The sequence below is a fragment of the Pseudoduganella sp. UC29_71 genome (genome assembly GCF_042693265.1).
In the GTDB taxonomy this organism is placed as follows: Bacteria; Pseudomonadota; Gammaproteobacteria; order Burkholderiales; family Burkholderiaceae_D; genus Rugamonas.
This window is the reverse complement of record NZ_CP170549.1, coordinates 4,762,148-4,819,818: the sequence shown is the minus strand read 5'-3', so window position 1 is coordinate 4,819,818 and position 57,671 is coordinate 4,762,148. Positions and strand designations below refer to the sequence as shown.

At 67.7% G+C, this 57,671-nt stretch carries 41 protein-coding genes and 1 pseudogene (2 of these 42 running past the window's edge); 20 read left to right on the top strand and 22 right to left on the bottom strand.

The genetic code is table 11. The features are described from left to right. The 7 genes from ACFJI2_RS21350 to ACFJI2_RS21320 form a co-directional block, all read left to right on the top strand. A protein-coding gene (locus ACFJI2_RS21350) for a glycosyl hydrolase 115 family protein (protein ID WP_377701789.1) crosses the window boundary here: on the top strand, nt 1-2,408 show its 3' portion. 475 nt of this gene lie to the left of the window's left edge; the window shows 2,408 of its 2,883 coding nt (coding positions 476-2,883); the start codon falls outside the window, past its left edge; its stop codon occupies nt 2,406-2,408. Nucleotides 2,409-2,455: 47 nt separating this feature from the next. After that, nucleotides 2,456-4,831 (top strand): alpha-glucuronidase family glycosyl hydrolase, encoded by a 2,376-nt coding sequence (locus ACFJI2_RS21345; RefSeq protein WP_377701788.1) that lies wholly within the window; start codon nt 2,456-2,458, stop codon nt 4,829-4,831. Nucleotides 4,832-5,025: 194 nt separating this feature from the next. Next, the gene (locus tag ACFJI2_RS21340) at nt 5,026-6,063 is read left to right on the top strand and encodes a LacI family DNA-binding transcriptional regulator (RefSeq protein ID WP_377701787.1); all 1,038 of its coding nucleotides are present in this window, start codon (nt 5,026-5,028) and stop codon (nt 6,061-6,063) included. Nucleotides 6,064-6,265: 202 nt separating this feature from the next. Further along, on the top strand, nt 6,266-7,216 hold the full coding sequence (locus tag ACFJI2_RS21335; protein WP_377701786.1) for an alpha/beta fold hydrolase: 951 nt from the start codon (nt 6,266-6,268) through the stop codon (nt 7,214-7,216). Between the two features lie 118 nt (nt 7,217-7,334). Beyond that, nucleotides 7,335-7,760, top strand: a complete 426-nt coding sequence (locus ACFJI2_RS21330; RefSeq protein WP_377701785.1) for a hypothetical protein — start codon at nt 7,335-7,337, stop codon at nt 7,758-7,760. Between the two features lie 57 nt (nt 7,761-7,817). Further along, nucleotides 7,818-8,798 carry a hypothetical protein gene (locus tag ACFJI2_RS21325; protein ID WP_377701784.1) on the top strand — a complete coding sequence of 327 codons (981 nt, stop codon included), beginning with the start codon at nt 7,818-7,820 and terminating at the stop codon, nt 8,796-8,798. Nucleotides 8,799-8,934: 136 nt separating this feature from the next. After that, nucleotides 8,935-11,238 carry a catalase gene (locus tag ACFJI2_RS21320; protein WP_377701783.1) on the top strand — a complete coding sequence of 768 codons (2,304 nt, stop codon included), beginning with the start codon at nt 8,935-8,937 and terminating at the stop codon, nt 11,236-11,238. Between the two features lie 14 nt (nt 11,239-11,252). Here ACFJI2_RS21320 and ACFJI2_RS21315 read toward each other — a convergent pair whose 3' ends face one another. Genes ACFJI2_RS21315 through ACFJI2_RS21295 form a run of 5 tightly spaced genes read right to left on the bottom strand, consistent with a single transcriptional unit; the run spans nt 11,253 to nt 15,544 of the window. Then, complete coding sequence (locus ACFJI2_RS21315) at nt 11,253-12,233, bottom strand: PfkB family carbohydrate kinase (protein WP_377701782.1); 981 nt, start codon at nt 12,231-12,233, stop codon at nt 11,253-11,255. Beyond that, on the bottom strand, nt 12,227-12,700 hold the full coding sequence (locus ACFJI2_RS21310) for an RbsD/FucU family protein (RefSeq protein ID WP_377701781.1): 474 nt from the start codon (nt 12,698-12,700) through the stop codon (nt 12,227-12,229). The genes ACFJI2_RS21315 and ACFJI2_RS21310 overlap by 7 nt, the downstream gene beginning before the upstream one ends. Beyond that, a complete protein-coding gene (locus ACFJI2_RS21305; RefSeq protein WP_377701780.1) occupies nt 12,693-13,481 on the bottom strand; it encodes an ATP-binding cassette domain-containing protein in 789 nt (262 codons plus the stop codon). Before ACFJI2_RS21305 ends, ACFJI2_RS21310 begins: the two co-directional genes overlap by 8 nt. A 2-nt stretch (nt 13,482-13,483) precedes the next feature. Continuing rightward, nucleotides 13,484-14,506 (bottom strand): ABC transporter permease, encoded by a 1,023-nt coding sequence (locus tag ACFJI2_RS21300; protein WP_377701779.1) that lies wholly within the window; start codon nt 14,504-14,506, stop codon nt 13,484-13,486. A gap of 45 nt (nt 14,507-14,551) precedes the next feature. Further along, on the bottom strand, nt 14,552-15,544 hold the full coding sequence (locus ACFJI2_RS21295; RefSeq protein ID WP_377701778.1) for a sugar ABC transporter substrate-binding protein: 993 nt from the start codon (nt 15,542-15,544) through the stop codon (nt 14,552-14,554). A 214-nt stretch (nt 15,545-15,758) separates the two neighbouring features. On the opposite strand from ACFJI2_RS21295, the pseudogene ACFJI2_RS21290 reads away from it, so the two are divergent. Continuing rightward, nucleotides 15,759-16,523 (top strand): annotated as a pseudogene (locus ACFJI2_RS21290) (ROK family protein); the annotation flags it as partial. Nucleotides 16,524-16,593: 70 nt separating this feature from the next. Further along, nucleotides 16,594-17,013, top strand: a complete 420-nt coding sequence (locus tag ACFJI2_RS21285) for a hypothetical protein (protein WP_377705936.1) — start codon at nt 16,594-16,596, stop codon at nt 17,011-17,013. A 66-nt stretch (nt 17,014-17,079) separates the two neighbouring features. Here the strand turns inward: ACFJI2_RS21285 and ACFJI2_RS21280 are convergent, their stop codons facing one another. Continuing rightward, on the bottom strand, nt 17,080-18,366 hold the full coding sequence (locus ACFJI2_RS21280) for a maltoporin (RefSeq protein ID WP_377701777.1): 1,287 nt from the start codon (nt 18,364-18,366) through the stop codon (nt 17,080-17,082). Nucleotides 18,367-18,547: 181 nt separating this feature from the next. Between ACFJI2_RS21280 and ACFJI2_RS21275 the strand changes: the two genes are divergently transcribed. The 3 genes from ACFJI2_RS21275 to ACFJI2_RS21265 are packed head-to-tail and all read left to right on the top strand — an operon-like array spanning nt 18,548 to nt 22,886. Continuing rightward, on the top strand, nt 18,548-20,224 hold the full coding sequence (locus tag ACFJI2_RS21275; RefSeq protein WP_377701776.1) for an MFS transporter: 1,677 nt from the start codon (nt 18,548-18,550) through the stop codon (nt 20,222-20,224). Then, nucleotides 20,221-21,504: an HlyD family secretion protein gene (locus ACFJI2_RS21270; protein ID WP_377701775.1), complete on the top strand. Its 1,284-nt coding sequence runs from the start codon at nt 20,221-20,223 to the stop codon at nt 21,502-21,504. The genes ACFJI2_RS21275 and ACFJI2_RS21270 overlap by 4 nt, the downstream gene beginning before the upstream one ends. Next, nucleotides 21,501-22,886 (top strand): efflux transporter outer membrane subunit, encoded by a 1,386-nt coding sequence (locus tag ACFJI2_RS21265; protein WP_377701774.1) that lies wholly within the window; start codon nt 21,501-21,503, stop codon nt 22,884-22,886. Before ACFJI2_RS21270 ends, ACFJI2_RS21265 begins: the two co-directional genes overlap by 4 nt. Nucleotides 22,887-23,054: 168 nt before the next feature. Here the strand turns inward: ACFJI2_RS21265 and ACFJI2_RS21260 are convergent, their stop codons facing one another. From ACFJI2_RS21260 to ACFJI2_RS21245, 4 genes are read right to left on the bottom strand one after another with little or no spacing between them, the layout of a single operon-like run. After that, complete coding sequence (locus ACFJI2_RS21260) at nt 23,055-26,189, bottom strand: efflux RND transporter permease subunit (protein WP_377701773.1); 3,135 nt, start codon at nt 26,187-26,189, stop codon at nt 23,055-23,057. 9 nt (nt 26,190-26,198) lie between these two features. Further along, nucleotides 26,199-27,383 carry an efflux RND transporter periplasmic adaptor subunit gene (locus tag ACFJI2_RS21255; protein ID WP_377701772.1) on the bottom strand — a complete coding sequence of 395 codons (1,185 nt, stop codon included), beginning with the start codon at nt 27,381-27,383 and terminating at the stop codon, nt 26,199-26,201. Then, entirely contained in the window at nt 27,383-28,795 is a 1,413-nt protein-coding gene (locus ACFJI2_RS21250) for an efflux transporter outer membrane subunit (RefSeq protein WP_377701771.1), read from the bottom strand. The genes ACFJI2_RS21255 and ACFJI2_RS21250 overlap by 1 nt, the downstream gene beginning before the upstream one ends. A 35-nt stretch (nt 28,796-28,830) precedes the next feature. Further along, nucleotides 28,831-29,499: a CerR family C-terminal domain-containing protein gene (locus ACFJI2_RS21245; RefSeq protein WP_377701770.1), complete on the bottom strand. Its 669-nt coding sequence runs from the start codon at nt 29,497-29,499 to the stop codon at nt 28,831-28,833. A 193-nt stretch (nt 29,500-29,692) separates the two neighbouring features. Between ACFJI2_RS21245 and ACFJI2_RS21240 the strand changes: the two genes are divergently transcribed. Beyond that, nucleotides 29,693-31,081, top strand: a complete 1,389-nt coding sequence (locus ACFJI2_RS21240; protein ID WP_377701769.1) for a DUF1800 domain-containing protein — start codon at nt 29,693-29,695, stop codon at nt 31,079-31,081. 17 nt (nt 31,082-31,098) lie between these two features. Continuing rightward, a complete protein-coding gene (locus tag ACFJI2_RS21235) occupies nt 31,099-32,382 on the top strand; it encodes a DUF1501 domain-containing protein (RefSeq protein WP_377701768.1) in 1,284 nt (427 codons plus the stop codon). Nucleotides 32,383-32,537: 155 nt separating this feature from the next. Here the strand turns inward: ACFJI2_RS21235 and ACFJI2_RS21230 are convergent, their stop codons facing one another. From ACFJI2_RS21230 to ACFJI2_RS21185, 10 genes are all read right to left on the bottom strand, one after another. Continuing rightward, nucleotides 32,538-34,643, bottom strand: a complete 2,106-nt coding sequence (locus tag ACFJI2_RS21230) for a patatin-like phospholipase family protein (RefSeq protein WP_377701767.1) — start codon at nt 34,641-34,643, stop codon at nt 32,538-32,540. 145 nt (nt 34,644-34,788) lie between these two features. Next, a complete protein-coding gene (locus ACFJI2_RS21225; protein ID WP_377701766.1) occupies nt 34,789-35,616 on the bottom strand; it encodes a response regulator in 828 nt (275 codons plus the stop codon). 26 nt (nt 35,617-35,642) lie between these two features. Then, the gene (locus ACFJI2_RS21220) at nt 35,643-36,995 is read right to left on the bottom strand and encodes a hybrid sensor histidine kinase/response regulator (protein ID WP_377701765.1); all 1,353 of its coding nucleotides are present in this window, start codon (nt 36,993-36,995) and stop codon (nt 35,643-35,645) included. A 111-nt stretch (nt 36,996-37,106) separates the two neighbouring features. Continuing rightward, a complete protein-coding gene (locus ACFJI2_RS21215) occupies nt 37,107-37,844 on the bottom strand; it encodes a 2OG-Fe dioxygenase family protein (protein ID WP_377701764.1) in 738 nt (245 codons plus the stop codon). Nucleotides 37,845-37,897: 53 nt separating this feature from the next. Next, nucleotides 37,898-39,982, bottom strand: a complete 2,085-nt coding sequence (locus tag ACFJI2_RS21210) for a TonB-dependent receptor (protein ID WP_377701762.1) — start codon at nt 39,980-39,982, stop codon at nt 37,898-37,900. A 45-nt stretch (nt 39,983-40,027) separates the two neighbouring features. Then, entirely contained in the window at nt 40,028-41,482 is a 1,455-nt protein-coding gene (locus ACFJI2_RS21205; RefSeq protein WP_377701760.1) for a hypothetical protein, read from the bottom strand. A gap of 87 nt (nt 41,483-41,569) precedes the next feature. Then, a complete protein-coding gene (locus tag ACFJI2_RS21200) occupies nt 41,570-43,474 on the bottom strand; it encodes a PAS domain S-box protein (RefSeq protein ID WP_377701759.1) in 1,905 nt (634 codons plus the stop codon). Between the two features lie 157 nt (nt 43,475-43,631). Further along, complete coding sequence (locus ACFJI2_RS21195; protein ID WP_377701758.1) at nt 43,632-44,141, bottom strand: DUF6702 family protein; 510 nt, start codon at nt 44,139-44,141, stop codon at nt 43,632-43,634. Continuing rightward, the gene (locus ACFJI2_RS21190) at nt 44,138-46,537 is read right to left on the bottom strand and encodes a M1 family metallopeptidase (RefSeq protein WP_377705879.1); all 2,400 of its coding nucleotides are present in this window, start codon (nt 46,535-46,537) and stop codon (nt 44,138-44,140) included. The genes ACFJI2_RS21195 and ACFJI2_RS21190 overlap by 4 nt, the downstream gene beginning before the upstream one ends. A gap of 136 nt (nt 46,538-46,673) precedes the next feature. After that, nucleotides 46,674-47,144, bottom strand: a complete 471-nt coding sequence (locus ACFJI2_RS21185; protein ID WP_377701757.1) for a MarR family winged helix-turn-helix transcriptional regulator — start codon at nt 47,142-47,144, stop codon at nt 46,674-46,676. A 123-nt stretch (nt 47,145-47,267) separates the two neighbouring features. Between ACFJI2_RS21185 and ACFJI2_RS21180 the strand changes: the two genes are divergently transcribed. The 3 genes from ACFJI2_RS21180 (at nt 47,268) to ACFJI2_RS21170 (ending at nt 50,846) form a co-directional block, all read left to right on the top strand. Beyond that, nucleotides 47,268-47,558 (top strand): hypothetical protein, encoded by a 291-nt coding sequence (locus tag ACFJI2_RS21180; RefSeq protein WP_107873062.1) that lies wholly within the window; start codon nt 47,268-47,270, stop codon nt 47,556-47,558. Between the two features lie 71 nt (nt 47,559-47,629). Then, entirely contained in the window at nt 47,630-48,727 is a 1,098-nt protein-coding gene (locus ACFJI2_RS21175) for an HD-GYP domain-containing protein (RefSeq protein ID WP_377701756.1), read from the top strand. Between the two features lie 106 nt (nt 48,728-48,833). Further along, complete coding sequence (locus ACFJI2_RS21170) at nt 48,834-50,846, top strand: CHASE domain-containing protein (RefSeq protein ID WP_377701755.1); 2,013 nt, start codon at nt 48,834-48,836, stop codon at nt 50,844-50,846. On the opposite strand, the gene ACFJI2_RS21165 is transcribed toward ACFJI2_RS21170, so the two are convergent. Together ACFJI2_RS21165 and ACFJI2_RS21160 are read right to left on the bottom strand one after the other, a co-directional pair. Then, nucleotides 50,837-51,652, bottom strand: a complete 816-nt coding sequence (locus ACFJI2_RS21165; RefSeq protein ID WP_377701753.1) for a sugar phosphate isomerase/epimerase family protein — start codon at nt 51,650-51,652, stop codon at nt 50,837-50,839. The genes ACFJI2_RS21170 and ACFJI2_RS21165 overlap by 10 nt on opposite strands. Then, nucleotides 51,653-52,492 (bottom strand): phytanoyl-CoA dioxygenase family protein, encoded by an 840-nt coding sequence (locus ACFJI2_RS21160; protein ID WP_377701752.1) that lies wholly within the window; start codon nt 52,490-52,492, stop codon nt 51,653-51,655. Nucleotides 52,493-52,598: 106 nt separating this feature from the next. On the opposite strand from ACFJI2_RS21160, the gene ACFJI2_RS21155 reads away from it, so the two are divergent. The 3 genes from ACFJI2_RS21155 to ACFJI2_RS21145 form a co-directional block, all read left to right on the top strand. Then, complete coding sequence (locus tag ACFJI2_RS21155) at nt 52,599-53,519, top strand: LysR substrate-binding domain-containing protein (protein ID WP_377701751.1); 921 nt, start codon at nt 52,599-52,601, stop codon at nt 53,517-53,519. A gap of 178 nt (nt 53,520-53,697) precedes the next feature. Continuing rightward, nucleotides 53,698-55,269, top strand: coding sequence for a hypothetical protein (locus ACFJI2_RS21150; protein WP_377701750.1), 1,572 nt, complete (start codon nt 53,698-53,700; stop codon nt 55,267-55,269). Beyond that, nucleotides 55,200-57,671: the 5' portion of an RHS repeat-associated core domain-containing protein gene (locus ACFJI2_RS21145; RefSeq protein WP_377701749.1), read on the top strand. Its footprint extends 714 nt past the window's final position; the window shows 2,472 of its 3,186 coding nt (coding positions 1-2,472); its start codon is at nt 55,200-55,202; its stop codon lies beyond the right edge, outside the window. The genes ACFJI2_RS21150 and ACFJI2_RS21145 overlap by 70 nt, the downstream gene beginning before the upstream one ends.

Here is a 57,671-nt window from a genome sequence, read left to right as displayed (position 1 = left end):
CCGAGCAGATCGGCGTATCGCCCTGGTACTGGTGGGCGGACGTGCCGCCAGCGCAGCACGAGGCCCTGTACGCCAGCGTCCCCGCGCGCCGCAGCGACGCGCCGGCGGTGCAGTACCGCGGCATCTTCCTGAACGACGAAGCACCCGCGCTCACCGGCTGGGCCAAGGAGCGCTACGGCGGCTACAACCACCAGTTCTACGAGAAGGTGTTCGAGCTGCTGCTGCGCCTGCGCGGCAATTACCTGTGGCCCGCCATGTGGGACGCCGCCTTCTTCGACGACGACAAGCTCAATGGCGTGCGCGCCGAGGAGTATGGCGTCGTCATCGGCACATCGCATCATGAGCCCATGATGCGCGCCCACAAGGAGTGGGACCGCTACGGCAAGGGCGCCTGGGACTACGGCAAGAACGAGTCCGTGCTGAAGGACTTCTGGCGCGGCGGCCTGCGCGCTTCGAAGGGCACCGAAAAGGTTGTTACGCTGGGCATGCGCGGCGACGGCGACGAGCCGATGTCGGAGGAATCCAACGTGGCGCTGCTGGAGCGCATCGTGAAGGACCAGCGCGAGATCATCGCGCAGCAGATCAATCCGGACATGAGCAAGGTGCCGCAGGTGTGGGCCTTGTACAAGGAAGTGCAGGAGTACTACGAGAAGGGCATGCGCGTGCCGGACGACGTGCTGCTGCTGTGGTGCGACGACAACTGGGCCAATATCCGCCGCCTGCCTACCCCGGATGAGCGCAAGCGCGCCGGCGGCGCGGGCGTGTACTACCACTTCGACTACGTGGGCGGCCCGCGTTCCTACAAGTGGCTGAACGTGACGCCGATTCCCAAGATATGGGAGCAGATGCGCCTGGCGTACGAATACGATGCCAAGCGCATGTGGATCGTCAACGTGGGCGACCTGAAGCCGATGGAAGTGCCGATCGAGTTCTTCCTCACCTACGCATGGAATCCCGATGCCTGGCCGGCGGAGCGCCTGCCGGAGTACCTGAAGCTGTGGGCGGCGCGCGAATTCGGCGCGCAGCACGCGGACGAGATTGCGGACATCGTGGCGAGGTACACCAAGTACAACGGCCGCCGCAAGCCGGAGCAGCTGGAGCCTGGCACCTACAGCCAGGTGAACTATAACGAAGCGGCGCGCATCGCGGGCGAGTACAGGGACATCGCCGGGCGCGCCGACAGGATAGACGCCGCGCTGCCGTCCAACCTGCGCGACGCCTTCTTCCAGCTGGTGCAGTACCCCGCCAAGGCGGGCTCGGTGGTGAACGATATGTATGTGCTGGCGGCGCAGAACCAGCTGTACGCCAGGCAGGGCCGCGCCTCCACCAACGATCTGGCCGAGCGCGTGCGCGGCCTGTTCAAGCAGGACGCGGAACTGGCGCGCCAGTACATGGAGGACGTGAGCGACGGCAAGTGGAACCACATGATGTCGCAGACGCACCTGGGCTACACCTACTGGAACCAGCCGCCGCGCAACGTGATGCCGGCGGTGGCTGAAATCCAGACCAGCAAGCCGAGCGAGATGGGCGTGGCGGTGGAAGGCAGCGAGTTCGCATGGCCGGGCCAGAACGCGGACAAGCTCGCGCTGCCGGTGCTGGACGCCGAGAGCAAGCAGGCGCGCTGGGTGGAAGTCTTCAATCGCGGCCTGCAGGCATTCAACTACACCATCAAGGCCAGCGAGCCGTGGGTGGTGCTGAGCAGCCCTGGCGGCAGGATAGTGCGCGAGAAGCGGGTCATGGTGGACGTGCGCTGGGCGGATGTGCCGTGGGCCTCGCTGCCGGCCGGTACGAACATGATCGAGGCCACGCTGACCATCGAAGGCGCCGGCGGCAAGACCCGCGTCAAGGTGCCGGTACGCCGGCCGGTGAAGGCGGCGGCCGGCAGCTTTGTCGAGTCGCAGGGCGTGATCGCCATCGAAGCGGAGCATTATGCGAACGCCGTGGCCAAGGAGGGCTGGCAGTGGCTGCGGGTTCCGGACCATGGCCGCACGCTGTCCGCCATGACGACCTTGCCGGCCAGTGCGGCCCTGTCGCTGCCCGGCGCGGCCGAGGGCATGCGGCTCGAATACAAGGTGCATCTGCTGACGGCAGGCGAGGTGACGCTGCATTCCACGCTGGCGCCCACGCTGAAGTTCCAGCCGGGCGAAGGCTTCCGCTACGCGGTCTCCTTCGACGACGAGGCGCCGCAGGTGGTGAACGTGCACGCGGACGGCTCGCAGCGCTTCTGGGAGCGCGCCGTGTCCGACGGCGCCGTGGTGTTCAAGACAAAGCACAAACTCGCGGCAGGCGCGCACACGCTCAAGTTCTGGGCTGTCGATCCCGCGCTGGTGCTGCAAAAACTGGTGATCGATGCGGGCGGTTTGAAGCCGAGCTACCTCGGTCCGCAGGAAAGTCCCAAGGCGCCGTAACCGCGCTGCGGAAGGTTACGCTAACATCGGTTGATATTGGAGACGAAATGAGAAGATTACTGAAGGCGCTTGCGCCAGTGCCGGTGCGCGTGTTCGCACCCGTATTCGCGGCGCTGCTGTCGCTCTGCGTGCTGGCAGCGCCGGCGCACGGCGCCAGCGGCGCGGTGGAGGACGGCTACGACCTGTGGCTGCGCTACCGCCCCCTCGACAAGGCCGCGCGCGAGCAAGTGCGCGCCGTGGCAACGGCCATCGTCGCGCCCGGCGCGGCAGCGGCTGCGCCGTCGGGTTCAGCGCCGGCGCCAAGCGTTGCTGCCGGCTCCCCGCCGCCGGCTGGGCGCGTGGCCGCGTTGCCGAGCGCCGCCGCCATGGCGGCAGGCGCGCCCGCCGCCACGCCGCTGCAGGCGGCCGTGGCCGAGCTGCAGCGCGGCTTCGGCGGCCTGCTGGGCAAGGAGCCGCCGCTGGCCGCGTCCGTGCAGGACGGCGCCGTGGTGCTGGCCACGCCCGCGTCCATGCCCGCGCTGTCCGGCATGGGCCTGAAGCTGGAAACCCTGGGCCAGGAAGGCTATCTGCTGCGCAGCACCCGCCTGCAGGGCCGCAAGGTCACCCTGGTCGCCGCCAACAGCGACACCGGCCTGCTGTACGGCGCCTTCGCCCTGCTGCGCAAGGCCGGCACAGGCATGGTCGGCACGGACGGCAAAGGCGGCAAAGGCGGCCCTGCTGCGCTGTCCGCGCTGGACGAACGCTCAGCCCCCAAATTGCAGCTGCGCGTGCTGAACCACTGGGACAACCTGGACCGCACCGTGGAACGCGGCTACGCCGGCGAGTCGATCTGGAACTGGTGGGCGCTGCCCGAAGTGCGCGACCGCCGCTATGTGGACTACGCGCGCGCCAACGCCTCGCTGGGCATCAACGGCACGGTGCTCAACAACGTGAACTCCAAGCCGGACATCCTGACCGCGCCATGGATCGCCAAGGCCGCCGCCGTGGCCGACACGCTGCGCCCCTACGGCATCAGGGTCTACCTGTCCGCGCGCTTCTCCACGCCGCTGGAGCTGGGCGCCACCAAGACCGCCGACCCGCTCGATCCCGCCGTCGCCGCATGGTGGAAAGCCAAGGCCGACGAGATCTACAAGACCATACCCGACTTCGGCGGCTTCCTCGTGAAAGCCAACTCCGAAGGCCAGCCAGGCCCGCAGGACTACCACCGCAGCCACGCCGACGGCGCCAACATGCTGGCCAAGGCGCTGGCCCCGCACAAGGGCATCGTGATGTGGCGCGCCTTTGTCTATGCGCATGAAAAGCCGGACGACCGCGCCAAGCAGGCCTACGACGAATTCAAGCCGCTGGACGGCACCTTCGACGCCAACGTGCTGGTGCAGGTGAAGAACGGCGCCATCGACTTCCAGCCGCGCGAGCCGGCCCACCCGCTGTTCGGCGCCATGCCGAAGACGCCGCTGATGATGGAATTCCAGATCACCAAGGAATACCTGGGCTACGCCACCCACCTGGCCTACCTCGGCACCATGTACCAGGAAACCCTGGGCACCGACATGCGCACCGGCTCGGGCGGCGCCAGCGCCACCGTGGCGCAGATCCTGGAGGCGGGCGCGCAACAGGGCGGCTCGCGCCTGACCGGCATCGCCGGCGTGGCCAACATCGGCAGCGAGCGCAATTGGAGCGGCTCGCACTTCGACCAGGCCAACTGGTACGCGTTCGGCCGCCTGGCCTGGAACCCGCAAGCCGACGCCCGCGCGCTGGCGCGCGAATGGGCCGCCCAGACCTTCTCGCCCGAGCCGGCCGCCGTCGCGCAAATTACCGACATGATGATGATGTCGCGCGAAGCGGTGGTGAACTACATGACGCCGCTCGGCCTGCACCACCTGATGGGCACCGGCCACCATCACGGCCCGGCGCCATGGGTGGCCAACCTGGAGCGCCCGGACTGGAACCCGGTCTACTACCACCGCGCCGACAAGGGCGGCATCGGCTTCGACCGCACCGCCGGCGGCAGCAACGCCGTGGCGCAGTACGCGCCCGGGCTGGCGCGCCAGTACGCGGATCCGCGCACCACGCCGGAAACCATGCTGCTGTGGTTCCACCACCTGCCGTGGGACTACAAGATGGCGTCCGGCCGCAAGCTGTGGGACGAACTGCTGGCGCGCTACGACAGCGGCGTGGCGCAGGCGGACGAGCTGCGCCAGCGCTGGGCGAAGCTGAAGCCCTTCATCGACGCGCGCCGCCATGAGGACGTGGCGGTGCTGCTGGACAAGCAGTACGCCGAGGCTGTGTGGTGGCGCGACGCCAGCATCGCCTACTTCCAGTCGGTTTCCGGCCTGCCGCTGCCGGCCGGCGTGAAGGCGCCGGGCATGCCGCTGGACTACTACAAGTCGCTGAAATTCCCCTACGCCCCGGGACGCGGCTAGCGGAAAGGCGGGGGGAAGGCGGTCCGGCCAAATGATTGCGGTAACATAAATGTGACCGTTTGTTGCATGGCCGGGCAGTTCTAACATTGCCTCTTGTGGTAAAGTCCACTTTTTAACACAGGTTTTTCGAGCAGATGGCAAGAACTAAGGCGAAAGCAGCCGCGGGAGCGGAGTCCCGCTCCGGCGTCCCCACCATGTCCGACGTGGCGAAACTTGCCGGCGTGTCGCCGATGACGGTGTCGCGCGTGATGAATGGCGACACCAAGGTGCGCCAGAGCACGCGCCGCAAGGTGGACGAGGCCGTGGCCGCGCTCAATTACGTGCCCAACCAGGCCGCCCGCCGCCTTGCCGGCTCGCGGCCTATCCGTATTGGCTTCCTGTACAGCAACCCGAGCGCGGGCTACCTGAGCGAGTTCCTGGTCGGCCTGCTGAACCAGGCCAGCCTGAACAATGTGCAGCTGGTGGTGGAGAAGTGCGAGGCGGGCGAGCACTGGAAGGAACAGACCCAGCGCCTGATCGACAACGGCGTGGACGGCATCATCCTGCCGCCGCCGCTGTGCGACATGCCGGGCCTGATCGACATGATCGCCAAGTCCTCGCTGCCAGCCGTCACCGTGGCCTGCGGCCAGCCCGACCCGCGCGTGATCGCCGTCAGCATCGACGACTACCAGGCCGCCTACGCCATGACCTCGCACCTGATCTCGCTGGGCCACCAGCGCATCGGCTTCGTCATCGGCCACCCGAACCAGACCGCCAGCGCGCGCCGCCTGGCCGGCTTCAGGGCCGCCATCGCCGACCGCGGCGTGCAGGATGCGGCCGAGCTGACCGTGCAGGGCATGTTCACCTACCGTTCCGGCCTGGACGCGGCCGAAGTGCTGCTGGGCCTGGAGCAGCGCCCGACCGCCGTTTTCGCCAGCAACGACGACATGGCGGCTGCCACCGTCGCCATCGCGCACCGCCTGGGCCTGGACGTGCCGGGCGACCTGACCGTGGCCGGCTTCGATGACACGGCGCTGGCCACCACCATCTGGCCCGAGCTGACCACCGTGCGCCAGCCGATTACCGGGATGGCCGAAGCGGCGGTGCAATACCTGGTGCGCCAGATCCGCGCGCTGCGCGACGGCGCGCCGGAAGCGCCCGAGCATGTGCTGATGGACTTCTCGCTGATCCGCCGCCAGTCCGACGCCGCCCCGCGCATGCGTCCGCCCATCAAGCTCGCTCCCAAGCCTTAAATCCTCCCCTAAGTCTCCTCCTAAGAGAGAGGCGCCTCCTCCAGCGTGTGGCTACGCTGGATGGCGGCTTACGTGCTTGTGATTCATAAATAGTGAACGATAGATTCATATTGGTACGATTGATTGCCGTGTTGCTGAATCATATAGTGTGTCCATGGAAGCGCAGTCGCCGACAGCGCCAATCAAACTTCAGGAGCATGACATGAGCATCGTACACAGCCAGATCCGCCGTACCATCCTGCGCGGCGTCGCCGCCGCCACCATGGCCGCCGCAGTGGGCAGCGCCTTCGCCGCGGCACCGGCGCCTACCGCCGCCGCCCCCGCAGGCTTCACCAGCAAGACCGCCGCCGTCAACGGCACAAAAATCCACTACCTGGTGGGTGGCAAGGGCACGCCTGTGGTGCTGCTGCACGGCTACACCCAGACCAGCCATATGTGGAAGCCCATCATGGGCGAGCTGGCCAGGACCCATACCGTGATCGTGCCCGACATGCGCGGCGTGGGCGGCTCCGAAAAAGCGGCGGACGGCTACCTGAAGACCAATATGGCCAAGGACATCCATGAGCTGGTGGGCACCATCAGCAAGGAACCCGCCACGGTGGTGGGCCACGACATCGGCCTGATGGTGGCCTACGCCTACGCGGCCCAGTATCCGGCGGACGTGAACAAGGTCGCGCTGATGGACGCCTTCCTGCCCGGCATCGGCAACTGGACCAATATGTTCCTGCTGCGCGACCTGTGGCACTTCCACTTCTTCGGCGAGACGCCGGAAAAGCTGGTGGCCGGCCGCGAGCGCACTTACTTTGAACATTTCTGGAACGACTTCGCCGCCGACAAGACCAAATCGATCAGCGAAGCGGACCGCAAGCTGTACGCGGCGGCCTATGCCCAGCCGGGCGGCGTGCGTGCCGGCTTCCAGTACTTCAAGACTTTCCCGCAGGATGCGGAACAGTTCGCTGAACTGGGCAAGACCAAGCTGACCATGCCGATGCTGGTGCTGGCCGGCGAGAAGTCCGGCGGCGACTTCCTGATCAACCAGGGCAAGCTGGTGGCGGAGAACGTGGACGGCCGCATCATCAAGGGTTCGGGCCACTGGATCATGGAAGAGGCGCCGCAGCAGACCATCCCCGCCTTGCTGGGCTTCATCCAGTAAGCCGCGCCGCCTCAAAGGTGATTCCCTTGTGTTTGTTAGGTGCCGCACTGTGTGCGGCACCTGATCGGCCTATCGTTACTCAGGCAATGAAGCCCATCAACGACAGCGAGGAATCATCATGGACAACACCACCGACAAATCGAGCAACTCCACCAGCAACTCCACCCGCGATTCCGTGACCCAGTTCGGCCGCGACACCCGCGCAGACCTGCACAGCGCCATCGACCGCACCGCCGAAAAAGTGCAGCCGACCGCAGACCGCCTGGCCAGCTCCGCCCACGCCACCGTGGACAAGATGGCTGAAAAAGTCCCTCCCACCGCCGACCGCCTGGCCGGCGCCGCCCACACGGCAGTGGACCGCGTGGCCGACACCGCAACCCAGGTGAGCGAAAAGGCCGCCAGCGGCGCCAAGGAACTGAGCGCCGCCTACACCCGCTTCGCCGAATCGGGCCGCAACTACGTGCGCACCAGCCCCGCCACGTCGGTGCTGCTGGCCGTGGCGGCCGGCTACGGCCTGTCCAAGCTGCTGGGCAGCCGCAAATAAAAAAAACCAATCACCGGCGGCGCCGGCTTGTCCGCGCGCCGCCGCCAGGAGACTCGCATGCAAACTTCCATTCCCATTTCCGACGCACCCCAGGCCAGCGGCATCGCAGTGATTCCGCAGGCTGAAGCCGGCCAGTCCGGCGTGTCCTGGAGCGCAGTGCTGGCGGGCGCATTGGCCGCCGCCGCGCTCTCTTTTATTTTGCTGATACTGGGCGTGGGCCTGGGCCTGTCCGCCGTATCGCCGTGGTCCTATAACGATGCGCCTATCGGCAAGTCGGCCATTATCTGGGCTGCCTTCATGCAGCTGGCCGCGGCGGGCGTGGGCGGCTATCTCGCCGGCCGGCTACGCGTACGCTGGGCCAATGTGCACGGCGATGAAGTCTATTTCCGCGACACCGCGCACGGCCTGCTGGCCTGGGCGCTGGCCACGCTGCTGACGGCGGCGCTGATGGCGGGCGCAGTGCGCGCAGCCCTGAGCGGCGCCATTGACGCCGGCGCGGGCGCGGCCACCGCCATCGGTGCCACCGCCGGTGCGGCCGGCGCAGCAGGTGCCGCCAAGGGTGCGCTGCCCGCCGCGCTGACCGGCGCCGCCGGCCCGGGCGCCAGGAGCGACACGGCCGGCACCAGTCCGGGCGCCTACTACACCGACATGCTGCTGCGTACCGACGCGCCGCTGCCGGAAACCGACAACGGCGCGCTGCGCGCGGAAGTCGGCCGCATCCTGCTGCAGCAGCCGGCCAACGGCCCGGCCATGGCCGTGGAAGACCGCCAGTACCTGGCGCGCCTGATCGCCAAGCGCACCGGCGTGGAACAGGCCGAGGCCGAGCGGCGCGTGGACGACGTCCACGCCCGGCTGGTGAAAGCCCGCACCGACGCCGAAACCGCAGCGAAGAACGCCGCCGAACAGGCCCGCAAGGCCGGCGCCCATTCCGCGCTGTGGATGTTCGTGGCCCTGCTGCTGGGCGCCTTCATCGCCAGCCTGGCCGCCACCTTCGGCGGCAAACTGCGCGACGCCGGCAGCCCGCTGCCGCGCCGCTGATCAACTTAACGACGAGGAGACCGCCATGCGCTCTATCCTGCTGTGGATGCTCGGCATACCGCTACCCATCATCATCCTGCTTGCGCTGTTCCGCTAATCGATGTTTGCAGATTGATGTTCCGCTATTGAGGATCTTATGACCAACAACAAGAAAGGCCAGCCCGCGAGCGGGATCGACCTGGCGGCCAGCATCGGCCACAACGTCAACAAACCCGCAGAGCACGGCGACGCGGCACGCACGCCGCCCGAAGGCCAGCACGTGGAGGCGGGCGTGCCCGCCGCCACCGCCGGCACCGCGTCCGAGGTGCAAAGCTCGGCCAAGGTGGGCAGCGGCGCGCCGCCGCTGGGCCTGAACCCCAACGACGGCAACCTGGAGCGCGTGCGCACCGACGCCGGCGGCCAGCGCCTGACCACCAACCAGGGCGTGCCCGTCGGCGACAACCAGAACTCGCTGAAGGCCCATCTGCGCGGCCCCACGCTGATGGAAGACTTCATCCTGCGCGAGAAGATCACGCACTTCGACCACGAGCGCATCCCCGAACGGGTGGTGCACGCGCGCGGTTCGGCGGCACACGGCTACTTCGAGTCCTACCAGGACCTGAGCGCCGTCACGCGCGCCGCGCCGTTCGCGCAGGCCGGCAAGCGCACGCCGGTGTTCGTGCGCTTTTCCACCGTGGCCGGCGAGCGCGGCTCGTCCGACACCGCGCGCGACGTGCGCGGCTTCGCCGTCAAGTTCTATACCGACGAAGGCAACTGGGACCTGGTGGGCAACAACATGCCGGTGTTCTTCATCCAGGACGCGATGAAGTTCCCGGACCTGGTGCATTCGGTGAAACCCGAGCCGCACCACGGCATGCCGCAGGCGGCCAGCGCGCACGACACGTTCTGGGACTTCACCTCGCTCATGCCCGAGTCCATGCACATGCTGATGTGGACCATGTCCGACCGCGCCATCCCGCGCAGCTACCGCATGATGCAGGGCTTCGGCGTGCACACCTTCCGCCTGGTGAACGCCGAGGGCGTGAGCGTGTTCTGCAAATTCCACTGGCAGCCGCTGGCCGGCACGCACTCGCTGGTGTGGGAAGAGTCCAACAAGATCATGGGCGCCGACCCGGACTTCCACCGGCGCGACCTGTGGGAAGCCATCGAGGCCGGCGCCTATCCGCAATGGGAACTGGGCCTGCAGATCTTCACCGAAGCGCAGGCCGAGACCTTCCCGTTCGACGTGCTGGACGCCACCAAGATCGTGCCGGAAGAACTGGTGCCGGTGCAGATCGTCGGCCGCATGACGCTGAACCGCAACCCGGACAACTTCTTCGCCGAGACCGAGCAGGTGGCCTTCTGCACCGCGCATATCGTGCCCGGCATCGACTTCACCAACGACCCGCTGCTGCAAGGGCGCATCCACTCCTATGTGGACACGCAGATCAGCCGCCTGGGCGGGCCGAATTTCCACGAGCTGCCGATCAACGCGCCGGTGTGCCCGGTGCACAACAACCAGCGCGACGGCATGCACCGGCAGGCCATCCACCGCGGCAAGGTGTCGTACGAGCCGAACTCGCTGGGCGGCGGCTGTCCCTTCCAGGCCGGCATGGCGGGCTTCACCAGCATCCGCGAGCAGGCCGTGACGGAAGACAAGGTGCGCGGCAAGCCCGAGCTGTTCGCCGACCACTACTCGCAGGCGCGCCTGTTCTGGAGCAGCCAGAGCCCGGCCGAGCAGGCCCACATCGTGGGCGGCTTCCGCTTTGAACTGAGCAAGGTGCAGATCCCCGCCATCCGCGAGCGCATGCTGTCCATGCTGGCCAATGTGGACGCCACCCTGGCCCACGGCGTGGCCGCGGGCCTGGGCATGCCGGTGCCGCCGCCGCAGCCGCTGGCCACCGCGCTGCCGCTGCCGCACTATCCGCCGTCGCCCGCCTTGTCGCTGCTGGCGCGGCCGGGCGAGCAGGGCATCAAGACGCGCCAGGTGGCGATCCTGGTTGCGCCGGGCGTGGACGAGGCCAGCGTCAAGGCCATCCAGTCCTTCCTGCTGGCCGAAGGCGCCGCGCCGCACCTGGTGGCGGGCACGCTCAGTCCGGTCCCGACCGCCGGCGGCGGACTGCTGCCGGTCGAGAAGACCTTCGAGAACGCGCCGCCGGTGCTGTTCGATGCGGTGGCCGTGCCGGACGGCGCCGATGCCGCCGACCGGCTCACCATGGACGCGCTCGCGCTGGACTTCGTGCGCCAGCAATACCGCCACTGCAAGCCGCTGCTGGTGGTGGGCGCGGGCGCCGGCCTGCTGGCCAAGGCCGGCATCCCGCCCAAGCTGCCGGACGGCTCGCCCGACCCGGCGCTGATCGGCACCGACCCGTCCGACCTGCCGGACGCGCTGGCGGCGTTCAAGGCGGCCCTGGCCGGCCACCGCGCCTTCGAGCGGGAGACCGATCCGCCATTGGTGTGAGGCGCCGTAGCCGTTCAGGCGGCCTGTTCCCCGGCGGCGTCAGGCCAGTCCGGCTGCGCCGCGAGGAAGGCTGCCGTTTCGGCGGCGGTGGCCGGGTTGCAGCCTTCGCGCATGGCGTTGATGCTGGCGCTTGCTACGGCGTAGCGCGCCGCCTGCTTCAGCGTGGCGGCGCTTGCCTCGCCCAGCGCCGCCGCCGACAGCTTGCCGGCCGACGCCAGGCTCGCCACCAGGCCGGCCAGGAAGCTGTCGCCGCAGCCCACCGTGTCCACCACGTCGATACGCTCGGGCGCGCCGAGCGCCACGCAGGCGCGGCGCGACAGCAGCACCGCGCCCTGCGCGCCCAGCGTCAGCGCGACCAGTTTCACCTGCGTCTGCTGTTGCAGCAAGCGCGCTGCAGCCAGCGGCGCCATGTCCGTATAACCCAGATGCAGCAGGTCTTCCTCGCTGACCTTGATCAGGTCGGCCAGCGCGAGTGCGCGCTGCACGCCGGCCGCGTAGGCGGCGAGGTCATCGCAGACCAGCGGGCGCATGTTGGCGTCCACCGATATGAGCGCGCCTGCCGCCGCAGCAGCCTGGATAATCTCCAGCGTGGCGCCGATATCGCCGGGTACCAGGGCCAGGCCGCCGGTGTGGAACAGGCGCATGCCGGCCGGCAGCGCGGCGCGGGCCTGTGCCGGCCGGATGTCGCGGTCGGCCACGCCTTCGCGGTGGAAGACGTAGCTGGGCGTGCCGTCCGCGTCCAGGGTCACGATGGCCAGCGAAGTGGGCCTGGCGCTGCGCGCCGGGCTGCCCAGGCGCACGCCGTCGCGCGCCAGCATGCGCGCGAAGCCCTGGCCGAAGCTGTCCGTGGACAGGGGATTCAGGTAGGTCGCGTCCATGTGCTGGCGCGCGGCGGCGATGGTGAAATTGCACACCGCGCCGCCCAGCGCGGCGGCAAAGCGGCCGTCCGGCGTTTCTATCATGTCCACCAGTGCTTCGCCGAAGGTCACTACCATGCCGCTTCTCCTGTTGCACGTGGTTTGGTTCCGGCGAGCACGCCCTTGCGGAACAGGAAATTGGCGTAGGGCTGCAGTTCGCCGGTCTGCACGATGGCATACGCTTGCCGTACCTGCTCGTAGAAGGCGAAGCGCTCGACCGCCTCGCACTGGCCGGGCGCCGCCGCGCCGGCCGAGGCGCACAAGGCCACCAGCTCGCGCTGCAGGGCGGAGCGGTAGCCTTCCGGCTGCTCCGAGACGGCCATGAACGACACCGGCTGGCCGGGCAGGTCCAGCGGAAAAACGGACAGGACGGCTTCGCAGGCGCGCGCCAGGCCGGCGCCGGGCAGGCGCAGGACCGGCTTGCCGTGTCCCAGCGAGGCGGCGGTGAAATTGGCGTCCACCACTGCGACGGCATCGCCGTGGCCCATCTCGGCCAGGGTCTTGAGCAGCTCGGGCGTGAGCAGGGGATCGATTCCTTTAAGCATGGGCCAGCTCCGGCAAGTCGCGCGGGTCCTTGGCGCCGGTCATCACGGCCACCGTGTCGGACATGCTGATGTGCCTGGGGTTCACCACGGCCACGCGCTTGCCCAGGCGCTGGATGTGGATGCGGTCGGCAATCTCGAATACGTGCGGCATGTTGTGGCTGATCAGCACCACCGGCAAGCCCTTGTCGCGCACGCGCCGTATCAGCTCCAGCACCATATTGCCTTCCTTCACGCCCAGCGCGGCGGTCGGCTCGTCCAGGATCACCACATGCCGCGCGAACGCGGTGCTGCGCGCCACCGCCACGCCCTGGCGCTGGCCGCCCGACAGCGTGCCCACCGCCTGCTGCATGGAGCGGATGCCGATTTTCAGGTCGCGCATGTGGCCGACCGCTTCTTCCAGCATGCGCTTCTTGTCGATCAGGCGCAGCCACTTGCCCAGCAGGCCGGGGCGCAGGATTTCGCGGCCCAGGAACAGGTTTTCCGCAATCGTCATGGCCGGCGCCACCGCCAGGTCCTGGTACACCGTTTCAATGCCGTGGCGGCGCGCGTCGATGGGCGACTTGAAGTGCACCAGCTCGCCGTCCAGCCGCAGCTGGCCCTCGTCCGGCACGATGGCGCCGGACAGCGCCTTGATCAGCGAGGACTTGCCGGCGCCGTTGTCGCCGATGACGGCCAGGATTTCGCCGGCGCGCAAGTCGAAGTCGGCGCCGTCGAGGGCGGTCACGCCGCCGTAGCGCTTGACCAGGCCGCGTGCCTGGAATACGTCGTGGGTGGTGCTCATGCTCAGCCTTTCTTGTGCGTCAGTTGGTCGGTGGCCACGGCCAGGATTACCAGCACGCCGGTGACGAGGATCTGGTAGACGGAGGGCACGCCCATCAGCGTGAGGCCGTTGCGGAACACGCCCACGATCAGCACGCCGACCAGGGTGCCCGCGATGGAGCCGCGCCCGCCGAACAGGCTGGTGCCGCCCAGCACCACGGCGGTGATGCTGTCGAGGTTGTCGGTCTGGCCGCCCTGCGGGTCGCCCACGCCCATGCGCGCCACCGACAGCAGCGCGGCAATGCCGTAGAACAGGCCGGCTATCATGTACACGCCCAGCAGCACGCGCCCGGTGGCGATGCCGGTCAGGCGCGCCGCTTCCGGGTTGTTGCCCACCGCGTACAGATGGCGGCCGGGCGCGGTTTCACGCAGCACCAGCCAGGTCAGCAGGTACAGCCCCAGCATCAGCGCGGTGCCGTAGGTGACGCTGGTTTGGCCGAGGTGGAAGGTGTTGCCGAAGAAGGTCATGGCCTGCGGCAAATCGGTCACGGTTTGCGCCTGCGAGTAAATCTGCGTGACGGCAAAGGCGATGTTCATGGTGCCCAGCGTGACGATGAAGGGCGGCAGCTTGATGGACGTGACCAGCGCGCCGTTGACGTAGCCGATCAGCACGCAGGCGGCCATGCCGCACAGCACGGCCGCATAGGGATGCATGCCGTAGTCCACGCCGAACTTGGTCATCACGACCGAGGCGAGCGCCATCGCCATGCCGCACGACAGGTCGATGCCGGCGGTCAGGATGATCAGGGTCTGGCCGAGGGCGATCACGCCCACCACCATCACCTGTTGCAGGATCAGCGAAAAGTTCTGTCCGCTCAGGAAGCGCTCGGACTGGGTGGCGAAAAAGATGACCGAGGCCAGCAGCGCGATCAGGGGACCGAGCAGGGTGGCCGGGGGCAGCAGGTCTTTGAACCGGGCCAGGGGCGGGCGGGCGGACGGGGCGGCCGGGCTTGCGTGCGCCGGCGCCGGCTTGAGTTGGGCGTTCATGGGGATTCCTTGGTCTGAGTGGGCAGGGCGGCGGGCGTGCCGTGTCTATTTACCCCAGCAGGCGCTGAGGCCGAAGGCGGTGTCGCGGCTGTCGACGCCGGCCATCTGCTTGTCGGTCACCAGCGTCACGCCGGTGTCCACGTAGCCGCTCGCCTTCTTGCCGGTCCTGGCATAGGCCACGCCGGCGTCCAGTGCCAGGCCGGCCATCCTCAGCGGGTACTGTTGCGCGGTGGCGCCGATCACGCCGGCCTTGACGTCGCGCACGCCGGCGCAGCCGCCGTCCACGGACACGATCAGGACGTTCTTTTCCCTGCCGGCCGCCTTCAGCGCCTTGTAGGCGCCGGCCGCCGCCGGCTCGTTGATGGTGTAGACCAGGTTGATGTCCGGATTCTTCTGCAGGCAGTTCTCCATCGCCGTCTGGCCTTTGCCCTGGTCGCCGTAGCTGTCCGCCATGCACACCACCTCCGCGCTCTTGGCCGGGGCGATGGTTTTGGCGTCGATGCCGGGTACGCCGTAGCCGGCCAGGAAGCCGTTGTGGCGCGCAATGCCCACCGGATGGCCGGGGAACAGGTCCAGGGTGGCAATGCGGGCCGGCTTGCCGGCCAGGGACGCCCTGGCGTATTGGCCGATCAGCTGGCCGGCCTTGAAGTTATCGGTGGCAAACAGGGCGTCGGTGGCCTCGAGCGGGTCGGCCGGGCTGTCGAGCGCGATCACCATCACGCCCCGCTCGCGCGCCTTCCGCAGGGCCGGCACGATGGCCTTGGCGTCGCTGGGCGTGATCAGGATGGCCCGGGCGCCGGCCGACACCATGTTCTCGATGGCCGTCACCTGGCCGGCGTTGTCGCCGTCCGATTTGCCGGCCGCCGTCAGCAGCTTGGCGCCCTGCAGCTTGGCGGCGCGCTGCGCGCCTTCCTTCATCTTGACAAAAAAGGGATTGGTTTCGGTCTTGGTGATCAGGCCGACGACGGGCTCCTGGGCGGCGGCGTAGCCGGCGACGGATGCGATCAAGCCCATTGCGATGCAATGCTTTGCGTTCATGCAGGTCTCCTGTGATTTTATTGGTCGCGCTGCCGGGAGCGAGCCCGGCAAGCTGGCGCGTGTCGCGCTGACTGAAATATAGGCTGCCCAAATTAATAAATCAAGTTCTTTTATTTAATCGGATCGGGCCTGCGCGGATTGACGCTTCCCGGCAACAACGCTAAGCTCGCGTTTTGCCAGCCAACCCGGCCAGGCGCTCGCAGGAACCTCACCCATGCAGGAACACCATAGCCCGGCGGCATCCGCTCCAGACGAGGGCGCCGCCGACAACTTGCGTCCACGGGGCTCGAACCAGACCGGCATGCGCCAGTTCAACGAACGCGTGGTGCTGCAGGCGATCCGGCTGCACGGCAGCCTGCCCAAGGCCGACCTGGCGCGGCTGACCACGCTCAGCACGCAAACCGTCGCGCTGATCATCGCCCGCCTGGCCGATGACGGGCTGGTCATGAAGCTCGAACCCTTGCGCGGCAAGATAGGCCAGCCGTCGGTGCCGATCGCGCTCAAGCCGGACGGCGCGTTCTCCATCGGGGTCAAGATCGGGCGCCGCAGCCTGGACGTGCTGCTGCTCGATTTCACCAACACCGTGCGCATGCGCCATTCGCAGGCTTACCGCTTTCCCGATCCGCGCCAGGTGTTCGAGGTGATCGCGCAGCAGGTGCGCGCCATGCAGGCGGCGCTGGCGCCGGCGCTGCGCGGCCGCATCCTCGGCATCGGCGTGGCGGCCCCGCTGTCGCTGGGCAGCTGGCAGGAGTTGATGGGCGTGGCCGACCAAGACGGGCGCTGGAACCGGCTCGACATCGCGCGCCAGATCGAGAACGACACCGGCTTGCCCGTGATGTTCGCCAAGGACACGGCGGCGGCCTGCGTGGCCGAGCTGGTGGCGGGCAAGGGCCGCAGCGTGAAGAGTTTCCTGTATGTGTTTGTCGATACCTTCATCGGCGGCGGCCTGGTCATCGACAGCAATCTGTACGCCGGGCTGCACGGCAATGCCGGCGCCATCGGCTCGCTGCCGGTGGGCGTGGCGGCGGGCGTGGGGGCGGGCGGGGAAGATGCCGGCGCAGCTGCTATCGACCGCGTCGCTGCTGGGCCTGGAGCGCCTGTACGAGGCGGCGGGCCTGGACCCGGCCGCCGCCTACGACGAGCGCGCCGGCCAGGCGCCGTGGGCCGAGCACAGCGCGCGCTGGGTGGCGCAGGCTGCGGCGGGTATTGCCATGGTGGTGTGCAGCGCCAGTTGCATGCTCGATCCGGAAGGCGTGATCATCGACGGTTCGTGCAGCCGCGCGCTGCTGGACCAGCTGATGGCGGCCGTCGCCGGCGCGCTGGACGGCTACGACTGGGAAGGCGTGCAGCGCCCCGCCGTGCACAGCGGCGCCATCGGTCCGGACGCGCGCGCGCTGGGCGGCGCGCTGCTGCCGCTGTACGCCAACTTCGCCCCGGACCGCGAACTGTTCCTCAAGCTGGAAGCCTGACCCTGGCGCCAGGGCCACGCTACTGCCAAGCTTCTACTTGGCGGCTACCAGGCTGCTACCTGGCTGCTACCACCAGGCTTCCACCTGCAGGCCGGCCGATGCGCCGCTGGTCGCATTGCCATACACCGGGCCGCCGTTGTTGCTGGCGTTGACCAGCGGCGTGGCGGCGCCGTTCCACTTGCCGTAGCTGACGAACAGCCGCAGTTCCGGGCGCGACCAATAGCTCTCGCCCATGGCGATGGCCGGCGCCAAGGTCAGCTTGGTCAGGCGCGCGGTCTGGCCGGTGCTGTCCTGCTTGAGCGCAGTGACCCCCAGTTCGCCCTGCAGCTTCAGGTTGGGCCATAGCGCATACACCGGTCGCACGCCCACCGTAGTCCAGGTGTTGCGCAGCGCCGGGTCGTCCGCCTTGTCCTGCTGATAGACGGCGGCAAATTCCATGCTGAACCGGCGGGTCGGCTGGATCACCAGGTCCTCCAGCAGGCGCACGCGGGTCACGTCCGAGCCGAGCGCCGTGCTGCCCGACGGCCCCATGCGCGCACAGCACAGGCCGATACCGCTGCCCGGGCCGCTGCCGTACTGCAGGCCCACCAGGTTCACGCCGCCCAGCACTTGCTGGCGGTGGAACAGGCCGATCGCCCAGCCATTGTGGCCGGCATCGCCCTGGCCCTGGGCGGCGCGGTTGCGTCCTTCCGCCGTGACGATGGTCAGCGCCGCATCGAGGGTGCCGCCCGGATTGAGCGGCAGGTCCTGGTACAGCAGGTTCTGCCGCAGCGCGGACGGCGTGTTGACGATGGCGCCGCCGGCGCCGGTCGCGTTGGTGTCGTTGTCCTTGAACACCGCGTAGCTGAACTTGCCCGCGCCCAGCGGGATCTTGTCCAGGCCGCCGCCGGTACCGTTCATATTGATGTACTGCATGTCGAGCATATGGATGTCGGGGCGATAGTAGTAGCGCTTGCCGACCCACGCGGTGCCGCCGTTCAGGAAGGGCAGGCCCTTCGCTTCGATATATCCCTTCAATAATTCCAGCTTGGCGTCGCGGAAGCCCGACTCCGGCGCATAGGCGCTGACCCAGAGCGTGCCGACGAAGCTTACGCCATTGTCGGCCTTGGCCAGTTCCTTGGTGTAGCCGAACTCGGCGTTGGAATCGCATTCATTGCCCAGGCGGTAGTAGGCGGTCGGGCCGCCCAGGGCATAGCAGCTCAGCGGCCCATGCTTGGAGCTGCTGCCGGCGCTGGCGCGCATATAGCCGTGGAAGCCCTCGGTGTCGTTGGGATAGGCGTCGGCGCGGGCGGCGCCGGATGAGAGTGCGAGCGCGAGCGCCAAGGGGAAGGCCTTGCGGGGGATGCCGGTCATCGTTGTCTCCTGGATTTTTTATGGTGTTGAGATGCAGCGCAGACGAGTTTGCGCTAGCTTCTTAAATAAATCAATAAGTTTTATTTAATGGCTGCGGACGCGCTCATCCATTGGTATCAGCGACGTAAGCGCATCGCAGTGCTATGCTCACGAACAAGGCTTTCCACTACGGCGACCATGCATGGACGTATACGCACCGCAAACCTGGCTACCGCATGAGCGCCCGCTGCTGCCGGGCTCTCCCTCCACGCCGCTGCACTCGGACCGGCGCCGCCTGGCCTACCTGATCGTCGGCTTCATCGTGGCCATGACCGGCGGCCTGGGCAATGCGCTGGTCACCGTCAACCTGCCGTACGCGCAGGGCTCGCTGGGCGTGTACGCGGCTGAAATCCAGTGGCTGCCGGCTGCCTATGTGATGGCCAACGTCTCCATGAACCTGCTGCTGGTGAAGTTCCGCCAGCAGTACGGCCTGCAGCTGTTCACCGAACTGTTCCTCGGCCTGTACGCGGTGGCCACGCTGGCCCACCTGTTCGTGCACGGCCTGGCCTCGGCCATCGCGGTGCGCGCTGCGCACGGCATGAGCGGCGCCGCGCTCACGGTGCTCGGCCTGTACTACGTGCTGCAAGCCTTCCCGGCGCAGCACCGCCTGAAAGCGGTGGTGATCGGCGTCGGCTTCCCGCAGCTGGCGCTGCCGATGGCGCGCCTGTTCTCGTCCGACCTGCTGGAGATCGGCGAATGGCGCGGCCTGTACTTCTTCGAACTGGGGCTGGCGCTGCTGGCCATGGGCTGCGTGCTGCTGCTCAAGCTGCCGCCGGGCGACCGCGTGAAAGCCTTCGAAAAACTGGACTTCCTCACCTTCGGCCTGTTCGCGCCCGGCGTGGCGCTGCTGTGCGCCGTGCTGGCACTGGGCCGCACGGTGTGGTGGTTCGAGTCCACCTGGCTGGGCTACTGCCTGGCCGGCGCCATCGTGCTGATCACGGCGGCGCTGCTGGTGGAGCACAACCGCGCCTCGCCGCTGCTCAACACGCGCTGGCTCAGCACCGGCATGATGCTGCGGCTGGCCGCGTCGGTGCTGCTGATCCGCATCGTGCAGTCCGAGGCGGCCGGCACGGTGGGCTTCCTGCAGGCGCTGGGCCTGAACAACGACCAGATGCAAACCCTGTGGCTGATTACGCTGGTGGGCAGCGTGGGCGGCATCGCCGTCAGCGCGCTGACCATCACGCCGGCGCGCATCCAGCCCTCGTTGATGATCGCGCTGGCCATGATGGCCGTGGGCGCCTTCCTGGACAGCCGCGCCACCAACCTCACGCGGCCGGAGCAGATGTACTTCAGCCAGTTCCTGCTGGCGTTCGGCGGCACCTTCTTCCTCGGCCCCACCTTCGTGTCCGGCTTCGGCGCGGTGATCGCCGCGCCGCGCAACCTGATCAGTTTTTCGCTGATGTTCACCATGTCGCAGAACATCGGCGGCCTGCTCGGCTCGGCCATCGTCGGCACGGTGCAGGTGATGCGCGAGAAATTCCATTCCAGCCAGCTGGTGGAGAACCTCACGCTGCTGGACCCGGACGTGGCGGCGCGCGTGCAGTCGTCCGGCGCGGCGCTGGCCGGTACGCTGGCCGATCCGGCCGCCCGCAGCGCGCTGGGCGTGGCGCAGCTGGGCGCGGCCGCCACGCGCGAAGCCAACATCCTGGCCTACAACGACGTCTTCCTGATCATCGCCGTGGTGGCCGTGGCCACCATCGCCTGGATGCTGCTGCACCACCTGTGGAATATCTGTACCGCCTGCAGGCCGGCGGTGCCGGCGCAGAACGCGCAGACCGGCATGGCCAACGTCTCCCTCAACAACTCCGGGTCCAAATGAGCACAACTACGCCGCCAGAACCAGCTCCATCCACCGCCGCCGCCGCGCCGGCCGCCGCGCCAGCGGCGCCAGCCATGCCGCCGGCGCCGCCGCAGCCCGACAGGCGCCAGCAATGGCTGTCCGCCGCCGGCTTCCTGCTGGTGGCGCTGATCGGCGTGCTGGTGGTGCTGTACGCCTGGCGGCTGCCGCCTTTCAGCACGCCCATCGTCAGCACCGAGAACGCGCTGGTGCGCGGGCAGGTCACGGTGATCGGCACGCAGCTGTCCGGCTACGTGGTGGCGGTGAAGGTGCAGGACTTCCAGCACGTGAAGGAAGGCGACCTGCTGGTGCAGATCGACGACCGCATCTACCAGCAGCGCTACGAACAGGCGCAGGCGCAGCTGGCGGCGCAGAAGGCGGCGCTGGCCAACTGGGAGCAGTCGCACCGCAGCGCCGAAGCCAGCATCCTGCTCAACCAGGCCGCGCTGGCCAACGCCGAAGCGCAGGCCGCGCGCTCGGTGGCGGACCTGAAACGCGTGGAAGCGCTGGTGGCGGACGGCTCGCTGTCCATCCGCGAACAGGACCAGCAAAAGGCCGGCAAGGCGCAAACCGCCGCCGCCGTGGCGCAGGCGCGCGCCAGCCTGGATATCGCCAGGCAGGCGGCGCAGTCGGTGGTGGTCAACAAGCTGTCCCTGCAGGCCGCCGTCGCCAATGCCGAAGCGGCGCTCAAGGCCGCCAAGGTGGACCTGGACAACACCCGCATCACCGCGCCGTCCGACGGGCAGCTCGGGCAGGTGACGGTGCGGCAGGGCGCCTACGTCAACAGCGGCGCGCAGCTGATGGGGCTGGTGCCCAGGCAGATGTGGGTCATCGCCAACCTGAAGGAGACGCAGATGAACGATGTGCGCGTCGGCCAGAGCGCCACCTTCAAGGTGGACGCGCTGAACGGCGCCGTCATGACCGGGCAGGTCGAGCGCATCTCGCCCGCCACCGGCTCCGAATTCAGCGTGCTCCCGGCCGACAATGCCACCGGCAACTACGTCAAGATCGCCCAGCGCATCCCGGTGCGCATACGCATCGACGGCGGGCAGGGCGAAGCGCACCGGCTGCGGCCCGGCATGTCCGTCATCGTCAGTATCGACACCTCATCGGTCCGCGATGGCGAAGCGCCGGCCAAACCGCGTACACCCGCAGCAGCGGCCGCACTCGCACCCGCCGCCGCGCCGGCCGCCGTACCGCGCGCACCGGCCGCAGCCGTGCCGTCGCCGGTGCAGCCTGCCGCCAGCGGAGCCCGGCCGTGAGCCGCGCCGCGCCGCGCATCGCCCTCGCCATCGCCCTGCTGCTGGCCGGCTGCGCCGCCAAGGTCGGCCCGGCGCCGCGGTCCACCCTGCACACGCCCGCCGAATGGCGCACCCGCATCGGCCCCGCAAGCGGCGCGCAGCCGGTGGAGCAGCAATGGTGGCAAGCCTTCAGCGACCCCGCGCTGACGGCACTGGTGGCCGCCGCCCTGGAACACAACGGCGACCTGCGCATCGCCCGCGCCCGCGTGGCCGACTACCGCGCCCGCGTGGCGGCCGCGCACGCCAGCCAGCTGCCCAGCGTCACCGCCAGCGGCAGCCCGACGCGCACCCGCACGCTGGCCTACAACGGCATCCCCTACGAAACCAATCTGTACCAGGCCGAAGTCCAGGCCAGCTACGAAATCGACGTGTGGGGCCGCCTGGCCAACCTGACCGATGCCGCGCGCGCCGCCTACGCCGCCGAGCAAGCCAGCGCCGACGCGGCCGCGCTCTCCATCGCCGCCAGCGCCGCCTCCGGCTACCTGAACCTGCGCGGCCTGGACGCCCAGCTCGACCTGACGCTAGCGACCCTCAAGCTGCGCGAAGAATCGCGCGAACTGGCGCGCAGGCAGTTCGAAGTCGGCTACAGTTCTCGGCTCGAATGGCTGCAGGCACAGGCCGAATACCAGGCCGCGGCCGAGCAGGTCCCCCAGCTGCAGCGGCAAATCTTCGAACAGGAAAACGCGCTCGCGATCCTTGCGGGCCGCAACCCCGGGCCCATCCCGCGCGGCGTGCCGCTGGCCGAGCTCGCGCCGCCGCCGGTGCCGGGCGGCCTGCCATCCGAGCTGCTGCTGCGCCGACCCGACATCGCGCGCGCCCAGCACAACCTGCTGGCCGCGAACGCCACGCTGGCCGCCACGCGCGACCAGCTGCTGCCATCGTTCCGCCTGACGGCCGTGGGCGGCCTGCAATCGACCGTCTTCAGCGACTTCATCAAGGACCCCACGCACCTGTGGCGGCTGACCGGCGCCGTGGCCGGTCCGCTGTTCGAAGGCGGCCGCGTGCAGGCGCAAACCGACTCCGCCGCCGCCGCGCGCGACCAGACCGTGTACGCCTACGAAAACGCCGTGCGCGCCGCCTTTGCCGAGACCGACAACAGCCTGGGCGCCATCCAGCGCCTGCGCGAACAGGCCGTGCAGAACGACGCCCGGCGCGCCACGGCCGCCGAAACGCTGCGCATCGCGCGCAACCGCTACCGCAACGGCTACGCCTCCTACCTCGAAGAGCTCGACGCCCAGCGCACCCTGTACAGCGCCGACGTGCTGCGGCTGCAGCTCAAGACGCGCATCCTGATCGCCTCGGTCGACCTGTACCGCGCCCTCGGCGGCGGCTGGCAGCCTTAGCCGCCACAAAAATGGGGTCAGGGTTAATATTCCGCTGTGCGGAATACCAACCCTGACCCCATTTTTCACTGTGCGAAATATTAACCCTGACCCCATTTAGATGAGGGGAAAGAGTTGCGTTGAAAATGGGGTCAGGGTTAGTTTTTTAATTAACCCTGACCCCATATTTTATTTGCCGATTTCGGTGGCCGTCGCGGCGGGGGCGGGGGCGGGGGCTGCTGCGGCGGGCTTGTGGCGGCGCAGCTTGTCGCGCAGGCGCTTGAGCAGGCCTTCCAGGTCGTCGATGTAGGTGAACACGGCCGGCACCACGAGCAAACTGAGCAGCGTGGAGGTGATCAGGCCGCCGATCACGGCAATGGCCATCGGCGAGCGGAAGCTGGGGTCGGCGCCCCAGCCCAGCGCCAGCGGCATCATGCCGGCGCCCATGGCGATGGTGGTCATCAGGATGGGCCGGCTGCGCTTGTGGCAGGCGTCCACCAGCGCGTCGAAGCGGTTCATGCCGGCCTGGCGCGCCAGGATGGCGTAGTCCACCAGCAGGATGGAGTTCTTGGTGACGATCCCCATCAGCATGATCAGGCCTATCATCGATGGCATCGACAGCGCGTTGCGCGTGATGAGCAGCGCCACGAAGGCGCCGCCGATCGACAGCGGCAGCGCGGCCAAAATCGTCACCGGCTGCATGAAGTCCTTGAACAGCAGCACCAGCACGCAGTAGATGCAGATCACGCCGATCAGCATGGCCAGGCCGAAGCTGGCGAACAGCGCCGCCATCTCCTGCGCGTCGCCCAGTTCGGCGATCTTCACCGACGGCGGCAGGTTCTTCATCGACGGCAGCGCGCGCGCTTCTTCATTCAGTTCGCCCAGCGTGCGGCTGCCCAGTTCCACATCCAGCGTGACGTTGCGGCTGCGGTTCAGGCGGTCGATCTGCGCGGGGCCGGATTCCATGCTGATGCCGGCCACGGTGGAGAGCAGCACAGGGCCGTTCTTGCCGGGCACGGTGAGGCGGCCGATGGCGTCCAGGTCGGCGCGCACGGCGTCCGGCAGCTTGACGCGGATCGGCACCTGGCGCTCGGGCAGGTTCATCTTGGTCAGGTCGAAGTCGTAGTCGCCGGCGGTGGCCACGCGCACCGTTTCGCCGATGGCGTTGGCGGTCACGCCCTGGTCGGCGGCGCGCGCGAAGTCGGGCCGCACGATGATCTCGGGCCGCACCAGCGAGGCGCTGGAGCTGACGTTGCCGATGCCTTTCATGGTGCGCAGTTCGCGCTCCACTTTTTGCGCGGCTTCGGTCAGCGCGATCGGGTCTTCGCTGCGCAGCACCAGCTGCATCTTGACGCCGGTGTCGGGCGGGCCGACGTTGAAGCGGGCGCCGGGGATGTTGTCCAGCTTGGCGCGGATCTGGGTTTCCAGGTCCGGCAGCGACTCCTTGCGGTCGGTGCGGTGCACGGTGGTCAGGGTCAGCACGGCGCGCCGCGCTTCGGCTGCCGCGCCGGGGGCGAAGGCGTCGCCGCTGGAGCCGCCGCCGATGGAGCTGAACACGCCGGTGATGCCTTTCACTTGCATCACGGCCAGCCGGGTCTGTTCGGCGATGGCGCGCGTTTCGGCCAGCGTGGAGCCGGGCGGCAGCTCGATGTTGACGTTGGTCTGGGCGCGGTCGGCCGGCGGCACGAAGCCGGTCGGCAGCAGCGGCACCAGCATGATGGAGCCGACGAAGAAGACGCCCGACGCGATGGCGGTGATGTGGCGGTGGCGCAGGCACCAGCGCATCAGCGTGATGTAGCGCGTCATGATCCAGCCGTCTTCCTCGTCGCGGTGCGCCACGGGTTTCATCAGGTAGGCCGCCATCATCGGCGTGAGCAGGCGCGCCACCACCAGCGAGGCCAGCACGGCCAGCACGGCGGTCCAGCCGAACTGCTTGAAGAACAGGCCGGGCACGCCGCCCATGAAGGCGGTGGGCAGGAACACGGCCACCAGCGCGAAGGTGGTGGCGATGACCGCCATGCCGATTTCGTCGGCCGCTTCCATGGCCGCTTCCATCGGAGTTTTCCCCATGCGCAGGTGGCGCGAGATGTTTTCGATTTCCACGATGGCGTCGTCCACCAGCACGCCCACCACCAGGGCCAGCGACAGCAGGGTGACGGTGTTGAGGGTGTAGCCGAACCAGTACATGCCGAGGAAGGCCGGCAGCACCGACAGCGGCAGCGCTGCGGCGGCCACCAGCGTGGCGCGCCAGTCGCGCAGGAACCACCACACCACCAGTACGGCCAGCAGCGCGCCTTCGTACAGCAGCTCCATCGAGCCTTCGAAATTTTCCTCGACCGGGAAGGCGTTGTCGATGGACTGTTTCAGTTCGATGTTGGGGTAGCTGGCGCGCAGTTCGGTGATGGCTTTCTGCACGTCGCCGGCCACCTGGGTTTCGCTGGCGCCCTTGGTGCGCAGGATCTCGAAGCCGACCACGCGCTTGCCGTCCTGCTCGGCCACGGCGCGCGGCTCGGCCACGGTGTCGCTCACGGTGGCCACCTGGTCCAGGCGCACGTGGCGGCCGTCCGGCAGCGGGATGTCCATCGCGCCCAGCGCGGCGGCGGTCTGCACGGTGCCGATGGTGCGCACCGACTGCTCGGCGCCGCTCACGTCGCCTCGTCCGCCCGGCGCTTCCTTCTGCACCTGGCGCAGTTGGCGCGAGACGTCCAGCGCGGACACCTTGAGCGCGGCCATGCGGCCGTCGTCCAGCTCCACGCGGATCTCGCGCGACACGCCGCCCACGCGCTTGACCGCGCCCACGCCCGGTACGCTGAGCAGCTTCTTGGACACGTCGTTGTCCACGAACCAGCTCAGTTCCTGGTCGTCCAGCGGGCGGCCGGTATCGGCCTTGGAGGCGGCGGTGAAGGTGAGCACGGCGCGCCCGGCGGTGGTCACTTTGCTGACCACGGGGTCGCGCAGTTCGCCCGGCATGTCGGCGCGCACTTGCGCCACGGCGTCGCGCACTTCGTTGACGGCGTCCGAGATGTTCTTCTCGAGGATGAACTCCACGGTCACGGTGGCGTTGCCGTCCAAAACCTTGGTGTAGATGTTCTTGATGCCTTGCAGCGTGGCGACCGAGTCTTCGATCTTGCGCGCCACTTCGGTTTCCAGCTGGGCCGGCGCGGCGCCGGGCAGCGAGGCGCTGACGGTGACGATGGGCAGCTGGATGTCGGGGAAGTCCTGCACCGGGTTGGCGCGGTAGGCCAGCAGACCGGCTAAGGTCAGCAGGGCGAACAGCATGATCGCCGGGATGGGATTCTTGATCGATAGGGAGGAGAAGTTCACTGCGGCTCCTTACTTGGCCTTGGCCGCTTTGGCGGCGGCCTGGGCGGGCGTGGGAGCCGGTGGCGGGGCAATCGCGGCCACGTTGTGCACCAGGTCGCCGTCGTTGAGGAAGCCCGCGCCGCTCACCACCACTTGCGTGCCGGCGTCGATGCCGCCCAGGATTTCGATGCGGTCGGACAGGCGGCGCCCGGTCTGCACCTTGATGCGGCTGACGCGCTTGTCCGGGTTCAGGCGGAACACGTAGCTGAAGCCGTCGCGCACGGCCACGGCCTGCTGCGGCACGGTCATGGCGTCCGAGGCGCCCAACTCGAAGCGGCCGCTGGCGAACATGCCGGCCTTGAAGGCATTCGCTTCAGCGCCCTTGGGCGCGGGCAGATCCACGTACACCAGCGCGTAGCGGCTTTGCGGGTCGATGGTGGGCGCCACCATGCGCACCTTGCCGGTCAGTTCGGCGCCGTTGGCCGCTTTCACCACGGCGCTGGCGCCGGGCTTGATCCGGGGCAGGTCGGCCGCCGTCACTTCGGCGCGCCATTCGAGGCGGCCCTGGCGGATCATGCGGAACAGTTCCGTGCCGGCGCCCACCACCGCGCCGACGGTGGCGGTGCGGGCCGAGATGACGCCGCTGTCCGGCGCCACCACCTGGGTGTATTTCAGGCGCAGCTGCTGGGTCGCCAGCGCGGCCTTGGCGGAGGCGATGCGCGCCTTGCCGGTCTGCTCGGCGGTCATGTACTGGCTGATCTGCTGGGCGCTCAGCGCGCCGGTGGTTTCCAGCGAGCGGGCGCGCGCGGCATTGGCTTCCGCTTCGGCGGCGTTGGCTTCGGCTTCCATCACGGCGGCGCGGGCCTGGGCCAGGTCGGCGTTGACGGTATCGGCCGAGAAGGTGGCCAGCACTTCGCCCTTGCGCACCACGTCGCCGACGTTGACCTTCACGTCGGTCAGGCGCAGGCCGTTCGATTCGCTGCCGATGCTCGCTTCCTGCCAGGCGGTGACGTTGCCGTTGGCGGTGAGCGTGATGGGCAGGCGCGCGGCGGAGGGCTTGGCGGTGGTGACGGTGAGGGCGGCCTTGGGCGCGTCCTTGGCGTCCTTGTCCTTCTTATCGTCGGCCATCGACAGCGGCGCATGCAGCGCAAAGGCGGCCAGCAGGATCAAGGCGAGTGGTTTGAGCACGTATTTGTTCATGGTATGGGATGTCATTATTGGTTGTTCGTATCGGCTGGAGCGCTCCAGCCGCCGCCGGCGGCGCGGTACAGCGCCACCCAGGCGTTGCTGCGTTCCTGCTGCAGGTTGACCACGGTGTTTTCCGCCGCCAGGCGGCTGCGGCGCGCGTCTTCCAGCTCCAGCAGGCTGGCCATGCCGTTCTTGTAGCGGTCTTCGATGGCGGTGAAGGCCACCCGGTAGCCCTGCAGCGAAATCTCGGCGTCGCCCGCGCGTTCGGCGGTGCTGTTCAGGGTGACCATGGCTTGTTCCACTTCGGCTACCGCCTTGCGCACGCTGCCCCGGTACTGGCTCACGGCCAGTTCGTAGCGCGCCTGCGCGGCGTCCACGTTGGCGCGGCGGCGGCCGGCGTCGAACACCGGCACCGAGATGGCCAGCGGCCCCAGGGTCCAGGTGTCGAGCTGGGTGTTCTCGCCGCCGCTGCGGAAATTGGCCGCGCCCACGGAGCCGGACAGGGACAGGCGAGGGTAGCGCTGCGCCTGCGCGCCGCGCACTTCGAAGCTGGCGGCGGCCACTTCCTGTTCTGCGGTGTAGACGTCGGGCCGCTGGCTCAGGGTTTGCGCCGGCAGCGTGGCGATGGCGATGGCGGGGGCCGGCACCACGGCTGCCGCGGCCAGTTTTGCGCGCAGCTCAGGCTCGCCGATGGCGGTGAGGGCCACCAGCGATTTCACGCCGATGTCGCAGGCGGCGCGCTGCGCGCTGGCGCGGTTGCGGCCGTCGGCCGCGCTGGCGCGCGCCAGCGCGGCGTCCGACGGCGACACGAAGCCGGCCTTGCTGCTCAACTCCGTCAGGCGCGAGCTGTAGGCGCGCGATCCGGCGTCCTGCAGCGCCACCTTGAGCAGCTGCTCGCAGGCGCGCAGGCCGTAGTACTGGTTGGCCGTTTCTGCCGCCACCGAGACGCGCGCTTCGTGCCAGCCCGCGTTGGCGCCGTTGAAGCGGGCTTCGGCCGCGTTGCGGGCGGCGCGGCCGCCGCCGAACACGTCGATCTCCCACGAGGCTTGCAGCGCCACCTGGCTGGTGGTGCCGGTGGGGATGGACGATTGCTGGTTCTGGCGCGCCACGCTGCCGGCCAGGTCCAGCGACGGCGCCAGCGCGGCGCCGGCCGCCACGCGCTCGGCGCGGGACTGGGCGATGCGCGAGCGGGCCGAGGCAAGCGTGGGACTGGCCGCCTGCGCCGCGTCTATCAGCTGCACCAGCAGCGGGTCGCCCTGGTTCTGCCACCAGTTATTCAGGTCGGTCAGGCTGCCGTTGTGCGGCAGCGGCGCCTGCCACTGCTGCGGCACGGCCGCGTCCACCCTGGCCGGGGGCGCGTTCAGGGCGCAGCCGCCGAGGGCCAGCGCCATCGCCACTGCCACTGCCACTGCCCTTGCGGGTGCCGTGGCCGTCGCCATTCTCATCGTCCGCACGGGTTGGTGCCGGTTTTTCTTCATGCTGTTTTTTCCTTGATGCGGATTTTTTCTGCTTCTATCAATGCCGTGGCGTAGTCGCACAGGCGTTCGGTCCAGGTGGCGATGGCTTCCGGTCCGGCCATCAGTTGCGGCCTGATGGTCTTGACGACATCGCCCGCCATCATCAGCATCAGCGCCATGGAGGCGATGCTGAAGGCAAGACGGTGTGTTTCGTCGTCCGGCGCCGGCTGGCCGAGGTGGCGCGCCAGCACGCGGCTGAAGGCGTCCTGCTCGGGGCGGATGCCGTTTTCAATCTCGTTGGCCCAGATGCCGGTCGGTTCCAGCATTTCGCGGAACCACAGACGCATGCACAGCTCCATCATGTCGCCTTCGAGCAGCGGCGCCAGCATCTGCCGGAAAAAGCCCTGCAGCGATTCGCGCAGCGTGAAGTGGGGCTGGTCGAACATGGCGATGTTGTCGGCCGGGGCGGGCGACATGGCGGTGAAGGCGGCTTTGTACAGACCGGCCTTGTCGCCGAAGTAGTAGCTGATGGCGGCCACGTTTACTCCGGCCGCCAGCGCGATCTCGCGGGTGGAGGCGCGCGAGTAGCCCTGCTCGGCGAACAGGCGCATGGCGGCGGCGAGCAGGCGCTCGCGCGATTGCTCGCCGTCGGCGCGGGATTTTTTTGTCTTTATCTTATCGTTCATCGCGCCATTTAATCACATAACTCAAACAATTGATATAACTTAATCGGTCGTTTGATTAGGTTGCATGAAAGTTGTAACAACTGCTTACAGTCGATACACGGCAGTGTGGAGGCGCCCGGCGTGCTGGTATAAAGTCATAGCTATAACGACATCAACGAGGCCAAACATGAGAGCTGCCCGCTGGTTTGCACCAATGATTTTGCTGCTGGCGTCATCCTGGGCCGCGCAGGCTGCGCCGAACGCGCCATTGAGCGGCCAGGCCGCCGCCGTGCACGTGCTGAACCGGCTGGCCTACGGCCCCGCGCCCGGCGACATCGAGCGCGTGACGCAGATGGGCGTGGCGCGCTACATCGACAGCCAGCTCTATCCGGAATCGCTGGAGCTGCCGGCCGCGCTTAACGAGCGCCTGGCTGCGCTGGACACGGTGCAGCGCAGCAGCGGCGAAGTGCTGGGCGACTTCCTGGCCGTTCGCGACATGGTGAAGGACGAGACCGAGGGCGCCAAGGCCATGCGGCGCGAAGTGCTGGGCCGCATCACGACTCAGGCAGCCGAGGCGCGCATCGCGCGTGCGGTGGCCAGCCCGCGCCAACTGGAAGAGGTGATGGTCGATTTCTGGTTCAACCATTTCAACGTCTTCTCCGGCAAGGGGCAGGTGCGGCCGCTGGTGGCCAGCTATGAGCGCGACGCGATCAGGCCTTACGTATTCGGGTCTTTCCGCGACATGCTGGGCGCCACGGCCAAGCATCCGGCCATGCTGTTCTACCTGGATAACTACCTGTCCAAGGCCGGCGGCCTGAACGAGAACTATGCGCGCGAGCTGATGGAGCTGCACACGCTGGGCGCGGACAAGGGCTATACGCAGAAGGACGTGACGGAGCTGGCGCGCATGCTCACCGGCTGGACCTTCGCGCCGCGCCAGCTGGTAGCGCGCAACGAGACTTTCCGCTTCGATCCCAAGCGCCATGACAACGGCGACAAGCAGTGGCTGGGCCGCGTGGTCAAGCCGCAGGGCCAGTCCGAGGGCGAGTATGCGCTGGACGTGCTAGCCGTGCATCCGGCCACGGCGCATCACATCAGCTACAAGCTGGCGCAGTACTTCGTGGCGGACGAGCCGCCGCCGGCGCTGGTGGAGCGCATGGCGCAGACCTGGCTGGCCAGCAAGGGCGACATCCGTTCGGTGCTGAAGACGCTGTTCGCCAGCGACGAGTTCATGTCGCCCGAGGCGCAGGGCGCCAAGTTCAAGACGCCTTACCAGTTCGTGATTTCGGCGGCGCGCGCCGGCAATGCACCGCTGGCGGAGGTGAAGCCGGTGATGGGCGCGCTGGACCGCCTGGGGATGCCGCTGTACGGCTGCCAGACGCCGGACGGCTACAAGAACACACAGGCCGCGTGGCTCAACCCGGATGCGCTGAGCCGGCGCATCGGCTACGCGGCCACGCTGGCGCAGGGCGTGGACCCGGCGGTGGTGCAGGCGGCACTGGGCGATTCGGTGTCGGCGCGCACGCAGGGCATCGTGGCCAGCAGCCCGCAGAAGATACGCACTGCCATGCTGCTTGGCAGTCCCGATTTTATGCAGCGCTAGGCGCTGGAGGAGCAGCCATGCAACGCAGAGACTTTCTCAACGCCTTCGCCGCCGGCGCCGGGCTGATGATTCCATTGGGCCGCCACGCGTGGGCCGCAACCGCCGCGCAGGGCGCCGGCACGGGCGCTGGCGGTGCCGCGCCGGGCTTGTCGCCGGCCGGCGGCGCCACCGACCGCAAGCTGATCGTCATCATGCTGCGTGGCGCGGTGGATGGCATGAACGTGGTGGCGCCCATAGCCGACGCGAACTACGCGCGGCTGCGTCCCACCATCGCGCTGGCCGCGCCGGACCAGGACAACGGCGCGCTGGACCTGGATGGCTACTTCGGCCTGCATCCCGCGCTGGCGCCGCTGATGCCGCTGTGGCGCGAGAAGAAGCTGGCCTTCGTGCACGCCAGCGGCTCGCCGGACATCACGCGCTCCCACTTCGATGCGCAGGACTACATGGAGTCCGCCACGCCGGGCGTAAAGAGCACGCCGGACGGCTGGATGAATCGCCTGATCGCCAACCTGCCCGGCACTTCCACGCCGACGCGGGCCGTGAGCGTGGGGCCGACCATGCCGCGCATCCTGGCGGGGCAGGCGCCTGCCATCAACATCGCCAATGGCGCGGCGGCGGGCAAGGCCGGCGCGCTGGACCGGCCGCAGCTGGCGGCGGCGTTCGACCAGCTTTACATGGGCCATGCGCGCTACGGCAAGGTCTACCAGGACGGGCGCGAGGCGCACAAGGAGGTGATGGCGGCCACCATGGCCGAGGCGGTGGCGGCGGACGGCGGCGCGCCGCTGCCGAACGGTTTCCCGGACGACGCGGCGCGGCTGGCGGTCCTGATGCGCAACGACCCCAATGTGCAGCTGGCGTTCTTTGCGCTGGGCGGCTGGGACACGCACGCGAGCCAGGGGGCGGGCACGGGGCAGTTGGCCAACCGTCTGGCGCCGCTGGGGCAGGGACTGGCGCTGCTGGCGCAGAGGCTGGGGCCGATGTTTGCGGACACCACGATCGTGGTGATGTCGGAGTTCGGGCGCACGGCGCGCGAGAACGGCAACGGCGGCACGGACCACGGGCATGGCAATGTGATGTGGGTGCTGGGCGGCGGCGTGGCCGGCGGCAAGGTGCTGGGGGACTGGCAGGGCGTGGGGGACGGGCAGCTCAACGAAGGGCGGGACCTGCCGGTGACCACCGACTTTCGCACCGTGCTGGCGCATATCGCCGAGCGCCACCTGCGGCTGAACGACAGCCAGCTGGCGCGGGTGTTCCCGCGCATGCCGGCCGTGGCTTCAGGTTTCCGCCTGTTGCGCGCGTGATTGGCGGGTTACGCGCTGCGCGCTAACCCGCCCTACGTGTTTACGTTTACGATTGCGCGGCATGTAATGAATGACGGGTTACGTGTTTGCGGTTGACGATTGCGCCGGCAGGTAGGGCGGGTTAGCGGCGCAGCCGCGTAACCCGCCGGGCGCCGTCACAGGCTAGGCGAGAGCTTCATCACCGGCCGTGGGCGGTACATCTTGTCCGCCACGCTGGCGCCGGTGGCGCTGACATGCGCGCCCATGGCGGCCAGGTCTTTCAGCAACTCGGCGGCCAGCGCCTTTTCCGGGGTGTTCAGGCGGCTGCGGATCGCCGCCGCGCGCCAGCGCGCCGCCGCCCCGGGTGCGCTGGCCTGGCGCGCCAGCTGCTCCAGGTTGCCCAGCACCGACAGCACCTGCACCTGCTCATGATTGTCCCAGCCGTTGCCTCCGCCCTGCGGATGGAAGCGCCGGTACAGCATCTCGGCCGCGCAGGCGCCCGCGTCGCCCAGGCGCTCCACGGCTTCCTTCGGCATGTTGAGATTCAGTCCGCCTTCGCCTGGCCGCAAACTGATCTGGACGATGCGGTCGCGGTAGCCCGGGTAGGGGAACAGGATCTCGTCGCGCCAGTTCTGCATGGTGGTGAAGATGTTGGCCAGGAAGCGGAACAGGCCGGCCGGCGTGGCGTCGCTGGACGGCGGCCAGTACCGCTGCATGCCGCGGCTGTTGTCGTCGGGCAGATAGACGCGGCCATCCAGGCCGCACTGGGCGGCGTCCCCGATCGGGTACTTGGGATGCGCTTCCTTCAGGTTGATGGCGAAGGTGGGGTGCTCGGGCAGCAGCGTGTCGAAGAAGTGCAGCGGCATGTTGCTGGAGATGCCGCCGTCCGAGAACCACACGCGTTTCAGCTTGCCGTCGTCGGTGAAGTCGCGCGCGTACAGCGGCACGGCGGACAGCAGCAGTGGGAAGCTGAGGCTCATGCGCACCGCCACCACCACCGGCAGCTGGGCGTTGTTGGGCAGGCGCACCAGCTGGCTGCCGTCCGGCGCGGTGACCGCGTGTTCGAGCGGCGGCTCGGGAGCTTGCTGCAGCAGCCAGTCCATCACGTTTTGCGGGAACAGCTGCGACCATTCGCCGGGGTGGAAGTAGAAGGCGCCGGCGTTGTCGCGGAACGGCAGGGCGTAGGGCATTTGCTGGCTGAGCGCCGTGGTCACCACTTCCAGGTTGATGGCGCGCTGGCCGGGGGCGTTGTCGTGCTGCGGACCCCACAGGTGGCCGAAGGTGAGCGGTTCGCCGGGAGGCAGGCCGGCCAGCTGGTTCAGGTAGGCGGCCAGCCAGTCGGTGAGCGCGGTGACCGATTCGCTGCCGGTGCTGCGGCCGCTGCAGATGCCGTAGTAGTTGACGTGCAGGCCGCGCAGCAGCGCGCTGGTCCAGCACCACAGGCCCCAGCCGAAGCCGCAGCCGAGGCAAAGCGGCACCAGCAGCAGGAAGGGCAGCTGCAAGCCGATGTTGAGCGGGCCGGCGTGGGCGGGCAGTCCCGCGATGGCGATGGCCAGCACCAGCGCCGCCGCAGCGCCCGCGCACACGACTTCGGCGGCCAGGCGCAGCACGGCAGGCGGCAGGCTGGCCAGCCGGCGTCCGGCCTCGGGCGCGGACACCGGAGCGGTGGCCGGGCCGGTGGCTGGGGCGGCGCGGGGCTTGGGGGCGGGCAGCAGGGCGAAGGCGCGGTGGGTGAGCCAGGCGGCGCCGGCGGCGGTGCCGAGGATGGCGAAGGCGGTGGCGGCGCTGCGCAGCAGCGTGAGGTGGGTGGCCAGCATGACCAGCGGCCCTATCAGCAGCAGCGCGGCGCCTGCCGCGACCTGCCAGTGGACCAGCGCGCCGAGCATGGACAGCACGACGCGCGGCTTGTCCTGCGCCGCGATCAGGCGCATGGCTTGCTCGAAATGGTCGTGCAGCGCCGGCGTGGGCTGGAACAGGCGCGCCAGCCGCGAGCGGCCGCGCTCCTGCGCCTGCAGTTCCTCGGGCAGCCCCGCCAGCGTGGCGAAGGCGGCCGGCTGGCGTCCGCTCTGGCGGCCGCATTCGGCCGCGGCGCAGGCGGCGGCGGCGATGGCGCCGGCCGAGGTGCCGCCGATGTTCTTGAAGGCGTAGCCGCGCGCCAGCCGCGCAATCAGCTTGGGATACACGATGCCGCTGCTGATACCGCCCTTCATCACAAGGTCGCACAGCGGCAGCGCGGCCGGGTCAGTCTTGTCGGTGGTGCTGATTTGGTGCTCCTTGGTCAAAAATCCGGACAAAAAAAAGCCCGCGACTGGCGCGGGCTGAATCCAATGTTCGGAGAACGCTTGGAGGAGACAGTTCCACTATAGGCGCGTTTTTGTTGCAGTGCAATACCGTATAAATACGATGTCTAACTATCCACTTTGGCGCTTACGCCACCGCCTTTGTGCTGGCATGCATGCACGCCTCTAGCGCGTCGGCCAGTTGCTGGGGCTCCAGCGGGTGCGCCAGGCGCAGCGCGGGCAGCAGTCCTGGCGGCAGCAGGCCGTCCACCGGATCGCCATCGTCGGCGGTGATCAGCACCAGCGGCACGCCGGCCCACGCGCCACGGCAGTGTTCCAGCACGCCCGGCAGAAAGGCGGTATGGCGGGCTTGCGTGGTGTCCGCGTCGCACAGCAGCAGGTCGAATTGCTGCCGCGCGCAATGGGCCGCCTGTTCGGCGTCCGCCGCCACCGTCAGCGTGTAGCCGTAGTGGACCAGGATGCTGGCCACCAGGCCGCCGCCGTCGGGCGCGGCGTCCAGCAGCAGCACGCGGGCGCGCGGCACTTCCGGCGCGGACGGCGCGGCGCTGTCCTGGTCGCCGGCGGTGGGCGGGGCCAGGCCGCGCAGCGCCGCAGGCAGGAAGCTTTCTATCGACGGGATCAGCGTGTCCGGTTCGAGTGACTTGGGCAGGTGGCCGTCGAAGCCCGCCGCGCGCAGCGCGTCGCCGCCGTCGGACACGGGCAGCGCGCTGGCGGCCAGCACCGGGACGGCGGCGGTGGCCGGATCGGCCTTGAGCTGCGCCACCACGCCGTAGCCGTCCAGGCGGGGCAGGTGGATGTCGCAGATGATCAGGTCGGGCCGCTGTGCGCGCGCCGCCGCCACGCCCTGCACGCCGTCGCTGGCGCTGAGCGGCTCGTGGCCGAAAGCGGCCAGCAGGTAGCACATCAGCTCCATATTGGCCTGGTTGTCTTCAATGATGAGGACGCGTGCCGCCATACCGCTCCCTTGCCCGGCCGGGCCGTTTATTTTTTGCTCTTCATCGCCAGCGTAAAGGTGCTGCCGTGTCCGAAATCGCTGCTGAAGAACAGCGAACCGCCGATCAGGTTGGCCAGGTTCTGGCACAGGTACAGCCCCAGGCCCGCGCCTTCGGCATGGCGGGTGGAGGTGGAGTCAAGCTGGGAGAAGGCCTGGAACAGCTTGGCCTGGTCTTCCTCGCGGATACCGGCGCCGCTGTCGGCCACGGCGAACTCGGTCACCATGCCGTCGGCGTCGGCGCGCTGGCTCAGCGTGATGCGCACCGTGCCTTTCTCGGTGAACTTGATGGCGTTGTTGGCCAGGTTGATCAGGATCTGCGTCAGCGCGCGGCGGTCGGTCTCCAGCATGACCGGCTGCGGCGCCAGCTCCACTTCCAGCGCCAGGCCTTTTTGCTGGGCCAGCGGGCGCAGCGTGTCGGCCACTTCGGCGATCAGGTTCTGGCACTGGATGGGCTCGACCGACAGCGTGACCTTGCCCGCTTCGATCTTGGCCACGTCCAGGATGTCGTTGATCAGCGAGAGCAAATGGCGCGCGCTGTTGCGGATGGTGTTGAGCTGCTTGTCCTGCTCGCCGGTCAGCGGGCCGGGTAGCTTCATCAGCAGCGCCCCGGTGAAGCCGATGATGGCGTTCAGCGGCGTGCGCAATTCGTGCGACATATTGGCGATGAAGGCCGACTTCATGCGGCTCGCCTCGGCCAGCTCCAGGTTCTTCAGCGCGATTTCGCGGTTGATGGTTTCCAGCTCGCCCGCGTGGTGCGCCAGGCGCATATTGAGCTCGATCACCTGGCGCTCGCGCGCCTGCAGTTCGCTGTTGACCTGCACCGCCTGCTCGTAGGTGGAGATCAGCAGGTCCAGGATCTGCTGGCGTTCGGCGTTGATGAAGTGCTTCTGGTCGCCCAGGTAGAGCGCAATGCCCACTTCCATGTTCTGGTTGCGGCGCAGCTTCTGGTTCACCAGCATGTGGCCGATGCGGTTCAGCAGGTAGTCTTCGGCGTAGGGCTTGCGGATGAAATTGTCCGCGCCGCACTCGATGCCGCGGATGATGTCCTTCGGATCGGTCAGCGAGGTCACCAGGATCACCGGGATGTCGCGCAGCGCGCTGTCGGTCTTGATGGCGCGGCACAGCTCATAGCCGTCCATCTCGGGCATCACGATGTCGGACAGCACCAGGTGCGGCTTGCGCTCGCGGATGGCCTCCAGTGCCAGCCTGCCGTTGGCAGCCACGCGCGCCTTGTAGCGCACCGACTGGATCAGGCGGCGCAGCCGTTCGGCCTGGGTAGGGCTGTCCTCGACGATGAGGATCTCGATTTCATCCGGTTCGATCTCGTAGCTGGAGTCCACGGACTGCCTCCAAAAATTGTTTTTCAAGCGCTGCTGTCTCTTGGGTAACTATAAAGGATTTAACTATCGAACTGGGAATTTTCATTCCCAGTGGTGCCGGGGGGCGGCGCGCTAGGGCTGCGCGCCCTGGAACTGGCCCGCGCGGTAGGTCAGCACCAGCGTGTCGCGGTGGCCGTGTTCACCGAGCGGCTGGATGGGCGTGGATTCGTGGATGACGGTGGCGTCGTCCAGCAGCAGCATGGTCCATGGCTCGGTCATGGTAAAGCGCTTGCCGTTCGGGCCATCGGCTTCAAAAATGCGAGTCTCCCCGCCCTTGATGCCGTGGCGGCCGATCAGCAGCACGGCCACGTAGTCCACGCCGTCGCGGTGCGCGCCTTCCGGGGTGGGGCGGCCGATGCCGTCGGTGGTGTCGATGCGGAACTGGTGCGCCTCGATGTACCAGGGTTGCGGCGAACGCGCAGCCGAGCAGGCGTCGCCCACGGCGGCCAGCAACTGGCGCCAGGCCGGCTGCGCCACGGTGTCCGGCTGCATGGGCTCGAACAGGCGGTGCATGCCGCCGTGCAGGGCGTTGTATTCCAGCGGCTGCCAGTGGGCGCGGTGCGCGGTCTGGGTCAGCGTGCCGTCCTGCTGGATGAAGCAGGAATGGCGGCGGCGCCGGTAGCGGCCGCCGTCCTTCAGGTAGTTGTCCAGCGCCAGGCTGTCCCAGCTCGGCACCAGCGCGTTGAGCGCCGCCAGCGTGGTGCCGGCCAGCGCGGCCACGTCTTCGGGGTGCAGCAGGGCGTAGCCTTCGCTGCGCAGCGCTTCGGTAACGCGCTCGGGCGCGGTGTAGATCGGGGCGTAAGTCGTCATTGGTGCGTGAGGGCATGAGTGCTCATCTGGATCGATCGTCTATTCTACGACGATCAGAAACTCTGCGTGAGCATCAGGCGGAATGCGCGGCTTTCGATGGGGTGGAAATGCACGTCCTCGACCGGCTGCGTTTCACCCTTGAGCTGGGAGGCGTAGTAGTAGTCGATGGCCGACACGCGGCGGTTGGCCAGGTTGAACGCTTCCAGCTCCAGCTGGAGGCCGCCGGCGAAGCGGTAGCCGATGCGGCCGTTCAAGGTCTGGCTGGCGCGCGAACGTACGCTGTTGTCCTCCGTGAGCGGGCGCGGGCCGAAATAGCGCAAACGCAGCGCGCCGGACCAGGGACCCAGCTTGTCCACCGTCAGCGCCAGCTGCGCCACGCCCTCCACCGCGCCGGGAATGTAGGCGGCGCCGGCGGCGCGGGCCTGGGCGCCGCGGCTGCGGGCGCGCGCGAAGGCGATGTCGGCGTCCACGCTGAGCCATTTGAAGGGCTTGTAGTAGTTGGAGAACTCCACGCCGTAGCGCCGGCTCGGGTCGCCCGCCTCGGTGGCGCCGGCGTCGCCCACGTAGCTCAGTTCCGAGTCGAAGTCCAGGCGGTACACGGAGAGCGAGCTTTGCAGGCGCGGCACCCATTCGCTGCGCACGCCCAGTTCCAGGCCGCGCGAGCGCACCAGCGGCGCGCTGGCGCCATCCGCCGCCGCCGCCGCTGCCGCCACCGCGCCGCGCGCGTCGTTGCTGTGGAAGCCGCTGCCGGCGTTGGCATAGAACTCGGTCTGCGCCCAGGGGCCGAACACGGCGCTCAGGCTGGGGCTGAGCAGGCGGTCGCTGGCGCGCGCGGCCGGGTGCGCCAGCGCGCTGGCGCCGCCCGGCAGCGCGGGGCGCACGTCGAAGCGGTAGCCGTCCGCACGCAGGCCGGCCGTGGTGCGCAGCACCGGCGACCAGCGCGTGCTGTTTTCCACATACAGGCCCAGGCTGGACTCGACGATGTGGTCGGCGCGGGTGGCCGCGACAGCCTGGCGCGCCACTGTCTTGTATAAGCCGTTGAAGATATTGTCGTTCTGGAGCTGCAGGCCGGCCGTGGTGACGGAGCTGGCCGCGCCGATGTGGGCGTGCCAGGCGTGGCTGGCGTCCACGCCGCTGGTGACGCGGCGGTCCGGCTGCGCGAACTGGTCGCCGTTGACCGGGTCGTCCATGAAGTAGGTGAAGTTCGAGTACAGGTCCAGCCGGTTGGCGATCAGGTAGGCGTTCACTTTCGTGGCGCTGTCCTCGCCGCTGCGCTGCCAGGTGCCGGACAGGCTGTAGCGGTGGGCCTTGCCGCCATCGGTGCTGTCGATGCCGTCGTAGCGGCCCAGCAGGCCTTGCCGCACGGCGCGCAGCGGGATCTGGTCGGTGGCGTTCCAGTCCGCCTGGTAGGCCATGGCGGTGACGCTGAAGCCGTTGTTGGCGTAGCCCTCGGTGTAGCGCAGCACGCCGTTCAGCTTCCGGTAATCGTCGCCGCGCGTGTAGGGGCCGTCGTTGTGCATGGCTTCCAGCGCGTACAGCAGCGCGCCGCTGCGCTCCGGGTTCACATTGACCGAGTCGGCCAGCAGCGCGCGGCGGTAGCCGTTCTGGCCCACGCTGGCGCTGGCCACGCCGCGCACCAGGCGGTTGGCGTAGACGATGGACGCGGCGCCGGCCGAGGCGAAGTCGCCTTCCTCGGCGGAGTAGGGACCCTTCTTGTAGTCCAGGCGCGCGGCCAGTTCCGGGATCAGGAAATTGAGGTCGGTCCAGCCCTGGCCGTGGGCGTGGCTGCGCTGGTTGACGGGCATGCCGTCGACGGTGGTGCGCAGGTCGGTGCCGTGGTCGAGGTTGAAGCCGCGCAGGTAGAACTGGTTGGCCTTGCCTTCGCCGCTGTGCTGGCTGACGATCAGGCCGGGCGTGGCCTCCAGCAGTTCGCCGGGCCGGTAGGTGGTGCGCGCGGCCAGCTGCTGCTGCGTCACGCTGCCGTCGCCGGCCGCATCGGCGATGCCGAGCTGGCTGGCGCGCGAGCCGTCGATCAGCACGCGCTGCATCAGCGTGTCGTCGGCACGGGAGGGCGGGAGGGCCAGCAGGGAACACAGCGCGGCGGCCAGCGCGGACGGGAGAGGACGGAGTGTCAGCATGGCGGGCAGTATAGCCGTCGCCGTGCGGGCGTGCACTACCTCAAGCTACTGCGCGGGAGACGGCTGGATGGGCTTGAGCACGTGCTCCAGGTCGGGCTGGTCCAGCCGGATGACGTAGGGCCAGGGCGTGCCGTTGATGTCGATGAAGGTGCGCGCGTCGTCGCGGTAGCGGGGGCTAGGCTGGAAGGCGCGCGCCAGTTCGAACAGCGGGGTGGCGGCGCCCACCAGCAGCAGCGCCAGCAGCGTGCCCATCAAGCCTTTGCGCAGCGGCTTGTGCGGGCCGGGACGGTCCAGCGCGGCGATGGCGGCCAGCATCAGCACGGTGAGCGCGGGGATGGCCGCTTGCGTGGCCAGTTCGTTGTACGGGCCGAAGCGCAGCAGCGGCAGCAGGGCCAGTTCCAGCAGCGCCAGCGCGAGCAGCGCCGAGCGCTGCCCCAAGGCCAGCAGCACCAGCGCGAGCAGGCCCCATTCGAGCGCGGTGAACAGGGCGTAGCGCGCGCCCTCGGCGGCCACGTCCGCGCCGGGCAGCACGCCGAACGGTCCCTGCGCGCCGGCGCTGAGGAAGCGCGCCAGCACCAGCAACGCCGGCACGATGGCCCAGCAGCCGGGGCTGGCCAGTTCCTGTTGCACGGCGGCCGCGGGCATGCGGCGCGCCACGCTCCACAGCAGCAGCGGCGCGGCGCCCAGCGCGGCCAGCGGCGACCAGCACGCGCTGCCCAGCAACAGCAGCGCGGCGGCCGGCGCGGCCAGGCCCTGGGCGCGATGGCGCCAGACGATCACGGCCAGCAGCCAGGCCGGCAGGGCGTGGTTGGGTGACCAGAACAGCAGCGTGGTCTGCGACGCGTATAGGTAGGCGCCGGCCCAGCTTTCCAGATGCTGCGCGTAGGCGGGCAGGCCGGGCTGGCGCAGCAGCCAGCCGGCCAGGTCCATGCCGCTGAACAGCACGGCCACCGCCATGGCCAGCATCCAGCTGTTCTGCCGCCGCGCGCTGTTGGCGCCCACCAGCAGCGCCAGGAACAGCGCGGCGCCGCCCGCGGTCCAGAACCACAGCGCCAGGCGGGCGCCGTCCAGATTGCTTAGTTTGCCCGCCAGCGCGGGCAGCAGGTAGTAGCCCGGCGCGCTGCGCAGCAGCAGCGGCACGCCGTCCTGGCCGGCGTAGGCCACCGGCCAGGGCAGCGCCACCAGGTCGCGCAGCACTGCCATGCGGGTGAGCCAGCTGGGGTTCAGGTGCAGGCCGCCGGCCAGGCCGGCCAGGATGGTCCACATGACGGCCACGGCCATCACCGCGCCCCGCTCGGGGCGCGTCAGGCCCGGCACGCCGCGCCGGCGGTCGCGCCAGCACGGCCACAGGGTCAGCGCCAGCGGCGCCGTGACGGCCAGCGCATAGGGCAGCCACAGCCAGCCGAACAGGAAGAGCGGCAGCGGCAAGCACAGGTAGCCGATCGCCCCCATTTCCAGGCGGTCCAGCTGGCGCAGCGGGTTGGGCGGCGGGCTATGCATGCACCGTGTCCCCTCATCGATGTCGATGGGCTTACCATATCGCAAATCCTGTGCGATAGCAAATAGGCAATTAATTCTTGCCGGGGGCTAGCGCAGTTTTTTGATGATGTCCGATAAGCGGTAGGGTTTGCCGATGAAATCGAACTGGGCGAGGTCCTCTTTCTGCTCGCTGAGCGCGGCCGCCATGTAGCCGGAGGACAGGATGATTTTCATTTCCGGGCGCAGTTGCCGTGCCGCCTTGGCCAGTTCCACACCGGTGATGCCGGGCATGACCACGTCGCTGAACAGGATGCGCAGATCGGGCGTGCGTTGCAGGATGTCGAGCGCTTCGGTGCCGTTGTTGGCGGACAGCACCTCATAGCCCAGGCTGCTGAACAGCTGGGCGGTGATGTCGAGCACGTCGAACTGGTCGTCCACCAGCAGCACTTTCTCGGCTGCCTCGTGGTGGCAGCCGCCGTCGCCGTCGCTGGCCGCAGGGAGCGCCGGGAACAGCAGCGTGATGTCCGTGCCCTGGCCGGGCTGCGAGGCGATGCGCAACTCGCCCTTGGCCTGCTGCACCGTGCCGTACACCTGGCTCAGTCCCAGCCCTGTGCCCTTGCCGACTTCCTTGGTGGTGAAAAACGGTTCCACCGCGCGCGCCATGACCTCCGGCGGCATGCCGCAGCCGTTGTCGCGCACGCTCAGGCAGACATAATTGCCGGCCGGCAGCGCGCCTCCTTCGGGCTCGCTGCGCAGGCTGGAGGCAATGACGATGGTGCCGGTGTCGCCGATGGCGTCGCGTGCGTTGACCACCAGGTTAAGCACGGCCGACTCCAGCTGCGGCACGTCGGCCATGATTTCGGGCAGGCCGGGCGTGAGCTGCAGCTCCAGCTGCATCGAGCTTTTCACGGCGCGCCGTAGCACCGCCTCGAACGAGTCGATGACGCGGTTGACGCGCACGCGCTCGGGCTGGAAGGGCTGCTGGCGGGCGAAGGTCAGCAACTGCTGGGTCAGCGCGGCGCCGCGGCTGGCCGCGCGGGCCATGCTGTCGATGGTCTTCACACGGATGGCCCGGTCGCCGGTGTTGCGCAGGATGTCCAGGCCGTTGCTGATCACGTTCAGCAGGTTGTTGAAATCGTGCGCCAGGCCGCCGGTGAGCTGGCCGATCGACTCCAGCTTTTGCGACTGGAACAGCGCTTCCTTGGTGCGCGCCAGCGCTTCCTCGGCCGCGCGTCGCTCGGTGACGTCGCGCGTCACCTTGGCGTAGCCCATCAGCCCGCCCATCGAGTCGGTGATCGGGTCGATCACCACATGCGCCCAGAAGCGGCTGCCATCCTTGCGCACGCGCCAGCCCTCGCGCTCGAAGCGGCCCTCGCGCCGCGCGGTGGCCAGCGCGTACATGGGCAGGCCGGCGGCCCGGTCTTCCTCGGTGTAGAAGCGTTCGAAATGGGTGCCGACCACGTCGTCCGAGTCGTAGCCCTTGATGCGGCGCGCGCCCTCGTTCCAGTTGGTCACCAGGCCCTCCGGCGACAGCATGTAGATCGCGTAGTCGGTCACGCCCTGCACCAGCAGGCGGAAACGCTCCTCGCTGGCGTGCAGCGCTTCCTGCTCCCTGCGGCGGTCGGTGATGTCGCGCGTGATCTTGGCGTAGCCCAGCAGCACGCCGTCATGGTCGCGGATCGGGTCGAGCACCACGCTGGCCCAGAAGCGCGTGCCGTCCTTGCGCACGCGCCAGCCTTCGTCCTCGAAGCGGCCGGTGTCGCGCGCCGCCGCCAGCGCCCTCGCGGGGCGGCCGGCGGCGCGGTCCTCGGCCGAGTAAAAGCGCGAGAAGTGCTGGCCCAGGATCTCGTCCTCGCGGTAACCCTTGAAGCGCTGCGCCCCGGCGTTCCAGCTCGTGACGATCCCTTCCGGCGACAGCGTATAGATGGCGTAATCGGTGATGCTGGAAATAAACAGCCGCAGGCGCTCCGCTTCAATGGCGCTGCTGCTCGGGCTGGGACGGGTTACGCTCATGTACGGGTTCCGGCTGCGGCCACGCCGCTCTATGGATGGAATGTCAAGATAAACCTATTGTAAGGCGGAAGGGGCCGGTCTGCGCGTAACAGCGGTGTGCGGTGTTGTCCAGGACAATTCCATGCTCGCACGCGAGCTGCTCGTGAGCATGGCCGTATCAGTTGATGGCCTGGGCCGGGCGGCTGCTGGAGAACGTCAGCGACTGGGCCGCCAGGCCAGAGGGGGCTGCGGCGATGTTGACGGTGTTGAGCTGGCCGGGGATGAAGTCGGACAGCACCACGTGCCGCAGCACGGCGCCGGGCGGCAGCGCGGTCTGGGGCAGTTCCTGGTAGATGGTGATGTTGGCGGCGTCGGCCTGCACGCCTACCCATTGCAGCGGCAGGCGCTTGCCGCCCGCGCTGATGGTGAACTGGTGTTCGATGTAGCGCCGCAGCACGGCCTGGTCCTCGGGCTGGCCCAGGTCGAACTGGCGCTGGTACAGATTGGCCAGCAGCGCTTCCACGTCGTGCGCGGTGTAGGTGTGCACGATTTCGGTGCTGCCGGTGTTGGCGTTGTAGCTGATGTCGGTGATGCCCATGTGGTAGTTATGGGCGAACGCCGGCGGCGCCGCGCTGGCGGACAGCAGCGCGGCGCACAGCGCCAGCTTCAGCACGCCGCGCCGCTTCATTTCCTCGGCTCGCCTTTTGCTTCGCCCTTGGTCTCGCCCGCTTCGGTCTTGGCGTCCTTGCCCTTGAGCGGGGTGTTGTAGTCCTTCATCATGTCTTCGCGGCCCTGTTCCTGCTTGTACAGTTCCATGCGCGACGGCGTGACCTTGCGCGGCCAGGCGTTGTTGCTGGTGTCGATGTCGGCTGTTTCCCAGTTCGGGTCCTGCGTCAGGCTCACCATCGGCTCGTCGGTGACGATGACCTTGGTGATCTTCTTCGGCGAGTAGCGCCATACTTCGGCCGGCACGCGCTCGATGTACTTCTTGCCGCTCTTTAGCTCGATCTGCAGGATCAGCGGCATCACCAGCCCGCCCACGTTGGAGAAATCCACCAGGTACAGGTGCTTGCCCTGTTCCAGCAGCTTCTTCTCCCACGGCTCCAGCTTCTCCATGGCTTCGGCGTAGCTGTTGCGGTCCTTGTTGGTGACGGTGAAGTCGTCGTGCTCGTTGTAGAAGTCCTTCAGCTCCGGATGCGCGTCGGTGCGGCGCGGCATGCCCTTGTTCTTGATGCTGGTCATCGATTCCGGCTCGGCCGCCTTCTGCTCCTTCTTCCAGGCCTTCTCGGTTTCCGGATTCTTGGTGCTCACGCCCACTTCGCTGATGCCGTCCACGCTGATGTCCACCGCGTCGGTGGTGTAGAACCAGCCGCGCCAGAACCAGTCGAGGTCGGTGCCCGAGGCGTCTTCCATGGTGCGGAAGAAGTCGGCCGGGGTGGGGCGCTTGAATTTCCAGCGGCGGCCGTATTCGCGGAAGGCGTGGTCGAACAGTTCGCGGCCCAGGATGGTTTCGCGCAGGATGTTGAGCGCGGTGGCCGGCTTGGCGTAGGCGTTATTGCCGAACTGCAGCAGCGACTCCGAGTTCGTCATGATGGGCACCTGGTTGCGGCTGCGCATGTAGTCGACGATGGCGCGCGGTTCGCCGCGCGTCTGCGGATAGTTTTCTTCCCAGGCCTGCTCGGCCAGGTACTGCACGAAGGTGTTCATGCCTTCATCCATCCAGGTCCACTGGCGCTCGTCGGAGTTGACGATCATGGGGAAGTAGTTGTGGCCCACTTCGTGGATCACCACGCCGATCAGGCCGTACTTGGCGCGCTTGGAGTAGGTGATTTCGCCGGTTTTCTTGTCCTTGGTCGGGCGCGGGCCGTTGAAGGAGATCATCGGATATTCCATGCCGCCCACCGGGCCGTTGACCGAGATGGCGGTCGGGTAGGGGTAGTCGAAGCTGAACTTGTTGTACTGCTCGATGGTGTGGATGATGGCTTGCGTGGAGAACTTCTCCCACAGCGGGTTGCCTTCCTTCGGGTAGTAGGACATGGCCATGACGTTGGTGCCATCCTTCTTGTAGCCCTGCGCGTCCCAGATGAACTTGCGGCTGGAGGCCCAGGCGAAGTCGCGCACGTTCTTGGCCTTGAAGTGCCAGGTCTTGGTGGCGCTGCTGACCGATTTCTCGGCCGCTTCGGCTTCGGCCTGGGTGACGATGACCACCGGCTTGTCGCTGCTGCGGGCGCGCGCCAGGCGCTCGCGCTGGGCCGGGCTGAGCACCTGGTCCGGGTTGAGCAGTTCGCCGGTGCTGGCCACCACATGGTCGGCCGGCACGGTCAGGCTCACGTCGTAGTCGCCGAATTCCAGCGTGAATTCGCCCGAGCCGATGAACTGCTTGTGCTGCCAGCCGGCCACGTCGTAGTAGGCGGCCACGCGCGGGAACCACTGCGCCACTTCGAACAGCGCGTTCTTGTCTTCCTCGAAGTATTCGTAGCCGGAGCGCCCGCCCAGCACCTTCTGTTCGTTGATGTTGTACTGCCAGTCGATGGCGAAGCTGAACTTCTCGCCCGGCTTGAGCGGGGTCGGCAGGTCGATGCGCATCATGGTCTGGTTGACGGTGGTCTTCAGCGCCTGGCCGCCGGCGGTTTTCACGGCGCCGATCTTGAAGCCGCCGTCGAACTCGCGGCCGGCCAGGATGCCGCGCATGCCTTCGAACTTCATGCCGTCCTCGGCGCCCTTGGCGCGGGTCCAGGCTTCGCGCGACGGCGCGGTGATCATGCGGCGCGCGTCCGAATCCGGCTTGTAGATGTTCTGGTCCAGCTGCACCCACAGGTAGTGCAGGGTGTCGGGCGAGTTGTTGTGGTAGGTGACCTGGCCGCTGCCGGTGATGGCGCGCTTGGCCTCGTCCAGGGTGGCGCGGATGGTGTAGTCGGCGCGCTGCTGCCAGTAGGCGTGGCCGGGCGCGCCGGAGGCGGTGCGGTACGGCGTGGCGGTCGGCAGCAGTTCGTCGAGCTGGCGGAACTTGTCGTCGAAGGCATCGGCGGCGTGGGCCGACAAGGAGAGGCACAGTGCTGCAATACTGATCGGCAAACGCTTCATCATCCGCTATCCCTGTTTCTAATGAAAAAAGTTAAGCGGTAATTCTAAAACGGCTACTTGCCGAGCTGTAATTTCATTTGTAAATAAGCTGATACATTGCAAGTCAGACGAGCGTGGACCGGCTGAGGCCCGCGCATCAGGCGTTTTTCATCAGGCTGTCGCGCAGCGTGGTCAGTTGTTCCTTCATGTCCACCACCTGCTCCAGCGTGCAGTTGGTGGCGCCGAGGATTTCGGGCGGCAGCTTGGCCGCTTCGTGGCGCAGCGCGTCGCCGTGCTCGCTGAGGGCGATGATCACTTGCCGTTCGTCGTTCGGGCAGCGGGTGCGCGTCAGCAGCTCGGCCTGCTCCATGCGCTTGAGCAGCGGCGTCAAGGTGGCCGAATCCAGGAACAGGCGCTCGCCCAGTTCGGACACGGTCTGCTCGTTCTTTTCCCACAGCACCATCATCACCAGGTACTGGGAATAGGTCAGCCCCAGCTTGCGCAGCAGTTTGCGGTACAGCTTGTTCATCGCCAGCGAGGTCGAGTACAGGGCGAAACACAGCTGGCCGTCCAGGCGGGGCACCTGGCGCAGCGGGTCGTGGGCGGTGGGGGTAGTCTTGGTATGCATATGCGCAGTATAGATAGTGCGCTATTTAATTGCAAGCAAACACGCGCGAAAAAGTTTCGCTTGTCAGTCATACCCGATTTGGCTAAGGTGAGAGAGCCCGCTTCCCCAGAAAGCGGCGAGGGGATGAAACTGATGAAACGGACGCCGGAATTGCGGGGCAACGCTCCGTCTTTGTTGTTGGTTGAACTCGATCCCGTGACGGTGATTGACGGCGAACGCTGCGACGATACCTACCTGGCCAGCGACGTGGCCGCGGTCGGCAGCATGCGCGAATTCTGCCCCGCTTGCCGGCAGGGCCAGCTGCAGCTGGTACCGCGCCAGGACAATGTCCGCGTTGCCCACCTGTTCTGCTTCCACTGCACGCGCTGCTTCGGCGCGCTGTTCGAGGACGGCACCCCCGCACTGTGCGAATAGCTTGCCGTCCCTGCTATGATGCTGGCTGGTAACTATCCAGCTCCTATCCAGCTTCATAGAGGACGCAGTCCATGAACGACAACAACAAGGCCATCCTCCTGATTGCCGACGCGGTGCCGGACAATCTGTTGTGGCTCAGCGGCCTGCTGCAGGACCAGTACGAAGTGAAACTGGCCGCCGACGGCCCGGCCGCGCTGCGCATCGCCCAGCAAGTGCCACGGCCCGACCTGGTGCTGCTGGACGCCAAGCTGCCCGGCCTGGACGGCTACGCCGTGTGCCAGCAGCTCAAGCGCAACCCCGACACGGCCGGCCTGCCGCTGCTGCTGCTGGTGCCGCCCAACCAGCCCGAACTCGAACAGCGCGGGCACTGCGACGGCGCGGCCGACGTCATCACCCACCCGCTGATCGCCGAAACCGTGCTGGCGCGCGTGGCGCTGCACCTGCAGCTGAAGCGCTCGGCCGAACTGCTGGCGCACCAGCGCCTGCACCTGGAAGAGCTGGTGACGGAAACCACCACCGAGCTGACCATGATGGTGGACGCGGTGATCTGGGCGCTGGCCACCCTGGCCGAGACGCGCGAGCGCGAAAGCCCCAACCACATCCACCGCGTGCAGCGCTACGTGGTGGCGCTGGCGCGCGAGCTGCAGCAGCACCCGCGCTTCGCGCACGAGCTGAGCAACCGCAACATTGATTTTTTGTACAAGGCCGCGCCGCTGCACGACATCGGCAAGGTCGGCATCCCGGACGCCATCCTGCTCAAGCCGGGCCGCCTCAGCCCAGAGGAATTCGAGCAGATGAAGCTGCACACCGTGTACGGCCGCGACGCCATCGCCGGCGTGGAGCAGCATCTGGGCTTCTCCAACGAATTCCTGCGCTTCGCGCGCGAGATCGCCTATTCGCACCAGGAAAAATACGACGGGTCCGGCTACCCGCAAGGCCTGGCCGGCGAAGCCATCCCCGTGTCGGCGCGCCTGATGGCGGTGGCGGACGTGTACGACGCCCTGATTTCCCGGCGCGTCTACAAGCCGGCCTTCACGCATGAAACCGCCATCGAACTGATACGCCAGGGCAGCGGCGAACATTTCGATCCCGACGTGGTGGACGCCATGCTGATGGCCGAACAGCGTTTCATGGAAATTGCGGCGGAATTTCAGGACACTGTGCAATAACTGTTGCTGGAATTTATTGCTTCTATGTATGTAGCCGCAGGGCTATGCTATAGTCGATTCAGCCCTGCGGCCAGGCAGTACGGCCGCCCCTCCAGTCGAGTAGGACATGCATTTGCGCATCCACGGTTATCTGGCGTTCGTTGTTGGCATCTGCATCACCGTGTGGGTGTGCCTGTTCGTGGCCGACGCCCAGCAGCACAACCTGCGCACCAGCTTCCAGCGCGACACCGACAAGATCGCCCGCGACACCTCGGTCCGCCTGCAAACCTATTTCGACACCCTGCTCAGCATCAAGGGCATGTACGCCGTGCGCGGCGGCCAGGTCAGCCGCGCCGAGTTCAACCGCTATGTGCACGAGCTGCACCTGGGCGAACGCTATCCCGGCTTCCAGGCCATCCAGTTCGTGCGCGTGGTGCCGGCGGCCCAGCTGGCCGGCTTCGCCGCCGCCGTGCAGGCCGACACCAGCTTGCTGCCTGAGGGGTATCCGCAGTTCACCATCCACCCGGCCGCGGCGCGCGAGCTGCACTACATCATTGAATACAACGAGCCCATGGTGGGCAACGAAAACGCCTTCGGCCTGGACCTGGGCGCGCTGCCGCCGCACCGGCGCGCGCTGGAGATGGGGCGCGACAGCGGCCAGATCATCGCCACCGAGCGCATCACGCTGGTGCAGGACGCCAGCGGACAGCCCGGCTTCGTGGCGCGCGCGCCGGTCTACCGCAACGGGCCGATCGACACGGTGGAGCAGCGCCGCGCCGCGCTGATCGGCTTTGTCGCCATCGTGTTCCGGGTGAATAACCTGATGCGCGAAGTGATCGACTCGCCGCTGCTGGCCAATATGTCGATCCAGATCCACGATGGCGGCTACCTGCGCGACGACAGCGTGCTGCCCAGCACCATCGATACGCTGATGTACGACAGCGCCGGCAAGATCGGCAGCGGCGAGCGGCCCTTGCCGCTGCCCGGCCTGAACACCAAGGCCAGCCTCAACGTGGGCGAGCGGCGCTGGCTGATGGAATTCAACGGCCACGCCGGTTCGCGCTACAGCACCGGCCATCTCCGCGTGGCCATGATCGCGGCGGCCGGCACCTTGATCAGCGCGCTGATCGCGCTGTTGCTGATGGCTTCGCAGCGCAACAGCGGGCTGGCCGAACAGCTGCGGCGCGACATCGCCGAACGGCAGAAGGCGGAGGCGGCGCTGGTGCATACCCAGCACGGCCTGGAGCGCAGCCTGGACGAGCTGGCCGCGCAGAAAGCCAACGCCGAGCTGGCGCACCGCGACCTGACGCTGGTGCTGGCCACCTTGAAACAGGCGCAGGCGAACTTGATCACGTCGGAGAAGATGGCGTCGCTGGGCGCGCTGGTGGCCGGCATTGCGCACGAACTGAACACGCCGATCGGCAACAGCCTGCTGACGGCCACCGCGCTGAGCGACATGGTGGCCGATTTCGACCGCAAGCTGGCCGAGGGCGGCATCAAGCGTTCTGCGCTGGACGCGCATCTGCGCGACGCGCGCACCGCCTGTGCCATCATTGCCGGTTCGCTGGGCCGGGCGGCCGAGCTGATCACCTCGTTCAAGCAGGTAGCGGTGGACCAGACCAGCGGCCAGCGCCGCCGTTTCCAGCTGGCGGGCGTGGTGGGCGACGTGCTGGCGACCTACGCCGCGCAGCTGCGGCGCGCCAATTGCGAAGTGCTGCTGGACGTGCCGGACCACCTGGCGTTCGATTCCTATCCCGGCAGCGTGAGCCAGGTGCTGAGCAACCTGATCAACAACGCCATGCTGCACGCCTTCGAAGGCCGCACCCACGGCACGATCCGGCTGCGCGCCGCGCCGCTCGATACCGGCCAGGTGCAGGTTGAATTCAGCGACGACGGCGTGGGCATGTCGGCGCGCACGCTGCACCAGATTTTCGACCCCTTCTTCACCACCAAGATGGGGCAGGGCGGCTCAGGGCTGGGCATGAATATCGTCTACAACATCGTCACCGGCGTGCTGCACGGGACCATCGCCATCCAGTCCGAGCCAGGCCAGGGCACCACGGTGACGCTGGTGCTGCCGCTGGCCGTGCCGGTGCGGGACGGCGAAGAAGAGCGCGTTGCGGCGGACGTTCAGGCGTAGCGCGCGCGCAGCAGCTGCAGCATGGCCACGTTCAGCTGCCACTGGTCCACGGTCGGCTGGCCGGTGTAGGGCAGGGTTTGCAGATAGGGCGCCGGGCCGAATTCCGGCGTCATGGTCAGCAGCCCGGCGCCGGCGGCGCGGCGCAGCGTCACGATGCGGTCCCACCATTGCAGATGCGCGCGCAGCGCCTCCGCCGCTTCCGGCGCGCGGAAGTCCGCCACCTGCGGCCCTTGCGCATGGCCCACGCGGGCGTGGATGTGGCGCACGTGCGGCAGCGTGGCAGCCAGCGTGTGCGGCTGGTCTTCCAGCAGCGACTCGCAGGCGCAGCACCAGTGCGACAGGTCGGCCGTCAGCTGCAGCCGCGGCAGCCGTTCCAGGTAGGGCAGCAGCAGCATCGGGTGGCCGCTGAAACGGCTGCGGTGGATTTCGTGCACGATGGGCACGCCGTGCTCCTGCGAGATGGCGTCGGCCAGCGCGATCAGCTCCAGGTTCTGCGTCTGGCTGTAGAAGTCCTTGCCGGTGTGGGTGTTCACCAGCAGCGGGCGCGCCGCGCAGGCGTTGTGCAGCAGCTCGGCCAGCGCGGTTTTATGCGCGTCGAACTGCGGGTGGAACACGGTTTCCCACTGCTGCGCGATCAGCGCCAGGCCGGCGTCCGCGATGCGGCGCGTCCAGTCCGCGCGCGCGGCCGCGTCCAGCGGCAGCGACATTTCAATGCCGTCGAAACCGGCCGCCCGCACCTTGTCGATGAAGGTCTGCGGCGCCAGCTCGTTGCTGCCCCAGTGCGGGGCGAAGATCTTGATCTGCATTTAAATAAATCCCCGCACCGGGAAATCGGCGCCGCGCTGTATCCAGTTTTGCGGCGAGTACTCGGTGCGCGCGTCGGTGGCGTGCAGCGTGTAGGCGTGGCGCGACACCGGCGAGCGGTTCGGCGCGCTGTAGTGCGGCAGCAGGCCGTGGAAGCACACCAGGCTGCCCGCCTTGCATTCCAGCGGCACGGCGGTGGAATCGTCCGGCCACGGCATGGCGTCCAGCCTCTCCACGCGGATCTCGTCGCCGTTGCGCACGAAGCGCTCGCGCAGCGGCGTGCGGTGGCCGCCCGGCTCGGCCCACAGGCAGCCGTTCTCCAGCGTGGCGTCTTCCAGCGCGAACCAGAAGGTGGTGACGCTGATGGGGGTGGTGTCGAAATACGTGGCGTCCTGGTGCCAGCGCACCTCGCCGCCGATGCCCGGCTGCTTGAAGATGTACATCGACTGCCACACCTGCGCCTCGGCCAGGCCCAGGTCGCGCGCCACGGCCGCCAGTTTCGGGTCTGCCGAGAAGGCGCGGAACACCGGGTCCAGGTCGTGCATGGCGTGGCCGATCTTGTTGATCGACAGCTCCTTGGCCTGCTTCAGCTGGCCGTCCGGGCCGAAGGCTTCTTCCTCGAAGAAGCAGCGGATGGTGTTGTCCGAGCGCAGGAAGTACTCGTCGGCCTTCTTTTCCTGGTCCTTGGTGGTGAAGATGCCCTGCGCCACGGTTGGATCGAATTCGTTGACAATCTTCGCTGCCCGTTCGCGCAGCGCGGCGATCTCGTCCAGGCTCTTGAAACCGGGCAGGACGATGTAGCCATCGCGCTGGTATTGCTGCTTTTGTGCTTCGGTCAACATGGCGGGTACTCCAGAAGAATAGGGATGCGCCATTGTACGGGCGCCCCGGCGGCGTCACAATCCGCAAACGGTTGACACATTGTCGCCAAAGTGGAGACAATGGGCCATGGATCAGCTCAGGGCAATGGAAATTTTCGTCGAGGTGGCGCGGCTGCGCAGCTTCAGCGCGGCCGGCCGCCGCCTGGGGCTGACGCGCGCCATGGTCAGCAAGCACATCATGCAGCTGGAGGACAAGCTGCAGGCGCGGCTGCTGCACCGCTCGACCCGCGAAGTGAGCCTCACCGACATCGGCCAGGCTTACCTGGAGCCGTGCATGGCCACGGTGGCGCAGGCTCAGGAGGCCGCGCGCGTGGTCACCCATGCGGGCGGCGAACTGGCCGGGCCGCTGCGCATCCAGGCCCCGTCCAGCTTCGGCAGCGCCTGGCTGGCGGACGCCGTGGCCCGTTTCAGCCTGCCGCATCCGCGCCTCACGCCGCTGCTGTATGTGGACGACGCGCTGCTCGACCCCATCGAGCACGGCTTCGACCTGACGATACGCGTGGGCGGCATCCCCGACAGCCACGCGCTGTCGCTGCGCCCGCTGGCGCCGTGCAAGGGCGTGCTGTGCGCCAGCCCGGCCTACCTGGCGCGCGCCGGCACGCCGGAGGTGCCGGAAGACTTGGCGCAGCACCAGTGCCTGCACTTCAGCCACCTGACCGACGGCGCCACCTGGCATCTCGCGCAAGGGGAGGAGCGCAGGCCGGTGCGCATCAACGCCGCCTTCACCGCCAACAACGGGCTGGTGCTGCACCAGGCCGCGCTGCGCGGACTCGGCATCGTCTACAGCACCACGTTCCTGGCGTGCGACGCGCTGCTCGACGGCACGTTGGTACCGGTGCTGGAGGACTGGGAGCTGCCGCTGAACTATCTCAGCGCGCTGTACCCCGCCAGCCGCCAGCCGTCGCCCAAGGTGCGCGCGCTGATCGATTTCCTGGTGGCCGAGTATCAGCCGGTGCCGCCGTGGGATAAAGCACTACAGCGGAAGTAAGCAGCTTTCACTTTGCTTGTAATTCAGTATTAAATTAATAGTCCTTAAAATACCATCGATCAAGAAAAATAAACTATCGAAATGTAATTTTATTAAAAAATAAATATATAAACTTAAATTGACCAAAGGCAATGTGATAAGTACATTTCTCATCTGATTAATTTCGGCGGGAGATGTGATGCGAAGTATTGGTATCGGCACCAAAACCGGATCTTGGGGTGAAATAAGGGCGGGTGCTCTGTTGGCGCTGTTTCTTGCCGGCATGCCCGCGCAGGCGCAGCATTCGGTTTTCAGCGAACTGGATAAATCCATCAAGGCGCCGGCTGCTGTAGCCAAATACGGCCCCGACCTTTTCGGCGATAAAATCAATCTCTATAACGGCGGCTTATCGTTCACGCAGACCGATGTCAGCCTGCCCGGCAACAGCAGAATTCCGGTCTCCGTTGGACGTTATATCTCGGCCGGCAGCGATCTGCTCGACGGCCGCGCGTTCGGCTACTGGGATCTCGACATCCCCTCGCTGTACGGCGTGTTCGCCGCCAATATCACTGCGGGCTGGGTAACGGTCAATGGCGGCACCGACCGCTGCACATCCTTTGGGCCGCCCAAGGCCATGGTCTACCAAGGCGCCAACTTCTCTGCAGAAGACTATTGGCAAGGCAGCTTCCTGCATATTCCTGGCGCGGGCGACCAGCGGCTGTTGCGGCGCAGCAGCGGCAACACCAAAATGCCGGCCGGGGGCGCCAATTACCCGGTGGTCACCTCCCAGCAATGGAATTTCAGCTGCCTGCCATCCCTGGCCAACGGCACTGGGAGCGGCGAGGGTTTTCTCGGTATTTCGCCTGATGGCACAAAGTATCGTTTCGACCACATGGTGAGTTACCAGGAGCATAACGTTGCCTCCGCCTTGGGCGGTAGCTCGGCGTTGTTGGCGGCTAGTGCAACGAGTGGTGCGGCCAGCGATCCGAAGCCTGGAACGCCTGCTCCGCCGGCAGTTCCCAACGCCGGGGCCGAAGCCGAGCTGACCCGCAAGCACTTCAAGATTCTGCCAACCCTCATCACGGACAGGTACGGCAACACGGTAACCTACACTTATAGCGCCGCCCGCCCCGGTAACGTGAGCAGCATCAGCTCCAGCGACGGCCTCACGCTGACTTTCACCTACGGCGAAGCCTCGTATCCACACCTGATTACCGCCGTCAGCGACGGTACCCGGACCTGGACTTATTCCTACTACTCCAACGGCGTGGTGCGCAGCCTGGATAAGGTGACATTGCCGGACGGCTCGCAATGGCAATTGGCCGGTATCGCGCCCTTGCTGGCCGGCGTGCAGTACCTGGCCACTGGCAGTTGCACTGCTCCGGCTGTGGTGAGCACAGGGTCCCTGGCCGGCAGCATGACACATCCCTCCGGCGCCCAAGCCACGTTCACGCTCACGCCGACCACCCATGGCCGCGCCCTGGTGCAGCAGGACTGCCGCACGAATGCCGACGGCATGCAGTGGCAGCGCGTCCCGCAGTATTTTTATACGAATGCCCTGACCACCAAGAGTCTCAGCGGCCCCGGCCTTTCCACCCTGAGCTGGAGCTACGATTACGGTCCAGTCAATGCCAGCCTTTCCAACTGCACGGGCAACTGTGAGACCACCAGGCCGACAGCGGATGGAACGGGGGGAGCGCCTTGCGCAGCACCAGCACCCGGTACAAACCTTGGGTGCCGGGTTTGCCCTATCCGGAATTCTGGGGCGTGATCAACAGCGCCAGTATCGGCGATGCCGACTCTGCCGAACGCAACACGCCGGTGGACCAGGTCATCACCACGCAGCAGGACGTGAACTTCGTCTGGCAGGCGGATCCCTTCGATAGCTATGCCCGTCCCATCACGGTTACCCGCACGGACGGCCGCGGCAACGCACGTACCGAAACCACCGCGTACAGCGACAACACCACCAAATGGGTGCTCGGCCAGATTGCCAGCGTCACCGAAAGCAGCACCGGCAAGGCGATGGTGTCCAACACCTACGACGCTACCACTGCTACGCTGGCGACGGCCAGCAAGTTCGGCAAGCTGCAGGAAACGCATACTTACAACGCCGACGGCACCCTCTGGAAGCGGGCCGACGCCGCCAGCCAGACCACCACCTACACTAGCTACAAGGCCGGCATTGCGCAGAACACTGCCTACCCGAACAGCACCAGCGAAAGCGTGGTGGTCAATGCGATTGGCCTGATCACATCGAGCACTAACGGCGCAGGCTACACCACGACCTACGGCTACGACGCCATGGGTCGCCTCAGTTCCGTGACGCCGCCGGCGGGCGACACTACCGCGTGGAACGCCTACTCGTTGCCGATGGTGCGGGTAACCAGCGACGAATTCGGACTCGCTGCCGGCCACTGGCGCCAGACCGTTTCCACCGGCAACGGCCGCAGCGTCACCTATTACGACGCGCTGTGGCGCCCGGTCCTCACCCGCGCCTACGACTACAGTGATGAGGCGAATACCCGCAGCATGGTGTTGCGCCGCTACGACCACAACGGCAATGTCACCTTCGAGTCCTATCCGCAGCGCAACATCAGCACCATCTACGACACGCTGGACGGGCGCGGGGCCAGCTACGACGCGCTGGGCCGCGTCACGCAGGTGGTGGCCGACAGCGAAATCGGCGATCTGTACACCAGCATCAGCTACGACAGCGACTTCAGGAAGTCCGTCACCAACCCGCGCGGCGCGGTCGTCACCAGCGGCTACCAGACCTTCGACACGCCGTCCGAGCAGGCGCTGACAAGCACCGTCGAATCCTACGGTGTCGGCAACACCATCGTGCGCGACGTGTTCGGCAAGCCGCTGAGCATCACGCGCGGCAACGGCATCGACCAGAATGTCACGCGCCGCTACGTTTACGATACTTATGCCCGCCTGTGCAAGACCATCGAGCCTGAAACCGGCGCCACCGTGCAGGACTACGACACGGCCGGCAACGTGGCTTGGCGCGCCATTGGCTTGGCGCTGCCGGGAGCTGCTTCCTGCGACCAGGCGAGCGTGGCCGCCGCCAAGAAAATCACCTACGGCTACGACCAGCGCTACTGGCTGAAAACCACTACGTATGGCGACGCCAGCCCATCCATCAGCCGCACCTACCACGGCGACGGCCTGCCGGCCACGGTAAGCTCCAACGGCACGGTCTGGACCTACACCTACAACAAGCGCCGTTTGCCGACTAAGGAAAGCCTGGCATACGCCAGCAAAACCTACGACATCACGCGCGGCTATGACGCCAACGGTGCGCCCAGCCAACTGACGTACCCGGGCGGTTCTGGCACCAGCATCGCCTACAGCCCGAACGGCCTCGGCCAGCCGACCCAAGTGGGCAGCTACGCGGTGGGCGTGCACCACCATCCGAACGGCGCAGTGGCTTACTTCGACTATGGCAACGGCGTGGCGCGTACCATGACGCAGAACAAGCGCGGCCTGCCCGACGAGGTGCGTGATGTCGGTGTGCTGTGGGACGACTACAGCTACGACGCCAACGGCAACGTCGCCGGCATCACAGACAAGCAGGAAAGCGTCAGCACGCGCAGCATGACGTATGACTACCTGGACCGGCTGGCGACCGTGAACGCGCCGGCCATGTGGGGCAACATGGTGATCGGCACGGACCTGCTGGACAACGTGAACTCAGTGAGCATCCCCTCGGGCCTAACCGCGCGCACCAGCGTGATCAACTACGACGCGGCCACCAACCGCGTCAGTAGCATCACCGGCAGCGCACCGGCCGTCAGCTTCGCATACGACAGCCAGGGCAATATCACCACGCGCGGCACCGCCGGCTACGTGTTCGACCAGGGCAACCGCCTGACGAGCGCGACGGGCAAGGCCAGCTACGTGTACGACGGCCTGGGCCGCCGCGTCAAGACCACCAAGACCGACGGCACCAACCTGATCCACGTGTATAGCCAGGCGGGCGAGCTGCTCTACAGCAGCACGGCGGTGGGCGCGGCCACGCCGGTGGAAACGCTGTACGTGAACCTGAACGGCCACTTGTTGGCCGAAGTGGGCGGCGCCTACGTGCACACGGACGGTTTGGGCAGCCCGATCGCCCGCACCAACGCGGCCCGCACTGTTATCAGCCGCACGCGCTACGAGCCGTAC

What these genes read in the sequence shown, in the direction of transcription:
- ACFJI2_RS21345 (WP_377701788.1), top strand. Translation starts at nt 2,456, where the DNA reads ATGAGAAGATTACTGAAGGCGCTTGCGCCAGTGCCGGTGCGCGTGTTC.
- ACFJI2_RS21340 (WP_377701787.1), top strand. Translation starts at nt 5,026, where the DNA reads ATGTCCGACGTGGCGAAACTTGCCGGCGTGTCGCCGATGACGGTGTCG.
- ACFJI2_RS21335 (WP_377701786.1), top strand. Translation starts at nt 6,266, where the DNA reads ATGAGCATCGTACACAGCCAGATCCGCCGTACCATCCTGCGCGGCGTC.
- ACFJI2_RS21330 (WP_377701785.1), top strand. Translation starts at nt 7,335, where the DNA reads ATGGACAACACCACCGACAAATCGAGCAACTCCACCAGCAACTCCACC.
- ACFJI2_RS21325 (WP_377701784.1), top strand. Translation starts at nt 7,818, where the DNA reads ATGCAAACTTCCATTCCCATTTCCGACGCACCCCAGGCCAGCGGCATC.
- ACFJI2_RS21320 (WP_377701783.1), top strand. Translation starts at nt 8,935, where the DNA reads ATGACCAACAACAAGAAAGGCCAGCCCGCGAGCGGGATCGACCTGGCG.
- ACFJI2_RS21315 (WP_377701782.1), bottom strand. Translation starts at nt 12,233, where the DNA reads ATGGTAGTGACCTTCGGCGAAGCACTGGTGGACATGATAGAAACGCCG.
- ACFJI2_RS21310 (WP_377701781.1), bottom strand. Translation starts at nt 12,700, where the DNA reads ATGCTTAAAGGAATCGATCCCCTGCTCACGCCCGAGCTGCTCAAGACC.
- ACFJI2_RS21305 (WP_377701780.1), bottom strand. Translation starts at nt 13,481, where the DNA reads ATGAGCACCACCCACGACGTATTCCAGGCACGCGGCCTGGTCAAGCGC.
- ACFJI2_RS21300 (WP_377701779.1), bottom strand. Translation starts at nt 14,506, where the DNA reads ATGAACGCCCAACTCAAGCCGGCGCCGGCGCACGCAAGCCCGGCCGCC.
- ACFJI2_RS21295 (WP_377701778.1), bottom strand. Translation starts at nt 15,544, where the DNA reads ATGAACGCAAAGCATTGCATCGCAATGGGCTTGATCGCATCCGTCGCC.
- ACFJI2_RS21285 (WP_377705936.1), top strand. Translation starts at nt 16,594, where the DNA reads ATGCCGGCGCAGCTGCTATCGACCGCGTCGCTGCTGGGCCTGGAGCGC.
- ACFJI2_RS21280 (WP_377701777.1), bottom strand. Translation starts at nt 18,366, where the DNA reads ATGACCGGCATCCCCCGCAAGGCCTTCCCCTTGGCGCTCGCGCTCGCA.
- ACFJI2_RS21275 (WP_377701776.1), top strand. Translation starts at nt 18,548, where the DNA reads ATGGACGTATACGCACCGCAAACCTGGCTACCGCATGAGCGCCCGCTG.
- ACFJI2_RS21270 (WP_377701775.1), top strand. Translation starts at nt 20,221, where the DNA reads ATGAGCACAACTACGCCGCCAGAACCAGCTCCATCCACCGCCGCCGCC.
- ACFJI2_RS21255 (WP_377701772.1), bottom strand. Translation starts at nt 27,383, where the DNA reads ATGACATCCCATACCATGAACAAATACGTGCTCAAACCACTCGCCTTG.
- ACFJI2_RS21250 (WP_377701771.1), bottom strand. Translation starts at nt 28,795, where the DNA reads ATGGCGACGGCCACGGCACCCGCAAGGGCAGTGGCAGTGGCAGTGGCG.
- ACFJI2_RS21245 (WP_377701770.1), bottom strand. Translation starts at nt 29,499, where the DNA reads ATGAACGATAAGATAAAGACAAAAAAATCCCGCGCCGACGGCGAGCAA.
- ACFJI2_RS21240 (WP_377701769.1), top strand. Translation starts at nt 29,693, where the DNA reads ATGATTTTGCTGCTGGCGTCATCCTGGGCCGCGCAGGCTGCGCCGAAC.
- ACFJI2_RS21235 (WP_377701768.1), top strand. Translation starts at nt 31,099, where the DNA reads ATGCAACGCAGAGACTTTCTCAACGCCTTCGCCGCCGGCGCCGGGCTG.
- ACFJI2_RS21225 (WP_377701766.1), bottom strand. Translation starts at nt 35,616, where the DNA reads ATGGCGGCACGCGTCCTCATCATTGAAGACAACCAGGCCAATATGGAG.
- ACFJI2_RS21215 (WP_377701764.1), bottom strand. Translation starts at nt 37,844, where the DNA reads ATGACGACTTACGCCCCGATCTACACCGCGCCCGAGCGCGTTACCGAA.
- ACFJI2_RS21210 (WP_377701762.1), bottom strand. Translation starts at nt 39,982, where the DNA reads ATGCTGACACTCCGTCCTCTCCCGTCCGCGCTGGCCGCCGCGCTGTGT.
- ACFJI2_RS21205 (WP_377701760.1), bottom strand. Translation starts at nt 41,482, where the DNA reads ATGCATAGCCCGCCGCCCAACCCGCTGCGCCAGCTGGACCGCCTGGAA.
- ACFJI2_RS21200 (WP_377701759.1), bottom strand. Translation starts at nt 43,474, where the DNA reads ATGAGCGTAACCCGTCCCAGCCCGAGCAGCAGCGCCATTGAAGCGGAG.
- ACFJI2_RS21195 (WP_377701758.1), bottom strand. Translation starts at nt 44,141, where the DNA reads ATGAAGCGGCGCGGCGTGCTGAAGCTGGCGCTGTGCGCCGCGCTGCTG.
- ACFJI2_RS21190 (WP_377705879.1), bottom strand. Translation starts at nt 46,537, where the DNA reads ATGAAGCGTTTGCCGATCAGTATTGCAGCACTGTGCCTCTCCTTGTCG.
- ACFJI2_RS21185 (WP_377701757.1), bottom strand. Translation starts at nt 47,144, where the DNA reads ATGCATACCAAGACTACCCCCACCGCCCACGACCCGCTGCGCCAGGTG.
- ACFJI2_RS21180 (WP_107873062.1), top strand. Translation starts at nt 47,268, where the DNA reads ATGAAACTGATGAAACGGACGCCGGAATTGCGGGGCAACGCTCCGTCT.
- ACFJI2_RS21175 (WP_377701756.1), top strand. Translation starts at nt 47,630, where the DNA reads ATGAACGACAACAACAAGGCCATCCTCCTGATTGCCGACGCGGTGCCG.
- ACFJI2_RS21170 (WP_377701755.1), top strand. Translation starts at nt 48,834, where the DNA reads ATGCATTTGCGCATCCACGGTTATCTGGCGTTCGTTGTTGGCATCTGC.
- ACFJI2_RS21165 (WP_377701753.1), bottom strand. Translation starts at nt 51,652, where the DNA reads ATGCAGATCAAGATCTTCGCCCCGCACTGGGGCAGCAACGAGCTGGCG.
- ACFJI2_RS21160 (WP_377701752.1), bottom strand. Translation starts at nt 52,492, where the DNA reads ATGTTGACCGAAGCACAAAAGCAGCAATACCAGCGCGATGGCTACATC.
- ACFJI2_RS21155 (WP_377701751.1), top strand. Translation starts at nt 52,599, where the DNA reads ATGGATCAGCTCAGGGCAATGGAAATTTTCGTCGAGGTGGCGCGGCTG.
- ACFJI2_RS21150 (WP_377701750.1), top strand. Translation starts at nt 53,698, where the DNA reads ATGCGAAGTATTGGTATCGGCACCAAAACCGGATCTTGGGGTGAAATA.